Annotated in this window: 51 protein-coding genes (2 of these 51 cut by a window edge); 23 read left to right on the forward strand and 28 right to left on the reverse strand. The window is 51.7% G+C overall.

What is annotated here, in order from left to right:
• Nucleotides 1–657, forward strand: partial view of an MFS transporter gene (locus SGR01S_RS00505; protein ID WP_061806187.1) — the end only. The gene continues 780 nt to the left of window position 1, outside the view; the window shows 657 of its 1,437 coding nt (coding positions 781–1,437); its start codon lies beyond the left edge, outside the window; it ends in the stop codon at nucleotides 655–657.
• Between the two features lie 130 nt (nucleotides 658–787).
• On the opposite strand, the gene SGR01S_RS00510 is transcribed toward SGR01S_RS00505, so the two are convergent.
• On the reverse strand, nucleotides 788–1,804 hold the full coding sequence (locus tag SGR01S_RS00510) for an SDR family oxidoreductase (protein WP_061806188.1): 1,017 nt from the start codon (nucleotides 1,802–1,804) through the stop codon (nucleotides 788–790).
• A gap of 124 nt (nucleotides 1,805–1,928) precedes the next feature.
• On the opposite strand from SGR01S_RS00510, the gene SGR01S_RS00515 reads away from it, so the two are divergent.
• Complete coding sequence (locus SGR01S_RS00515; protein ID WP_061806189.1) at nucleotides 1,929–2,546, forward strand: TetR/AcrR family transcriptional regulator; 618 nt, start codon at nucleotides 1,929–1,931, stop codon at nucleotides 2,544–2,546.
• Here SGR01S_RS00515 and SGR01S_RS00520 read toward each other — a convergent pair.
• The 4 genes from SGR01S_RS00520 to SGR01S_RS00535 all read right to left on the reverse strand — a co-directional run bounded on the left by SGR01S_RS00520 (nucleotide 2,500) and on the right by SGR01S_RS00535 (nucleotide 8,063).
• The gene (locus tag SGR01S_RS00520) at nucleotides 2,500–3,498 is read right to left on the reverse strand and encodes a helix-turn-helix transcriptional regulator (RefSeq protein WP_061806190.1); all 999 of its coding nucleotides are present in this window, start codon (nucleotides 3,496–3,498) and stop codon (nucleotides 2,500–2,502) included. The two genes, SGR01S_RS00515 and SGR01S_RS00520, sit on opposite strands and share 47 nt — an antisense overlap.
• A gap of 55 nt (nucleotides 3,499–3,553) precedes the next feature.
• Complete coding sequence (locus SGR01S_RS00525) at nucleotides 3,554–5,920, reverse strand: beta-glucosidase family protein (RefSeq protein ID WP_061806191.1); 2,367 nt, start codon at nucleotides 5,918–5,920, stop codon at nucleotides 3,554–3,556.
• A 16-nt stretch (nucleotides 5,921–5,936) separates the two neighbouring features.
• Nucleotides 5,937–7,301 carry an MFS transporter gene (locus SGR01S_RS00530; protein ID WP_061806192.1) on the reverse strand — a complete coding sequence of 455 codons (1,365 nt, stop codon included), beginning with the start codon at nucleotides 7,299–7,301 and terminating at the stop codon, nucleotides 5,937–5,939.
• A gap of 129 nt (nucleotides 7,302–7,430) precedes the next feature.
• On the reverse strand, nucleotides 7,431–8,063 hold the full coding sequence (locus SGR01S_RS00535) for a TetR/AcrR family transcriptional regulator (protein WP_037415078.1): 633 nt from the start codon (nucleotides 8,061–8,063) through the stop codon (nucleotides 7,431–7,433).
• Between the two features lie 228 nt (nucleotides 8,064–8,291).
• On the opposite strand from SGR01S_RS00535, the gene SGR01S_RS00540 reads away from it, so the two are divergent.
• A complete protein-coding gene (locus tag SGR01S_RS00540) occupies nucleotides 8,292–9,506 on the forward strand; it encodes an MFS transporter (RefSeq protein WP_061806193.1) in 1,215 nt (404 codons plus the stop codon).
• Between the two features lie 47 nt (nucleotides 9,507–9,553).
• On the opposite strand, the gene SGR01S_RS00545 is transcribed toward SGR01S_RS00540, so the two are convergent.
• From SGR01S_RS00545 to SGR01S_RS00560, 4 genes are all read right to left on the reverse strand, one after another.
• Nucleotides 9,554–9,748 carry a ribbon-helix-helix protein gene (locus tag SGR01S_RS00545; protein WP_037415083.1) on the reverse strand — a complete coding sequence of 65 codons (195 nt, stop codon included), beginning with the start codon at nucleotides 9,746–9,748 and terminating at the stop codon, nucleotides 9,554–9,556.
• A 56-nt stretch (nucleotides 9,749–9,804) separates the two neighbouring features.
• The gene (locus SGR01S_RS00550) at nucleotides 9,805–10,593 is read right to left on the reverse strand and encodes a spermidine synthase (RefSeq protein WP_061806194.1); all 789 of its coding nucleotides are present in this window, start codon (nucleotides 10,591–10,593) and stop codon (nucleotides 9,805–9,807) included.
• A gap of 35 nt (nucleotides 10,594–10,628) precedes the next feature.
• Nucleotides 10,629–11,084, reverse strand: a complete 456-nt coding sequence (gene fabZ / locus SGR01S_RS00555; RefSeq protein WP_037415089.1) for a 3-hydroxyacyl-ACP dehydratase FabZ — start codon at nucleotides 11,082–11,084, stop codon at nucleotides 10,629–10,631.
• A gap of 256 nt (nucleotides 11,085–11,340) precedes the next feature.
• Entirely contained in the window at nucleotides 11,341–11,835 is a 495-nt protein-coding gene (locus tag SGR01S_RS00560) for a TIGR00645 family protein (protein WP_037415911.1), read from the reverse strand.
• A gap of 311 nt (nucleotides 11,836–12,146) precedes the next feature.
• On the opposite strand from SGR01S_RS00560, the gene SGR01S_RS00565 reads away from it, so the two are divergent.
• Complete coding sequence (locus SGR01S_RS00565; protein ID WP_061806195.1) at nucleotides 12,147–13,619, forward strand: serralysin family metalloprotease; 1,473 nt, start codon at nucleotides 12,147–12,149, stop codon at nucleotides 13,617–13,619.
• A gap of 176 nt (nucleotides 13,620–13,795) precedes the next feature.
• On the opposite strand, the gene SGR01S_RS00570 is transcribed toward SGR01S_RS00565, so the two are convergent.
• Nucleotides 13,796–15,754: a sigma-54-dependent Fis family transcriptional regulator gene (locus SGR01S_RS00570; protein WP_061806196.1), complete on the reverse strand. Its 1,959-nt coding sequence runs from the start codon at nucleotides 15,752–15,754 to the stop codon at nucleotides 13,796–13,798.
• A 194-nt stretch (nucleotides 15,755–15,948) separates the two neighbouring features.
• On the opposite strand from SGR01S_RS00570, the gene SGR01S_RS00575 reads away from it, so the two are divergent.
• The 6 genes from SGR01S_RS00575 to SGR01S_RS00600 all read left to right on the forward strand — a co-directional run bounded on the left by SGR01S_RS00575 (nucleotide 15,949) and on the right by SGR01S_RS00600 (nucleotide 23,260).
• The gene (locus SGR01S_RS00575) at nucleotides 15,949–16,965 is read left to right on the forward strand and encodes a Gfo/Idh/MocA family oxidoreductase (RefSeq protein ID WP_061806197.1); all 1,017 of its coding nucleotides are present in this window, start codon (nucleotides 15,949–15,951) and stop codon (nucleotides 16,963–16,965) included.
• Nucleotides 16,965–17,744, forward strand: a complete 780-nt coding sequence (locus SGR01S_RS00580) for a TIM barrel protein (RefSeq protein WP_061806198.1) — start codon at nucleotides 16,965–16,967, stop codon at nucleotides 17,742–17,744. Before SGR01S_RS00575 ends, SGR01S_RS00580 begins: the two co-directional genes overlap by 1 nt.
• 93 nt (nucleotides 17,745–17,837) lie before the next feature.
• Nucleotides 17,838–18,761 (forward strand): substrate-binding domain-containing protein, encoded by a 924-nt coding sequence (locus SGR01S_RS00585; RefSeq protein WP_061806199.1) that lies wholly within the window; start codon nucleotides 17,838–17,840, stop codon nucleotides 18,759–18,761.
• Between the two features lie 107 nt (nucleotides 18,762–18,868).
• The gene (locus SGR01S_RS00590; RefSeq protein ID WP_073963394.1) at nucleotides 18,869–19,762 is read left to right on the forward strand and encodes a helix-turn-helix transcriptional regulator; all 894 of its coding nucleotides are present in this window, start codon (nucleotides 18,869–18,871) and stop codon (nucleotides 19,760–19,762) included.
• A gap of 101 nt (nucleotides 19,763–19,863) precedes the next feature.
• The gene (locus SGR01S_RS00595; RefSeq protein WP_061806200.1) at nucleotides 19,864–21,561 is read left to right on the forward strand and encodes an ABC transporter ATP-binding protein; all 1,698 of its coding nucleotides are present in this window, start codon (nucleotides 19,864–19,866) and stop codon (nucleotides 21,559–21,561) included.
• Between the two features lie 46 nt (nucleotides 21,562–21,607).
• Nucleotides 21,608–23,260: an ABC transporter ATP-binding protein gene (locus SGR01S_RS00600; RefSeq protein ID WP_167348746.1), complete on the forward strand. Its 1,653-nt coding sequence runs from the start codon at nucleotides 21,608–21,610 to the stop codon at nucleotides 23,258–23,260.
• Nucleotides 23,261–23,314: 54 nt separating this feature from the next.
• On the opposite strand, the gene SGR01S_RS00605 is transcribed toward SGR01S_RS00600, so the two are convergent.
• Nucleotides 23,315–24,526 carry an MFS transporter gene (locus SGR01S_RS00605; RefSeq protein ID WP_061806202.1) on the reverse strand — a complete coding sequence of 404 codons (1,212 nt, stop codon included), beginning with the start codon at nucleotides 24,524–24,526 and terminating at the stop codon, nucleotides 23,315–23,317.
• Nucleotides 24,527–24,622: 96 nt separating this feature from the next.
• Here SGR01S_RS00605 and SGR01S_RS00610 point away from each other — a divergent pair, with 96 nt between their 5' ends.
• The 5 genes from SGR01S_RS00610 (at nucleotide 24,623) to SGR01S_RS00630 (ending at nucleotide 28,743) form a co-directional block, all read left to right on the forward strand.
• Nucleotides 24,623–25,561: a LysR family transcriptional regulator gene (locus SGR01S_RS00610; RefSeq protein ID WP_037415103.1), complete on the forward strand. Its 939-nt coding sequence runs from the start codon at nucleotides 24,623–24,625 to the stop codon at nucleotides 25,559–25,561.
• A 148-nt stretch (nucleotides 25,562–25,709) separates the two neighbouring features.
• On the forward strand, nucleotides 25,710–26,471 hold the full coding sequence (locus SGR01S_RS00615) for a dimethylarginine dimethylaminohydrolase family protein (RefSeq protein WP_061806203.1): 762 nt from the start codon (nucleotides 25,710–25,712) through the stop codon (nucleotides 26,469–26,471).
• A gap of 27 nt (nucleotides 26,472–26,498) precedes the next feature.
• Nucleotides 26,499–27,272, forward strand: coding sequence for an ABC transporter substrate-binding protein (locus tag SGR01S_RS00620; protein WP_061806204.1), 774 nt, complete (start codon nucleotides 26,499–26,501; stop codon nucleotides 27,270–27,272).
• 56 nt (nucleotides 27,273–27,328) lie between these two features.
• Nucleotides 27,329–28,021: an ABC transporter permease gene (locus tag SGR01S_RS00625; protein ID WP_061806205.1), complete on the forward strand. Its 693-nt coding sequence runs from the start codon at nucleotides 27,329–27,331 to the stop codon at nucleotides 28,019–28,021.
• Nucleotides 28,021–28,743, forward strand: coding sequence for an ABC transporter permease (locus tag SGR01S_RS00630; protein WP_037415116.1), 723 nt, complete (start codon nucleotides 28,021–28,023; stop codon nucleotides 28,741–28,743). The genes SGR01S_RS00625 and SGR01S_RS00630 overlap by 1 nt, the downstream gene beginning before the upstream one ends.
• Before the next feature lie 6 nt (nucleotides 28,744–28,749).
• Here SGR01S_RS00630 and SGR01S_RS00635 read toward each other — a convergent pair whose 3' ends face one another.
• Entirely contained in the window at nucleotides 28,750–29,205 is a 456-nt protein-coding gene (locus SGR01S_RS00635; protein ID WP_037415921.1) for an Lrp/AsnC family transcriptional regulator, read from the reverse strand.
• Nucleotides 29,206–29,219: 14 nt separating this feature from the next.
• Here SGR01S_RS00635 and SGR01S_RS00640 point away from each other — a divergent pair, with 14 nt between their 5' ends.
• Nucleotides 29,220–30,326, forward strand: a complete 1,107-nt coding sequence (locus SGR01S_RS00640) for a succinylglutamate desuccinylase/aspartoacylase family protein (RefSeq protein ID WP_061806206.1) — start codon at nucleotides 29,220–29,222, stop codon at nucleotides 30,324–30,326.
• A 21-nt stretch (nucleotides 30,327–30,347) separates the two neighbouring features.
• On the opposite strand, the gene SGR01S_RS00645 is transcribed toward SGR01S_RS00640, so the two are convergent.
• From SGR01S_RS00645 to SGR01S_RS00665, 5 genes are read right to left on the reverse strand one after another with little or no spacing between them, the layout of a single operon-like run.
• Nucleotides 30,348–31,268 (reverse strand): metallophosphoesterase, encoded by a 921-nt coding sequence (locus SGR01S_RS00645; RefSeq protein WP_037415119.1) that lies wholly within the window; start codon nucleotides 31,266–31,268, stop codon nucleotides 30,348–30,350.
• 17 nt (nucleotides 31,269–31,285) lie between these two features.
• Nucleotides 31,286–32,128 (reverse strand): carbohydrate ABC transporter permease, encoded by an 843-nt coding sequence (locus SGR01S_RS00650; RefSeq protein ID WP_061806207.1) that lies wholly within the window; start codon nucleotides 32,126–32,128, stop codon nucleotides 31,286–31,288.
• Nucleotides 32,125–33,036 (reverse strand): carbohydrate ABC transporter permease, encoded by a 912-nt coding sequence (locus SGR01S_RS00655; RefSeq protein ID WP_061806208.1) that lies wholly within the window; start codon nucleotides 33,034–33,036, stop codon nucleotides 32,125–32,127. The genes SGR01S_RS00650 and SGR01S_RS00655 overlap by 4 nt, the downstream gene beginning before the upstream one ends.
• Before the next feature lie 11 nt (nucleotides 33,037–33,047).
• Nucleotides 33,048–34,331: an ABC transporter substrate-binding protein gene (locus SGR01S_RS00660; RefSeq protein WP_061806209.1), complete on the reverse strand. Its 1,284-nt coding sequence runs from the start codon at nucleotides 34,329–34,331 to the stop codon at nucleotides 33,048–33,050.
• Between the two features lie 32 nt (nucleotides 34,332–34,363).
• Entirely contained in the window at nucleotides 34,364–35,470 is a 1,107-nt protein-coding gene (locus SGR01S_RS00665; RefSeq protein WP_037415127.1) for an ABC transporter ATP-binding protein, read from the reverse strand.
• 319 nt (nucleotides 35,471–35,789) lie between these two features.
• On the opposite strand from SGR01S_RS00665, the gene SGR01S_RS00670 reads away from it, so the two are divergent.
• The gene (locus SGR01S_RS00670; protein ID WP_037415930.1) at nucleotides 35,790–35,996 is read left to right on the forward strand and encodes a hypothetical protein; all 207 of its coding nucleotides are present in this window, start codon (nucleotides 35,790–35,792) and stop codon (nucleotides 35,994–35,996) included.
• A gap of 155 nt (nucleotides 35,997–36,151) precedes the next feature.
• Nucleotides 36,152–37,165: an alcohol dehydrogenase AdhP gene (gene adhP / locus SGR01S_RS00675; protein WP_061806210.1), complete on the forward strand. Its 1,014-nt coding sequence runs from the start codon at nucleotides 36,152–36,154 to the stop codon at nucleotides 37,163–37,165.
• A 144-nt stretch (nucleotides 37,166–37,309) separates the two neighbouring features.
• Here adhP and SGR01S_RS24600 read toward each other — a convergent pair whose 3' ends face one another.
• From SGR01S_RS24600 to exaC, 3 genes are all read right to left on the reverse strand, one after another.
• Nucleotides 37,310–37,510, reverse strand: a complete 201-nt coding sequence (locus tag SGR01S_RS24600) for an alpha/beta fold hydrolase (protein WP_061806211.1) — start codon at nucleotides 37,508–37,510, stop codon at nucleotides 37,310–37,312.
• 74 nt (nucleotides 37,511–37,584) lie between these two features.
• Nucleotides 37,585–38,190, reverse strand: a complete 606-nt coding sequence (locus tag SGR01S_RS00685; RefSeq protein ID WP_061806212.1) for a DUF2239 family protein — start codon at nucleotides 38,188–38,190, stop codon at nucleotides 37,585–37,587.
• A 252-nt stretch (nucleotides 38,191–38,442) separates the two neighbouring features.
• Nucleotides 38,443–39,963: an acetaldehyde dehydrogenase ExaC gene (exaC, locus tag SGR01S_RS00690; protein ID WP_037415140.1), complete on the reverse strand. Its 1,521-nt coding sequence runs from the start codon at nucleotides 39,961–39,963 to the stop codon at nucleotides 38,443–38,445.
• Between the two features lie 281 nt (nucleotides 39,964–40,244).
• Between exaC and SGR01S_RS00695 the strand changes: the two genes are divergently transcribed.
• Nucleotides 40,245–42,044, forward strand: a complete 1,800-nt coding sequence (locus SGR01S_RS00695) for a sigma-54-dependent Fis family transcriptional regulator (protein ID WP_061806213.1) — start codon at nucleotides 40,245–40,247, stop codon at nucleotides 42,042–42,044.
• 39 nt (nucleotides 42,045–42,083) lie between these two features.
• Here the strand turns inward: SGR01S_RS00695 and SGR01S_RS00700 are convergent, their stop codons facing one another.
• Complete coding sequence (locus SGR01S_RS00700) at nucleotides 42,084–43,010, reverse strand: ABC transporter substrate-binding protein (RefSeq protein ID WP_082797588.1); 927 nt, start codon at nucleotides 43,008–43,010, stop codon at nucleotides 42,084–42,086.
• 168 nt (nucleotides 43,011–43,178) lie between these two features.
• Between SGR01S_RS00700 and SGR01S_RS00705 the strand changes: the two genes are divergently transcribed.
• Complete coding sequence (locus SGR01S_RS00705) at nucleotides 43,179–44,381, forward strand: styrene monooxygenase/indole monooxygenase family protein (protein ID WP_061806214.1); 1,203 nt, start codon at nucleotides 43,179–43,181, stop codon at nucleotides 44,379–44,381.
• A gap of 110 nt (nucleotides 44,382–44,491) precedes the next feature.
• Here the strand turns inward: SGR01S_RS00705 and SGR01S_RS00710 are convergent, their stop codons facing one another.
• The 3 genes from SGR01S_RS00710 to SGR01S_RS00720 all read right to left on the reverse strand — a co-directional run bounded on the left by SGR01S_RS00710 (nucleotide 44,492) and on the right by SGR01S_RS00720 (nucleotide 50,966).
• Nucleotides 44,492–45,127, reverse strand: coding sequence for a hypothetical protein (locus SGR01S_RS00710; RefSeq protein ID WP_037415151.1), 636 nt, complete (start codon nucleotides 45,125–45,127; stop codon nucleotides 44,492–44,494).
• Nucleotides 45,128–46,151: 1,024 nt separating this feature from the next.
• The gene (locus SGR01S_RS00715; RefSeq protein WP_061806215.1) at nucleotides 46,152–48,239 is read right to left on the reverse strand and encodes a sensor domain-containing protein; all 2,088 of its coding nucleotides are present in this window, start codon (nucleotides 48,237–48,239) and stop codon (nucleotides 46,152–46,154) included.
• Between the two features lie 291 nt (nucleotides 48,240–48,530).
• Nucleotides 48,531–50,966, reverse strand: coding sequence for a glucose/quinate/shikimate family membrane-bound PQQ-dependent dehydrogenase (locus SGR01S_RS00720; protein ID WP_061806216.1), 2,436 nt, complete (start codon nucleotides 50,964–50,966; stop codon nucleotides 48,531–48,533).
• A gap of 335 nt (nucleotides 50,967–51,301) precedes the next feature.
• Between SGR01S_RS00720 and SGR01S_RS24115 the strand changes: the two genes are divergently transcribed.
• Entirely contained in the window at nucleotides 51,302–51,439 is a 138-nt protein-coding gene (locus tag SGR01S_RS24115; RefSeq protein ID WP_156479092.1) for a hypothetical protein, read from the forward strand.
• Between the two features lie 338 nt (nucleotides 51,440–51,777).
• Here SGR01S_RS24115 and SGR01S_RS00725 read toward each other — a convergent pair whose 3' ends face one another.
• The gene (locus tag SGR01S_RS00725; RefSeq protein ID WP_061806217.1) at nucleotides 51,778–52,710 is read right to left on the reverse strand and encodes a LysR family transcriptional regulator; all 933 of its coding nucleotides are present in this window, start codon (nucleotides 52,708–52,710) and stop codon (nucleotides 51,778–51,780) included.
• A 137-nt stretch (nucleotides 52,711–52,847) separates the two neighbouring features.
• On the opposite strand from SGR01S_RS00725, the gene SGR01S_RS00730 reads away from it, so the two are divergent.
• Complete coding sequence (locus SGR01S_RS00730; protein WP_061806218.1) at nucleotides 52,848–53,555, forward strand: SDR family NAD(P)-dependent oxidoreductase; 708 nt, start codon at nucleotides 52,848–52,850, stop codon at nucleotides 53,553–53,555.
• Nucleotides 53,556–53,616: 61 nt separating this feature from the next.
• Here SGR01S_RS00730 and SGR01S_RS00735 read toward each other — a convergent pair whose 3' ends face one another.
• Nucleotides 53,617–54,504 carry a LysR family transcriptional regulator gene (locus SGR01S_RS00735; protein ID WP_037415942.1) on the reverse strand — a complete coding sequence of 296 codons (888 nt, stop codon included), beginning with the start codon at nucleotides 54,502–54,504 and terminating at the stop codon, nucleotides 53,617–53,619.
• A 130-nt stretch (nucleotides 54,505–54,634) separates the two neighbouring features.
• Between SGR01S_RS00735 and SGR01S_RS00740 the strand changes: the two genes are divergently transcribed.
• A complete protein-coding gene (locus SGR01S_RS00740; RefSeq protein ID WP_037415166.1) occupies nucleotides 54,635–55,057 on the forward strand; it encodes an ester cyclase in 423 nt (140 codons plus the stop codon).
• Between the two features lie 68 nt (nucleotides 55,058–55,125).
• Here SGR01S_RS00740 and SGR01S_RS00745 read toward each other — a convergent pair whose 3' ends face one another.
• Both SGR01S_RS00745 and SGR01S_RS00750 read right to left on the reverse strand, forming a co-directional pair.
• Nucleotides 55,126–56,598, reverse strand: coding sequence for a pyridoxal phosphate-dependent decarboxylase family protein (locus tag SGR01S_RS00745; protein WP_037415168.1), 1,473 nt, complete (start codon nucleotides 56,596–56,598; stop codon nucleotides 55,126–55,128).
• Between the two features lie 5 nt (nucleotides 56,599–56,603).
• Nucleotides 56,604–57,671 carry the 3' portion of a diaminobutyrate--2-oxoglutarate transaminase gene (locus SGR01S_RS00750; RefSeq protein WP_037415171.1) on the reverse strand. The gene runs 324 nt beyond the window's last position, so 1,068 of the gene's 1,392 nt are visible here — the last part of the coding sequence; its start codon lies off the right edge, out of view — the gene reads right to left on this strand; the stop codon is at nucleotides 56,604–56,606.

Below are 57,671 nucleotides of genomic sequence, written 5' to 3' on the forward strand. Positions count from 1 at the left end.
ATACAACTGGCGCTGTTCCGGCAACCGGGGTTGGGTATTGGGTTGGCAATGAGTGCACTGGTGATGACAGTGATGATGACAACGCTGGTCGTAGGACCATTTTATCTGACGCGTGGGTTGGGATTGACGGTGGGACAGGCCGGATTGGCAATGTCTGCCGGGCCGACCGTGGCGGCTTTGCTCGGCGTACCGGCTGGCCGATGGGTAGACCGTTTGGGTGTGTACAGAGTCACTGCTGCAGGTCTGGCGATCATGGCCGCAGGGGCGGGCGTGATGTCGATGATGTCGGTAAAGCAGGGCATCTTGGGTTATCTGGTACCACTTTGTTTGATCACCTTGGGATACGCGTTATTTCAGGTCGCCAACAATACGGCACTGATGAAGCATGCTGCTCCTGAGCAACGCGGTGTGATTTCCAGCATGATTAATCTCTCACGCAATCTTGGGTTGATCACCGGTGCTTCCGCCATGGGGGCATTGTTCATGCTGGCGGCGAACACCAGTGACATTAAACTGGCAACAGCGGATGCCGTGTCAAATGGCATGCGTGTGACATTCCTGGCGGCCGGCGTGTTAGCGGTCATCGCGCTGGTGATGACCCTCTGGACCCAAACAGCCAGTAAGCAGGGGGGCGATTACAGCAGATCACCTCGGTAGGCGATATGAATTTTGTTGCCATCAACGTCGCGGCTCAATGAGTGATAAAAAGCGAGAGGCGACGAAAACAGCCTGACGTTATCAGGCTTTCTGTAATTTCGTGCTAATGGATGTGGTTCCAGCGCAGTCTTTACCTCTCGTTATTGCGCAGCCACGCCACTGTATCTTTAAGCGTTTGCTCCACCGGACGGAATGTCAGCCCCAGCTCCCGTTCACTTTTGGTGTGATTGAAATGCGAGCGATTAGCCTCTTTTACCATCAGACGCACTGTTGCCATACTGAGCAATACCGGTTTTCCGCTGAGACGGGCATAGGCCTCCTGGAGCGTTGCCACTAAGTACAGTAACGGCAGTGGCAGTGTGCGCGTTGGTGTTTTGACACCGGCAATGTTCCCCAACAGCGGTACCAGTTCGTGCATGCTCATATGGCGTCCGGCAGCCAAATAGCGCTCCCCGCATTTGCCCCGTTCTGATGCCAGGATCATGGCCAGAGCCACATCCCGTGCGTCGACCACGGAAAAGCTACCTGAGACTAATCCCGGTAATTTGCCATGTATTACGTCATTCGCCAATTGACCGGAAGAGGTGGGACCAAGATCGCCTGGTCCCCACATCCAGCCTGGCAAGATCAGGCAGCCGTTCATCTCTGGATACTGTTGCAGGAACTTTAACACCACATCATCTGCCAGTATTTTACTGCGGTAGTAATCATCCGCATCTTCGGGGCGTCGCAAGCAGGTTTCATCGATCGGCATGCCGGGTTCGCCGTTGAGCACCGCGATAGAGGATGTATGCACAAAACGGCGGATGCCCGCGTGGTACGCCTGTTCAAGAAGTTGCGCGGAGCCATCGACGTTGATTGCTTTCAGTTGCGCCCAGTGACTACCGCCCTTGTAGTTATCACGGAAATACGCCGCGGTATGGAATAACACGTCACATCCTGGCAGGTATTCGGCGAAGGCGGTTACGTCGGTCATATTGCCCGAAATCAATTCGATACTGTCTGTCGTTCCAAACTGTTGGCGACCTTTTTCAATCGAACGTACCAACGCTTTGACGTGATATCCCTGAGAAACCAGCTCACGTACCAGGTTGTTGCCGAGCAATCCGGTCGCGCCGGTGACAAACGCCGTTTTTATTTTCATCATGATTAAAATCTTACGTGGCTTTCAAGTTTCAAGTGATATTTAAATCTAGAGCTAGAGCTTTAAAATATCAAGTGATATCTTGAATGCTTATAAAGCAGCGTTAATCAACATAGATTTGATACCTATGAGAATGATAAAAAAACGATTATCTCGCGAAGAGAGCCAGCAACAGACTCGGGAACGATTGATTGAAACCGCACGCCAATTGTTCACTGTCAGGGGATATGGTGGCACCTCTATTCGAGATATCGCCAGCCAGGCAGGTTATTCACAGGGGGCTTTCTATTCTAACTTTGCTTCCAAGGAGGATTTGCTGTTGCAACTTTTACAGCGGCATATGGAGTCAGAAGCAGAGCAACTTACCCACCTGACCCAAAGTAATACTGGCAGCGCGGAGCAGGTGTTAGACGCGTTGGCGGCCTGGTCGGCCACGTTAAACCGGGAAGTGGACTGGTGCATGCTGTCGATAGAACTGCAACTCCATGCTCAACGCAGTCCGTCCTTTGCCGTTGAATATCAAACCATCTGGGATGCCCACCAGGAAAGAATTGGCACGGTGATAAACTCTCTGTTTCAACAGCTAGGCAAGGTACCGCCAGCAGAACCCAATGAGTTGGCTGCTGCTTTTATGGCGATGGCACATGGGTTGGCGTTGCAACGCACGCACGCGCAAGCCGATCCCTCCGGCCGATTGATTATGCTGTTTCTGCGCAGTCTGCTGACGGCGCCACCAGCAGACTGATCACGTTTTTATCCAACGGCAGACAGCGAAAATCGGTCATGATTTGCTGCTCTCCTGCGGCACTGATCGCCGTAACATAGCGTTTTCTGAATTCTGTGGGCGTCATACGGCAATATTTATTGAAGGCGAAAATGAGCTGTTTGTGGCCACTGAAACCGCAGCTGTAGCTGATCTCGGTAATCGGGATATTGGTGTCTTTTAACAACAGTTTGGCTTTGTTTATCCTGATCATGGTCAGATATTCTTTAAAGTTGTAACCGCTGATCTTTTTGAATGTTCGTGAAAAATGGTGGTAACTGACACCGGCATTCTCAGCAATAGTTGCCAGATTGAGCTCATCGTCAAAATGTTGGTTGATAAACGCGATGCCATATTTGACCAACTGTTGATCTTTCTTTCTGACGGTAAGTTGTTGCCGTACAGACATTGTTTCCCCCGCAGACAGCAGTGCGCCCAGCAGTTGATAGACCAAGGCAATACGGGTAAATGACGGTTGTGAACCGATCACATGCTCCAGCAGAGCGATGACACTATGCCTAACCTTCAAGTCTGTCGCGCGTTCTTTCTGGGTTGCCAACAGCGCATAGTCCATGATGGGGGCTGGGTGTGTTTCATCGAACAAGTTGGGGGAGAATTGAATCGTCAGTAATTGACTATTGGGTTTGTGTGCTTCTAACGAATGAATTTCGTCCGGGTTGATATAAAGCAGGCTGCCTGCGGCGGCAACCGAAGTAGCATGTCCCAGGGTGACAGAGAACTCGCCCGACAGAATGCAGATCAGCTCGGGAGCTGAGTGCCAGTGGGGTTCGCAATAGTAAACTTCGGCAGCGAACACATTCAGTTTTTCTGCGTCAAACGAGATCAACTCATAGCCGCTCCCTTCATGGATCGCCGTAGATGCTTGCCGATGCGATTTTAGCCTTGGCTGTTGCGTGACAGAAAATGGAAACATCAGCTCGGTTCTCCATGGGGTAAAGTAGGGCGCGTTATGTTGCGCCCGTTAGCAACTATGTCCTAACGCGCGTATCCGCGTCAGGGTCTTGCAGCGCTGCGGCTAACTCTGACCGGGTTATATCAATGGCAAGGAATTCCGTTAGGGCAATAAACAATCCGCAAAACAGATCTGGTGCAATGGCTATCAATTTTTCTCTTACCTGTGATTCTGGCAAGGCATTTTTACTGACGAGCAGTTTAACCACACGATCAAAAGCAGGCGGGTTATTGATCAGTTGTTGCAGCGAATTGTCTGCTTTTAGTGGCAGATAATAGGGTTTGACGCACAGACTGACTGTTGTGCTGATCGCAATATCTCGTGATGAACGTGCGACGTGAAGGTGATATTCACCGGCGTCCACAACCCAGGCAGCAAGAGCAGGGTGGAAACAGGCAAAATCTTGCCAGTTAAGCACCAACGTCACGGTTTTGGTTTCGCCCGCGTTAAGGTGAACTTTGGCAAAGGCTTTCAAGGCTAGTGCTTCGCGTGTCAGCTCCCCTTGAGGGGCGGACAGATATAGTTGCACGATTTCTTTACCCGCCATTTTGCCGCTGTTGGTCACGTCAACACTGACGCTTAACGCATTGCCTTCCAGAAGTTGTGAAACCGAGGTCGTCAGATTGGCATAACTGAACTGGGTGTAGCTCAACCCAAAGCCGAACGGGAATTGTGGCGTGAGTTTACGCCGGTCATAGTAACGATAACCTACGAATATGCCTTCGCTGTAGTGATGTCGCAGGTTTTCTCCAGGATAACTGAGCCAAGCGGGCGTCTCTTCCAGCGTGTTTGGAACTGTTATCGTCAACTTACCGCTGGGGTTGGCATGCCCGAACAGAATGTCGGCCACTGCGCGGCCCATACCTTGTCCAGCAAAGAAGGTTTCCAACAATGCCTTGCAGTCCGATAACCAAGGCATGACCACGGCATCGCTATTTGCAAGCACCACCACCACGTTAGGTTGTTGTCGGGCGACGGCACGAATCAGCGCGTCGTGGCTAGGCAAGATATTCAGATCTTTGCGATCGCCATTCTCCCCATCTTCGCCAATGGCGGTGCTGACGAAAACGATCGCGATATCGGCGTTTCTGGCCACGTCGACGGCGTGAGCTTGGGCGTCTTCATCGATACTGTTATCTTCAGGAGTTCCGATGGCATATTGGATCGTGAAATCATCACCAGCCACGTCAAAAATTTCATCGAGGGGGCGGTCGAGCCTATAAGGCACCGTTGTCGCACAACCTGAGCCTTGGATCACCGGTTCTTGCGCCGGCTTACCTAACACCGCGATGGTAGTTTTTCTCCCGGCTTGCAGTGGCAGAATATTGTCTTCATTTTTCAACAGGACAATCGACTCTGCGGCAAGCTGCTGCGCAAGTCGGTGATGCTGGTGGTAATCAGCTTTGACGCCCACTTTGCGGTGTTGCTGTACTTTGTCGACCAACGTCAGCATCCGCATGCAGGACTCATCGAGGACGTTTTGTGGAATTTCACCCTGATTGATCGCCTGCAATAACGTCTGCTTATCGTGTTGAGTTTCCGGCATCGCCAAATCGTTCCCAGCCAGCAGGGAGGCAGGACGGTCTTTGATGCCGTACCAATCTGACATGACCAACCCTTGGTATTGCCACTCATGGCGCAATACGTGCGTCAGTAACCAGGGATCTTGCGACGTCTGCGCACCATTGAGCAGGTTATAAGACGACATCAGGGTCCAGGGATTGGACTTATCGATGGCACGCTTGAACCCAGACAGATAAATTTCACGTAGCGCACGCTCTTCAACCACTGAATCCATTTCGGTTCGTCGGTATTCCGAGTTGTTTGCAGCAAAATGCTTCAGGCTAGCGCCGACGCCACCGTTTTGTAAGCCATTGATTAACGCGGCGGCAATATCGCCACTGACGACGGGATCTTCCGAATAATATTCATAGCCGCGGCCAGCCAAAGGTGTTCGACGAATATTGATACCCGGTCCGAGTAAAATACCCACGCCCATTTCCTGGCACTCTTTGGCTAAGGCTTCACCCATTTGGTATACCAAGTCAATGTCCCAACTGCATGCCAGCGTGGATCCATTAGGGAAACATGTCGCTGGCTTTGATTGGCTAAACAGCGCTTCAGAACCGCCTTTTTGTTCCTCTTGTTCAACGTCACCAGCACTTTGCCCAATCACGGCAAGAAAGTCAGTGATGTTCCAGTTTTCCCCTTGTTCAATCTGGCTGGTGCTATAGCGGACGCCATAGGTACCATCAGTCATGACAATGTCACCAATACCATGTTGCGGGAAGGCCGCTGTACGCCACAGGCCGCTGCCGGTGAGCAGTGCCACTTTTTCTTCAGCAGTCATGGCGGCTATGATGGCGTGGAAATCTTTTTTCATGTGAAATACCTGTAGGTTACTGTGCAACAAGCTTGCGTGATTCGATGTCTTTGATGATGTTGCGATAGGTGTTTTCATCCAGCGCATAGAAGAAAATAAACACCATACCCAGTGCAAACATCAGTCCGGGGAACAGGGTCATCATCAGATTGATGCCGTTTAACGCGTTGGTGCTGATATGGTCAGAAGAGTAATCAAAGTAATCGAGCATCAGCCCGGCGCATCCACCACCAATCGCCATGGCAATTTTGGTGATGAAATTAAAGAAACCATAAATCGCGCCTTCGGTACGTACCCCATGTTTCCATTCGGCGTACTCGACGGTATCGGCGATCATCGACCACATCGCCACGAAGCCCATTCCCAGCGTAATACTGAACAGACACACGCCTGTCATCACCAGGTAGCTGTTATCGCCCGCCATAAAGTACTGGAAAGACACGCCGGCAATCCCCACCAGCAACGCCAGTAACACCATTTTCTTTTTGCCCATCAGGCTAATGAGTTTTTCTGACAGGATCGTGCCGACCACATAGGCCGCAGACTGAATAGCAAAAAACTTGGCGGTAAAGGCTTCATCACCCAGTTGGTACTTGATGAAGTAAATCGCGATAGCCATCCACACCGTGTAAGCGATATAAAAAAATACCGTGAACATCGACAGATTAATGAGCGGTAAATTGCCTGAAACCGCGGTAATCATCTCTTTGAGTGTCGGTGGTTTTTGGTCGGGCAGGCTAACGACTCGCTCTTTGGTCATGCCAAAACATGCCAGGAAAAAGAAGGTCGCTAATAAGCTGAAACAGCTGACGGCGAACACATACCCCATTTTCTGATCGGTAAACTGCGAGATCAGCAAGTCAGCGCTGGTAGAGACAATCAGATAACCGACTATAGCAAGCACAAAACGGTAGACCGACAAGGAAGCTCGCGACCCTTCATGTTGCGTCAACATATTGGTCATGGCGGAATAGGGTGTATTGACGGTGGTGTAGGCTAAACAGTAGACAGTGTAAGAGATCAGCGCGTAGTAGAACTTGAACTCGCTATCGAAGGTGCTGAAACACAGAACGGTCAGGATCCCCAGTGGCACTGCGCCATACAGCAGGTAGGGACGGAGCTTGCCGTGGCGGGTGTGTGTTTTATCAATAAAGTAGCCGATAAAGATATTAAACAACGCGTCAAGAATACGCGCGATAACAAAGATTAAACTCGCCTGGACTGCAGTAATGCCATAGATGTTGGTATAGAAGAACAGCAAGAAAAGAGAGACAAACCCAAACGAAAGGTTAGAGGCCAGGTCGCCAAACCCATAACCGATTTTTTCTCGAACGCTGACCTTCACATAGCTATCAGAGGTGATTTCAACTGCTGCTTTCATATTGCTCGCTCATTCAGATTGGCTTCGTCATGAGTATACCGAGGGGGCATTTGGCAGCTTGCCACCCTTTGTCGAAACAGTTCCTACTTTTTGCGCCAATCTGGCTTTGTGATGAAGTTGTGAATGCCGTCACAGGTGGGGGGGCGATATGACTTCTGCATGTGCATCCCACAGCTTCATCAATGCCGTGACGGCATCATCCAGCACTCGGTAGTGGATACCGTCACGCGCCAGCGTCGAGACGCCCAACAGGAAACTGTCAAACAGGGTAGCAATGACGGCAGGATCCGTCTGTTTCACCAGTTCGCCGGTCGCGATGCCTCTTTGAATACAGTGAATAAAACCGTTCAATGTACGTTGGCGAGAGTCTGTCAACGGTTTCAGCACGGCCGCATGTTCATCTGCCCCCCCGGACATTACGGCCAAAGCCACCATACAGCCTTTGGGATGATGCTCTTCGCATTGCATTTTAACCGAGCGTCGCAATGACGTTTCAATGGCTTGTTTTGGCGGCAGTGAATCATCCCACAATGCATCGTTGACCCGTCCATAGCTATTGAGATAGCAAGACACCGTCTCTTTGAACAGGGCTTCTTTAGACCCAAAAGCGGCATAGAAACTGGGTGCGGTAATGCCGCCGCCAATGTGCGCCTTAAGTTGTGCCAGAGAAGTGGATTCATAACCGTGCTGCCAAAACAGATGCAGCGCTTGTTGGACGGCCTGGTCCCGATCGAATCGGCGAGGGCGACCCATTTGTGCCATAACTGACTCCCTGTGTGCTAGTTATATACTGATCAGTATAAATGTGATTGACACCCTTATCATACCCGCTTAGCATTATTATACCACTCGATACATAAATCAATTTACGTGACGGATCTCTGTCTTGAACGTCAGTTCTACCGTCAGAATCCTGATAGCTCTGGCGACACACTGGCGCAGATAACTGTTGCCAATATATATACCGATTGATACATAATGAGGTTATTGATGAGCCAGATTCCAATGAGGTGTAGTGAAGAGAGGGAGATATCCGGGCAAGCACAGCGTTTGCCCATGGCGGCGCTACTGGCACTGGCCATGACGGGTTTTATTTGCATTGCTACCGAAACCTTACCCGCAGGCTTGCTGCCGCTGATCGCTTCCGGTTTACAGGTATCGCCTTCGTTGGCCGGGCAGATGATTACTGCCTATGCATTGGGTTCCGTGTTAGCCGCGATCCCGCTGACGCTTGCCACTCAACGTTGGCGTCGGCGTCGTGTTTTACTGCTGACTATTGCGGGTTTCTTTGTCTTCAACACGATCACTGCCTTGTCATCCCACTATGTAGTTACGCTGATCGCGCGTTTTTTTGCGGGTGCTGCTGCGGGGTTGGCGTGGTGCCTGCTCGCGGGTTATGCACGCAGGATGGTAGTGCCGCATCTGCAAGGAAAAGCCATGGCGGTAGCGATGGTCGGCACCCCCATTGCCTTATCACTGGGGGTGCCCTTGGGAACCTGGTTGGGGGCGGTTGTGGGTTGGCGCACAGCCTTTGGTGTGATGTCAGTTATGACGCTGGTGCTCATGGTTTGGGTGCAGGTAAAAGTGCCTGATTACCCTGGCCAAGTTGGGCCACAGCGGATGCCGCTGTATAAGGTATTGATCACACCTGGCGTCAGGTCAGTGCTGGGTGTCGTTATGCTGTGGATGTTTGCGCATAATATTCTCTACACCTATGTTGCTCCGTTGGTGACACCCGCAGGCCTGGTTAATCAGGTTGATGTGGTACTGCTTATTTTTGGCCTGTCGGCGTTGGTCGGGATCTGGCTCACCGGCCGGGTGGTCGACGGCCATTTGAGGAAAACGGTGCTGGCTAGCTTGGCATTATTCGCGGTGACGACGCTGTTGTTGGGGATTGGCATTCACTCTGCGGTCGTGGTGTATGGTGGAATGCTGCTGTGGGGCTTGAGTTTCGGTGGTGCCGCAACATTATTGCAGACCGCGTTGGCAGATACCGCCGGTGAAGGTGCGGACGCTGCGCTGGCAATGAACGTCGTTATTTGGAACAGCGCTATTGCCGTCGGCGGTTTCTTTGGCGGTATCTTGCTTGATCGCTTCGGGGCCGAGTCATTCCCTTGGGCATCGTTGATCTTAATATTGGGCGGTTTGGCGCTGGTGCTGGCGGCCAAACGCCATGGTTTCTCTGCTGAGGCACGCCAAAGCTAATTGCGGCAGGCATTTCAGATGGCGCTAACCGGGCGCGCCATCTGATCTCAGACGTTATCCACTCGTGGGTTAGAGTGGGTCGGTTGGCTAGGATACTCAACCTGGTGCTTATGCAGATAGTCGCGTATGAGCTGACGGATCACCTGAGAAGGGGTGACGTCTTGTTGCAGACACAACTCTTCCAACGCTTTTTTCTTATCCGGATCAATGAGTACGGTCAAACGCGCCGTTTTCTTTTCCATGAGGGTGACTCCAGAGAATGATAATCAAAGGGTAATAACAAGCGCGCCGAGTTGCCTCAGCTAAAATGCAACCGCTCAATCTTGCGTGACAGATAACCAAGATCGCAATTGAAGCTCGGTCCAATCTCGGCAGAAAGGCGGCGCAGTAAGCTTAGCGGTGTTTCGACATCGGCAGGTGATGCATAGATAATCACATTGCCACTTGGCGCGACACAGTACAAAACAGTGTTAAATACGCGGTGTAAACTGTGGTACAGCAATGAGTCCTCATCGGGGACTTCATGGTAATTCAGCACCAGCCAACCCTGTGGTGAAAGCCGCGCGGCACATTGTTCGAGAAAGTGCTGGGTACCCTGTTGAGGATCCATCGTAAAGGCGCTGTAGAGGTCAGAAAAAATCAAATCATAATACCGCGTTGCGGCAGCCTGCAAAAAATCGGCGGCATCCGCGACGTGCAAAATCACCGTTTGGTCCGCAGGTAGCGTGAAATACTGACGAGCAACAGACACGACTGCCTGACGCAGCTCTACCACTTCCAGCAGCATATTGGCGTCATAGGCGTGCAGTGCACGTACCAAACCGCCACCTCCCAGCCCCAGAATTAGCGCAGCAGAAGGCGGTTGCCAGGCCACAGCCATCAGCATGGTTTTAATGTAATTGTGAACCGGCACCTGTGGTGCGCTGATACACATTTTGCTCTGCTCGCAGATGCCGTCAAAACGCAGGGTCCGGTAGCCTTTATGGTCGGACACAATAATTTCACCACAGTGGTCTTGTTCCCGGGCGATCACCTGACCGCGAGGAGTGAAATCCAGGGTATTAAGCAATTTATCAACCAAAGACATAACGTTTCGTTGAGCCTCCATCAGAAAAAACAACCTTACTTACGGGCACACATAAATTCGGCAGTACAGATACGACGGCCATTGACCGTGGCGCGGCCAGTAAAGCGTGCAAGGCCCGAACGTTGTCGAACAAAAGCGACGTCCATACGAAGTTGGTCACCGGGGCGGGCAGAACGGTAGAAGCGGGCATGATGAATGGCCGCAAAGTAATAATGTTCACCGGGGAGCAGCGGCTTTAGAAAGTAGTGTGCCAGCAGCCCTGTACTCTGCGCCAAAGCCTCCACCATTAATATGCCGGGGAAGACGGTTGTTTGGTGATGACCAGTCCAAAATGTGGGTTCATTGGCGGTAATGTTTTTGATGGCGCTTAGACGACCCTCCGAAATAGAGGTGCCGTCAGCCAGAATACGATCGACCAGCAGACAGGGAAATCGGTGTGGCAGGATGGATTGAACGTCCTGGTACTGTAGTGGATTACCATTCAGCGGCATGATTGATCTAGGTCCTGTCAGCGGAAGAGTTCAGCTTGCGCCAGACTCTGCGCTTGTCGAAGTGTAATAACATTATAATGTTATTATCATTAGATGGCACTAAGTGAAATTCGAAAAGTGATAGCGATGCACCTTTAGGTGACGGCGTCACTTTAAGTAGGCGATAAAGTACATATTCAATGAATTGATTTTTAATGTTTTATTTTAACAAAAGGCAGAGAGGTAGCCGCCATTGGGACATGGCGGCTGAAGAGGATCAGTGCTTGTAGCGTGTCAGTTTATCGAGGTAACCCATGACGAATGCGGAGAGCACAAAGGTGAGGTGGATGATCACATACCACATCAGCTTATTGTCCGGCACATTCTTGGCATCCATAAACACGCGTAACAAGTGAATAGAGGAAATGGCGACAATTGACGCGGCAACCTTGTTCTTCAGAGAGGTTGCGTCCATCTTGCCCAACCAGCTCAGTTTTTCTTTGTCGTCGCTGATATCGAGTTGCGAAACAAAATTCTCGTACCCTGAGAACATCACCATTACCAGCAAGCCGCCAACCAATGCCATGTCGATCAATGAAAGCAGAGTCAGAACCAGGTCTGCTTCGGCGATGGAGAAAATGTTCGGCAGAACATGAAGGATCTCCTGGAAGAATTTTATCGACAGTGCCAACAAGGCCAAAGACAGGCCAAAGTAAACTGGAGCAAGCAGCCAGCGAGAGGCGTACATGGCATTTTCTAGAAAGCGTTCCATAGTCATCTGAGTTCGTTACAAAAAGTGGGGCGTAGTATAACGCAAGAGGCCTGGAAAAAGGCAAGTTGCCGTGGCTCGATTGAGGGGGCCATCCCTGGAGATGAATACGTCCCGGCGCCATTGAGTTATTCACCCTAATAATAAGATATTAAAAAGATGATTACTCCATCATAAATTATTTCATCAAAATATATTGAGGTATCTGAAAATCATACTAGCATTTAAATGCTGCGATATGATGTTGCGGTAATTCTATATATCGAAATTTTATTTCTATATAACGGAAATGAATTAACCTACTGGAGATGGATATGGACAGTTCCCTAAATGGAAAGACCAGCGGTTGGGATGATGTTAATGATTTGCTGAATTATCATAATAGAGGTAATGATTTAACCATCAATAATAAGCCTTCTTTCGGTGTGGAAGAGGCTGGCAAGCAAATAGCGCGTAGTGAACAAACCTGGAATGGTATTCATGTTACTGGCAAAGGCGCTACCGTCACTTACTCATTCCCAGACTGGGATTATAATCAGAGTAATTTAAATTTCCGATTTGGCGTCAACAATCAAGATACCGGACTTAGTGCCTTTACTGCGGAGCAAAAAGCTCAGGCCAAACTTTCTCTGCAATCTTGGGCTGATGTCGCTAACCTTAAGTTTGTTGAGGTTGCCCCGGATCAAAAGTCCAATATTACCTTCGGTAATTATGAGGGTTCTGGCCAGGCTTATGCAATTAAGCCCTTTAGCGGTGCGGGTAACGACTATCGTGGGCATAATACCGATGGTCAAAGCTGGTTCAATATCAATTACGACTACGCTGATCCCCGAGATGGGGTTTACGCCAATCTGCATCCTGAATTGGGTAACTACGGTCGTTTGAGTATCACCCATGAACTGGGGCATACGTTAGGGCTGGATCATCCTGGTAAATATAATGCCGATGAAAATAACCCACCCAACTATAGCATGGCGAATTACGCCGAAGACACGCGTCAATTCAGTGTAATGAGTTATTGGAATGAGTCACTCACCGGTGGCGATAACGGCGGTCATTATGCCGCAGCACCGTTGGTTGATGATATTGCCGCTATTCAGTACCTCTATGGAGCCAATACGACTACGCGCACCGGGGATACGGTGTACGGGTTCAATTCTAATACCGGAAGGGATTTCTACACGCTGACGGACAGCAACCAGAAACTGGTGTTCTCTGTCTGGGATGCAGGCGGTAATGATACGCTCGATTTTTCCGGCTATTCACAGAACCAACGCATCAACCTGACAGAAGGTTCCTTCTCTGACGTTGGCGGGTTGAAGGGCAACGTGTCCATTGCTCTGGGCGCTATCATTGAAAATGCCATTGGTGGTTCCGGCAATGATGTTATTGTCGGTAATAACGCTGCCAATATTATCCACGGTGGCGCCGGTAATGACGTTATTTACGGTGGCGGTGGGCAGGATCAGTTATACGGTGGTAGCGGTAACGATATTTTTGTTTTCTCAGCGGTAAGTGATTCACCTTTCAAATCGCCTGATAAGATCATGGACTTTGAAACTGGTATCGACAAGATTGATCTTTCCTTCTTTAATCACGGCGATAAAGGTGCGGGCTTTATTCATTTTGTTGACGATTTCAGCGGCCAGGCAGGGGAAGCACTGCTGACTTATAATTCACAAAGTAATTTAAGTGAACTGGCGTTGAATATAAATGGTCAGGCCGCGCCAGACTTCTTGGTTCAAATTGTAGGACAGGCGAATACGGCGACAGACTTTATTGTTTAACTCTTACACGGTGGGTTATGCCCACCGTTTCCCTGTGGTTTATAATCGTCTAGTCTCGTAACATTCCTCTCCTACCCAGGTTCGTGCCGCCTTGTAAGAATGGCGTAAGCCACTGGGAATTACTCATTCTATTATTTCAATAATTCTGTGGCGATATTAGACGATCAAAATACGGTTCATGTACGTAACAGGCTTAAATCGATCCGCCACTTATTAATTTTGTTATACAGCGTGGTCCTCGATAGCCCGAGTAAACGGGCCGCCTGCCGCAGGTTACCACCGCTGGACTCAATCACCTGAATGATATGAGCACGTTCATTATCTTCGAGCCGGCTTGAAGGTGAGGCGTCCGGTTCTGGCGATATCCGCGTGATGTCTTCGGGCAGGTCGGCAACATCTATCAGTAATCCTTCACACAGGTTCACCATGCGTTCCACCAGATTTTCCAGCTCACGCACGTTGCCGGGCCAGTGCCAGGCATTCAGGTAAGCCATAGCGTGCGGTGAAACCTGTGGTGGAATCTTTTTCATCCGCGTGCTGAGCTTGTGAATAAAGCCATTGATCAACCCGGCAATGTCTTCCCGCCGTTCACGGAGTGGAGGAACCGGGATGGAGAGTACGTTCAACCGGTAATAAAGATCGCGACGAAACGCGCCTTTCTCGACCGCTTGCACCAGATCACAATGGGTGGCCGCAATAATGCGCACATTCACTTTTACCGGATGCGCCGCACCTATGCGCAACACTTCACTCTCTTGTAGTACGCGTAATAGACTGGTTTGCGCATCTAATGGCATTTCGCCGATTTCATCGAGCAACAAAGTTCCGCCGTCTGCCAGCTCGAACTTGCCCGCAGAACCCCCACGTCGCGAGCCGGTAAATGCCCCATCGACATAGCCAAACAGTTCACTCTGTACCAGGTCGCGGGGTAAGGCACCGCAGTTGACCGCAACAAAGGGTTCATTACTGCGCGAACCACCGTTGTGGATCGCTTGGGCAAACAGCTCCTTGCCGGTGCCGCTTTCGCCGGTGAGCAGCACCGTGCTGTCACTGCGGCTACAGGTTCGCGCCTGCATGATTGCTTCGCGCATGCGGCTGGCATGACCGTAAATCATCTCGAAGGTATAACTGGCACTGACCCCCATTACGCGGCGGGTAATGGCACGGATACGTTGATTTTCACGCACTGAAAGCACGCGCCCGTCATCCGGCGCGGGCATCAATGAAATCACACAGGAAAGAGCGGGTTTACCGGCTGGCATAAACACCATTTCACGATCGTTACAAAATGGCATGGTCAGCAGCGATCCCGATTGTGGGCACAACAGTGCGTCAATGGGGATATTGCCCGGTTCCAGGCCACCGAAAATTTGGCGGGCATACCGGTTGACGGTTTTCAGTCTGCCATGGCGATCACAGACCATGACACCCTCATTCAGCGTTTCCAGAATGGATTGTTGTTCTGCCAACAGTCTGTGCAGTTTTAGCTGCTGGCCAACGGCTTCTGCCGCGGCCTGCACAGTCCCCAGAGTATGGGCATTGAAATTGTCCGGTGTGGCGGTGAGTGTTAACACACCAATCATGACTCCCTCGGCGTTACGCACAGGTGCTGCGGCACACTGCCTATGGCGTTGGCGCAGGCCAATCTTCCAATTCTCACCGCTGAGTACATACACCAAACGCTGTTCCAGCAGGCAGCGTGCGGTGCAGTTGGTGCCCTGAACCTCTTCACGCAGGATACTGCCGACCGGTGTCATGTCTGCACCGCAGTAGTGGAGGGTGACACCATTAGCATCGGTCAGATTGATGTGACCATCGGGGTTATAAGCCAACAGGTTCTCCATGATGCTGCGCGCCACGGTAATAAGCTCGGCATTGTGCGACAGAATGGCCTGCAGTTGGTCTGCCGGTGGCGCGTGATAGACAAATTCATCGGGATCGATGCCGTATTCACGTGAGCGCCGCCAGGATTGTAGTATGGACTTGCGTATCCAACCTGGTTGCCCGCCATCGTTAAATGCCTGCCAGCCTTGCCAAAACAGGCTGTCCCATTCGCTGGCTTCCGGTCCTTCCGGCAGACTGAAAATCGGATCGCTTTCATCTTTGATTGGCCTCAGGCCTGCGGCGGTATGCATTGGCATCTCCGAATCGGAATGTAATGTTCATTTTATTGACATGTGAAATTGACATGTCAATTTAGTTGTCACTTTGTTATAGCTATCTGTGCAACGCCTCACAAATTCCCCGCGTTTTAAGCTGGCATCCCCTTTGCAATACCCACAGTGCACTCCGTTGCCCAATAGGGCGCTACTTCACATAAGGAATCACTATGAGTCATTCATCCCAACCCCTGCGTGTTGGTCTGATCGGTGCCGGCAGAATGGGCACCTTCCATGCAGAATCGTTGGCACGACGCGTGCCGGGCGCAGTATTGGCAGCGGTGGCCGATCCTTTGCCGGGTACAGCGCAGCGGCTGGCAGAACGCTTGGGCGTGAAAGCCTACAGTGATTTGCAGGCAATGCTGGATGATCCTGCAATTGATGCCGTAGTCATTGCTTCACCGGCACGCACACATGCGGAGTGGGTGATCGCTGCGGCTCAGGTGGGCAAGCATGTATTTTGTGAAAAGCCGATGGCCATCACGCTAGATGAGGCGGACCGAGCTATTGCCGCAGCAAAAAGGGCGGGAGTGGTTCTCCAGGTGGGGTTTAACCGCCGTTTTGTCAGTGGGTTTGCTGCCGCCATCGCCACCGTGAAGTCGGGGGAAAATGGTACCACGCAGCTCTCTCGTTCGGTGACGCGAGACCCCTTGCTGCGCGATCCGGCGCCGATCCCGGCGTGGACCATCTTTCTGGAAACCTTAATCCATGACTTTGACACACTGTTGCATTTCAATCCGGGCGCCAGGCCGGTAGAAGTCTATGCCTTGGCGGATGCGTTGGTGCGCCCGGACTTCAAGGACAAGGGATTGCTGGATACGGCCGTGGTCACGATTCGCCTTGATAACGGAGCTATCGCCACTGCCGAAGCCAATTTCCAGGCGGTCTACGGTTACGACGTGCGTGGTGAAGTGTTCGGCAGCAAAGGGATGTTACAGGCGGGCAATATCAACCTGAATAACTGTGTGCGCTATCACGCTGGCGGTATCGCCATTGAGACATCGAGGCAGGATACCGACTTGCTGCACGACGCCTACGTGGCAGAACTGACCGAATTCGCGCACTGTATTCAGCAGGGGCAAAGCCCACGCGCGACCGGTCAGGATGCACGTAATGCGTTGGAGATCGCACTTGCCTGTATTGAGTCGGTACAACAGGGCAAACCCGTCACACTTAGGGGGCAATGATGGCGCGTTATCAATTGTCCGTTTGTGCCGAGATGGTGTTTCTCGATCTGCCCTTTGTTGAACGTGTGGCACGTATTGATGCACTTGGCTTCGGTGTTGAAATCTGGAATTGGGCCAACAAAGACATCGATGCGTTGGTCGCTACCGGCGCGCGCTTCACGTCAATGACCGGCTATCTCACCGGCAACCTGACCGATGACGAAGAAATTGCCCAACTGCTACAAACCGCGGAACAGTCGCTGGCGATAGCACAGCGCCTGAACTGCCAAAACCTGAACCTGCACGGAACCGGTTTAGATCCGCAGGGGTTACCGGTAAAACCGGTGGGGACAGTGACTGGCGCAATGTGGTTGAAAGCAGCCGATACCCTGAGCGGCTTAGCGCAGATGGCGGAGCGCGCCGGGAAAGTATTTACGTTGGAAAACCTCAACTTACCACGGGATCACCCAGGTACGCCTTTCGCCAAAGCCTGCGACACCCTGACTCTGGTGGAGGCAGTTAACCGCCCGGGGCTGAAAATGAACCTCGATCTTTACCATGCCCAAATTGGCGAGGGTAACCTCATTGAACTGATTCGCCGCTGTGGCCCAGCCATCGGCGAGATCCAGGTGGCTGACGTACCGGGGAGGCAGCAGCCCGGCACCGGTGAGATCAACTACCGTGCAATAGCGCGCACTCTGGAGGAGATGGGTTACCAGGGCGTGGTGGCGTTGGAAGGATGGGCCTCCGGCGACAGCACTGAAGCATTGCAACAGTTTCGTGACCATTTCACTCGTTGATCCAAATAAAACCGGGTATTGGCCTGTTGCCCGGTACAGGCAGTGATGCGTTGATTTTAATAATAAATAAACCTCAACCTACAGGATGTCATCATGAAAACGAAAACGTTACTTTTGATACTGCTGAGCATGGTTATGGCTTTCAGCGCCCAGGCGAAAACCTATAAAGTCGGCGTAGCGCTGGCTAATTTCGATCTTAACTTTGTCTCTATTTTACGTTCGCAAATGGCGAGTGAACTTAAGCAACTGAATATGGATAGTCAGTTTGCCGACGCGAAAGGGGATGTGGCGCTACAGGTGCAACAGGTGGATGACTTTATCAACCTTGGGGTGGATGCCATCATCCTTAATCCTGTTGATACACAGGGCGTAAAGCCGATGATGGACGCTGCTGAGCGCGCCAATATTCCGCTGATTTTTGTCAACCGCAAGCCGGAAGTGAAGTTGGGTAAGGATATGGCCTATGTGGGTTCAGACTCGGCGGCAGGCGGTGAAATGCAAATGGAAGCGTTGGCCAAGAAAATGAATTATCGCGGCAACGTGGCAATCCTGATGGGGGCGTTATCGAACGAAGAGGCGCGCGAGCGCACCCGTGCCGTAGAAGCGGTGATCGCCAAATACAAAGACATGAAGGTATTGGAAAAACAGACTGCCAAATGGCAGCGCAATGAGGCGGTGGACGTGGTGTCCGGCTGGTTACTGAATGGTCGCCCGATTGACGCTATCGCGGCCAACAACGACGAAATGGCCATTGGTGCCATCATGGCGCTGAATCAGGCCAAAAATAAAAGCATCCTGGTGGCGGGGATCGACGGCACGCCGGACGGTCAACAGTTTATTAAAAATGGCGGCATGACGTTAACCATTTTCCAGGACGCCAAAGGGCAGGCCATTGGTGCCGTGCAGGTAGCCAAGGCGCTGTTGGAAAAACACAAGGTCGAGCCGTATAACTGGGTACCTTACAAAACGATCACTCAAGATAATGTGGCGTCGTTCGTGGCGGATAATCAGAAGTAGATGGTGTTATTGCAGTGGTCGGCAGATTGAATAAGAATTACTTTCATTTGCCGACCGTTATGCCATAGTGAAAGCCCTGTTGCCCGCTATCTGAACACGCGTACACCATGACAACCATGCCGTCTTTCGCAGTACAACATCAGCCCATCATCACGCCAGTTCCGCATCCCGAACGCCTAAAATTTACACCGCACATCCTATTGCATAGTGGTACCTTGCTGGAACAGCAGTCTACCTGGGAGGATGATCCGTTGATCAACGGTATCAAGTTGGCGCTCGTGCACAGTGGCGAGATGCAATGCCGGGTTACAGGGCAGGCTGAACGGCATATCGCCGAACCTTCACTTTGTGCATTCAGTAACCTTGGCGACTTCGCTGTGACACACCGTTTTAAACGGGATACCCCTCTGCGCTACACCATTTTGCAATTGGAGAGCGACGGCCAGGATCAACATGCCGAATTGTTTCCCGCAGCATTAACGTCTCGGGCAGGGCAGCCGCCGAAAATGGTTATCGGTCCGGCCCCCAAACTGTTATTGGCGTTGTCCACACAGATTGCCACTTGCCCGTTGCAAGGGGCCACGCGCGATCTGTATTTGGCGGGCAAGGCGATGGAACTCATCGCGATGAGCCTGCAACACCTGTCCGATGTCCCGTCAAAGGCAGTCGATCTACGGCTCACTCGCTCGGATATTGAACGCCTCCACGCCGCGCGCGATCTGTTGATTGCCAACCTGCCACATCCTCCGGGGTTGGATCGTTTGGCAGCACTGGTGGGGATTAACACCCGCAAACTCACCAACGGCTTCCGTCAGATCTTTGGCAACAGCGTGTTTGGATGGTTACAAGAGTATCGTCTGCAACAAGCCCACAGCATGCTCAGTACCGAAGAGACCAATGTGGCCACCATCGCCTATCGTGTGGGTTACAGCCCAGCACATTTATCCATCGCATTCCGCAAGCGCTTTGGCATTTCCCCTCGAGCGGTGATGGCGCGCTAACCGGCGGGCTAAATAAAAAGTCCCGCTGGCAAAAGTATCCCCACCTGAGCTCACCTGATTTTCCGCTATCGTAAGGTATGGAATTTTAAGGAGAGATCACGATGAAAGGGGCATTACATCGCCTGTTACGGCCGTATTATCGGTCTTTGGCGGCGGCCATATTTTTGCAGGCGTTGGCAGGCATATGTTCATTGATACCTTGGATCTTGCTGGGATATATCGCAGCAGAAACTCAACCTGTTGCTGAAATTCGCTGGCTGTGGCCTATCACCGTCAGCGGTTTGGTGTGGTTGTTCGGTCAAACATTGGCGTTGTATCTGACGCACAGCGTGGATGCCGGGCTTTGCCATCAACTGCGCTTAGCCCTGGCGGAAAAGTTGCAGCGTTTGCCGCTGAACTGGTTTGTACATCAGGGCCAGGATGGCGTAGCCCGTTACGTTGAGCAGGACGTAAGAGCACTGCATCAGCTGATCGCACACGCACCGACGGATTTGGTGAATTTGCTGATTGTCCCGTTGGTGGCCTTTGGCTATTTGTTTTCCCTGAATATGTCGCTGGCGTTGTTTGCGCTATTGCCTCTTTGCGCTGCAATCGGGGTGTTCCTGGCGATGCGAGCCTCTCGGTTTCGTGCCGATGTCGAACAACGCGACCGTACGATGGAGGAGATGCTGGAAAGCTACGGTACGTTGGCCAGTCATCCGGTGGCAGTGCGGCAATATCCGCAGGCCGGGGTACAAGCTCAGGCACAGGTGGCAACCGATCTTTTTGTTACGGCATTCAGCCATTGGGTACAGCGTATCGGCCGTTTGAGCGCAGGTATGCAACTGTTGCTGGGAGCGCCACTGCTTGGCGTTTGGGTCATCGCTGGCGCGTTGGGCTTGGGTGCGACGCCATTGCCGGTCGCTCAGTTGTGCGTATTTTTGTTGTTGGTTAAGGCAATTGCCGCGCCGCTGCAGGCGATGGGCCACGGCGGTGATGCATTGCGCAGTGCCCGACTGGCGGCGGAGCGGTTGAATGCGTTGCTGGCTACGCCAGACATGGTGAACGGAACACAACAGCCTGATCTGAACGCCCCAGCCGATATCGAAGTACAGGCGCTGAGTTTCCATTACGATAATCAACCAGCTCTACAGAACATCACTTTTTCGCTGCCAGCCGGCAGTGTCACCGCGATTGTTGGGCCATCGGGGGCAGGGAAAAGCAGCTTGCTGTTGCTATTGGCACGGTTTATGGACCCGGACTGCGGGCAAATTCGGGTCAGCGGTCACCCTTTGGCGAGTTTGTCTTCTGCTGGTCGTTTCCAATTAATCACCCCGGTATTGCAACAGGGATGTGCGCTGGCACGACCGTTGGATCAAAACATTGCGCTCTATCGTCCAGATGCCGATCAGGCCACCATCCATGCCGCGGCAAAGGCTGCCTGTCTGCATGAGGACATTATGGCACGGCCGCTTGGTTACCAAAGCATACCGGGCCAAGACTTACAGCTTTCAGGCGGTGAACTGCAACGCCTGTCTATTGCGCGCGCCTTGCTGTCACCAGCGCCAATTTTGCTGCTGGATGAACCCACGTCGGCGCTTGATCCGCAAACCGCCGCAGCCTTATTAGGTCGCCTACGTCAGCGATCTGGCACCACGGTGATCGTCAGTCACCGATTGGCCGATGTCATGGATGCCGACTGTATTTTAGTGCTGGAACGTGGGCAGTTGGTCGCCAGTGGCAACCACCGGCAATTATTAGCCGCCGGGGGGCTTTATCGCCGGCTTTGGGACAGTCAGGGAGACATTTATGGCTATTAATATGGCGTGCTTGAGATCTTTGGCTCCGCGGGATCGGGCTTCGCTGATGAAAACACTGCTGTGGATGACGGCGTGCGCCATGCTGGACGGTGTCGCTGGTCTGATGCTAGTGCCACTGATTGTTGCCTGGTTTAGTGGTGATATCGCGCAAATTTGGCTGGCATTGTGGGGCTTGCTGGCGACCACGGCGGTATATGGTGGCGTGATGTTTTGGGCGACGCTGAAAGGGTATTTGGCCGGATGCACGGTAGTACGGATGTTGATCGGTGCCTTGATCCTGCATATCCCGCGAATTCCCGCTAACCTGCTTGGCCGGGTGCACTTGCCGAGTTTGGTACGTGGGCCGGTGTTGACGACCATGGCAATCCCGGCGCATTTGTTGGCTCCGCTGATTACGGCGGTAGTGACCCCTGCAACGGTTATTATTGGATTGGCGTTTATCGATTTTCCACTGGCCTGTTGCCTGTTGATCGCCGCTGTATTGTTAGGTGCGTGGTTACGCTGGGGAGGGCGACGGACGCTAACCCTGGAAGATCAGCTGCATCAGGCTGAGCACGACAGCGCCACACAGTTGGCTGAGTTTGGACAACAGCAAGCGTTACTGCGTACCACGGGACTGAATCAACAGGCAGGACAGCGGTTGGTACAGGCACTGACCGCCCAATACCAGAAAGTGGCGCATCTCCAACGACGCTCATTACCCATCACGTTGGTCTTTGCGGGTGCGGTACAGGCGGTATTCTTGCTGGTGTTAGTACTGGGGGCCTGGCGTGTCGGTATTGGTGCGCTGACAACCCCACTGTGGATCGCCGAAATGGTGCTGTTAGTCCGATTTATCGAACCCTTGGCGGCAATGACGCAGCTCGCCCAGTCGCTACGTAATGCCTGGCAGGCGCTAATGCAGGTATTCATGGTGTTGGAAACACCCGCGCTTCAATTTGCGCAGTCTGGCGACATACCGGCGGACAGCCATGTGATTGCGCGACAGGTCGGCTATCGCTTGCCGGACGGTACAGCACTGCTTAGCAACATTGACCTTGATATTCCACCCGGCAAATTACTGGCCATCGTCGGTCCATCTGGCGCCGGCAAAAGCACCTTGCTGGGTATACTGGCACGTAACACCGACGTGACAGACGGACAGGTGACTATTGGCGGAGTGGATATTCGTCAGCTTGACGCCCCAACATTGGCAGGGTGTCGCAATGTGTTGTTGCAGGATACGCCGCTGTTCCGGGGAAGTGTTCGCTGGAACCTCCAATTAGCTAACCCTGCGCTAAAAGAACATGAAATGCAGGAGGCACTGTCGGCGGTAGGTTTGCAGCAGGAGATCGCCCGTTTACCGCAGGGGCTAGACAGCGAGGTTGGCGTGGGGGGCGCTGCATTGTCCGGCGGGCAGCGGCTGCGCCTGTGTCTGGCACGAAGCTTGTGTGCCAGGACACCAATACTTTTGCTGGATGAACCGACCGCAAGCCTTGACTCACTCAGCGTTAACCGCGTGATGGCATTGCTGGCACGTCAGCGTGGACGAACAAGCTGTATTTATGTCACGCATAACCCCCGATTGGCGGCTCTGGCAGAGGATATTGTCATTGTGGCAGCAGGACGGTTACGTCGCAGGGGTAGCCATACTCAGTTGTTAGCCGAAGATAGCTGGTATCGTGAGTTTTGTGCCGAAAACAGCCAAGAGGCAGAGTAACGTTAAAATACAATAGCCGCAGACGTTGCGGCTATTTTTTGACGTTCGACACCATCAGGCTGCGGCTCGCGAGGGGGTCTTGGCCAACATCCGTAGCACTAATCCTCCTGTCGCCACCACTGTTGCTAATGCGATCACGCCAGTCCAACCGGCACTTTCCAGAATCTTGCTCCCTAAAGCAGCACCGCTCGCCATGCCAATAAACACCAGAGTAAACATGATGGCATTAAGGCGACTGCGGGCGGCCGGATTAATGGCGTAAATAATCGTCTGATGCGCCACCAGTGTAGCCTGTATCCCGAGATCAAAACCTACCGCGCTCAAGGCGATCAGAGCCAACTGTGCGGGTACTGACAGTAATGGCAGCAGAAACATCAGGGCAAATGAACACACCACCATGGCTGCGCCGATTTTAGTGACGTAATCAGGGCCATGACGATCGGCCAGTGCGCCTGCCAAGGGAGCAGCCAGTGCACCTGCCGCGCCCGCCAATCCAAAAGCACCGGCTACTGCGCTACCTAACTGATACCGCTCTGCCAGCATTACTGCCAGTGTTGACCAGAAAGCACTGAACGCAACTGACAACAAACCTTGCGCCAGGGCTGCACGCCGCAATTCCGGGTACTCTGCCCACAGCTTGCCTAATGAACGCAGCAGCGCCGGGTAGCTCAACGTGGTGTTGGGTTTAAAGCGCGGTAATACAGCCCCAATCGCGAAGGTAATAATCAACACGCCAACTGCCGCCAGGAAGTAAACGCTGCGCCAGCCAAAATATTCCGCGACAACACCGCTGAAGACACGCGACAGCAAAATGCCAGCTAACAGCCCGGTCATTACTGTCCCCACAGTTTTGCCTCGGTTGGCGTCAGAAGCGAGCGTAGCGGCTGCCGGTATGATGTCTTGCGCTACCGTAGCGGCTAAACCGATCGCCAGACTGCTGAGTAGCAGCAACGGGAATGAAGAGGAAAAACCACAAAGCAGCAAGGTCAGCGCCAACAGTACGCCTTTAACCCGGATGATCTGCCGACGATCGTGACGATCCCCCAGCGGGGCCAATAATAAGATTCCCAGCGCGTAGCCGACTTGTGTCAGTGTCGGTACCAAGCCGGTATCACTCACCCCGGCGTGGAATGCATCCCCCATAATGCCCAGCATAGGTTGGCTGTAGTAGATGGATGCCACACTCAGACCAGCGCCCGCCGCCAGCAGAAAGACAACGTTGGGGGAAAGCGTGGTGGTGTTATTGGTTGATGAAAGTAGGCTCATGTTGGTTATCCTGAACTCGTAAAGTGCGGCTATTTTTGCCGGTCTTCGCCGCAAACTGTAGCCCCCGTACAGGTAAAACTGTTATACGTATTACGTATGAATAAAAACTCATTTCCGAATGGCGACCGCATAGCCATGTTGCAAACGCTGGTACGTATTGTTGACAGCGGCAGCCTCTCAGCTGCGGCGGCGCAAATGCACACGTCACAGCCCACTGTCAGCCGGCGCCTACAGGTGCTGGAACAACTGCTGGGCGTTAAGTTAATCCAGCGCACGACACACACCATGAAGCTGACGGATGACGGCGAACGGTGTTATCAGCATGCGCGTAAGCTGATTGAACAGTGGCACATCATGGAAGATGAGCTACGTGGTACACGCGATGAACCGGTCGGCATATTGCGGGTGAGGGCGCCGCATGCCTTTGGTCAGGATCAACTGATTGGGCCGCTGGGCGATTATTTACAACGTTATCGTCAGACCAGTGTGGAATGGACGCTCAATGATCACTCGCCAGACTTCATTCCTGAAGGCGTGGACTGCGCGATCCACGTCGGTGCAGTGACCGATCCGTCGGTGGTTGCCGTATTATTGGCGGAAGTGCCGCGCATCGTGGTGGCGTCACCTGAGTTATTAGCAGGTAATGCGCCACTGAGCCAGATAGGCGATTTAGCGCAACTGCCTTGGCTGGCGCTAAACAGTTTTTATCGCAATGAAGTCACGTTAACCCATCACGACAGCGGTAAGTCCTGCCGTTTTGACATCGCGCCAAGGTTAAGCACTGACAGTCTCTACGCAGTGCGTAAAGCCGCGTTAAACGGCGTTGGGGTCGCAATGTTGTCATCCTGGGTGGTTAAACAGGATCTGGAACAGGGCCGACTTATCGCATTGATGCCGGACTGGCGGGCAGCCCCATTACCGATATATTTGCTTTATCCGTACGCCAGTTACTATCCGGCACGCCTGCGTAAATTCCTGGCGTTAATGAAAGAGGTGATGCCGCGTATCACAGGTGCGCAGCCGCCTGTTCCGTGAAAAGGGCGCACAGCGGAATTGGTCGTTATCGAAGGAATAAACAGCGCAAATGTAGAGTAGCAGTGGGTGGATTCAACCTGATTAGCAGCGGTATCTGTTTGATAATCGAAACAACAGTGACCGTCCTTTCCAATAGAGAGAATCGCCCATGCACTTTACCCAAGCCATTGCCAGACTCCCTGCTGATAGCTGCGCCAGCGGCCAAACCACGGCCCAATTGGGCGCGCCGGATATTGTCACCACGGGCCAGCAGTTTTTGGCCTACGTGGACACCTTGCTCCGACTGGGGTTAAAAGTGACAGTGTTACCTGCTGCACCGGTATTTCCTGACGCACACTTTGTTGAAGATACGGCAGTCGTGATGCCTGAACTGGCGGTGATCACCCATCCCGGTGCACCAAGTCGCCAGGGCGAAGTTGACACTATTGCCCCCTTGTTTGACGGTGAGCGGCCAGTGGTGCGGATGAGCGCACGCGGTCATCTTGATGGTGGTGATGTGCTGTTGGTCGATCGTCAGTTTTTTGTCGGTCTGACGTCACGTACGGACGAAGTCGGTATTGGCGAATTTGCCGCAGCGGTGGAACCCCATGGTTACCGAGTGACTGCGATTGAGGTGAGCGCCGGGCTGCACCTGAAATCGATAGTCAACTATGTTGGCCGCAATACCCTGTTGCTGACAGAAGCTTACCAGCACCATCCAGCCTTTAGCGCTTTCAACAGCATCGTCATTCCAGAAGCGGAGTCCTACGCCGGAAACACACTTTGGATCAACGATACGTTGATTACCCCCAAGGGCTATCCACAGACCTTGGCGCAAATCGAAAAGTTAGGGATGCCGATCGTTCAGCTCGACACCAGTGAATTCAAAAAAATGGACGGCGGCCTGACCTGCCTGTCACTTCGTTTCTAGTATTTTCTTTCACCGGGGATCTCAGCCATGAAAAAAACATTAGCCGTTTTATTGACTAGCCTGGCACTGGGCGGCCCAGCAGCGGCCCAGACTTTTGACACCATCAGTTTTGGCGTTGACGGCGGTTATCCACCCTTTGATGTGCTTGCGCCCAATGGTGAGATCACCGGTTTCGATATTGATATTGCCAACGCGCTGTGTACCCAACTGCATGCCAAATGTGTGTTCGTCAAACAACCTTTTGAAAGTATGATCGCCGCGCTTAACGCACATAAGTTCGATGCGATTATTGCTTCGCTGACTATTACTGATGAGCGTAAGAAGGAAGTGGACTTCACCGATCGTTATTACCGCAGTTCTGCCCAGTTAGTGGCACGCAAGGGCAGCGATTTATTGCCAGACGTCGCCAGCCTGAAAGGTAAAACGGTTGGCGTACAGACCGGCTCAATCCATGAAGCCTATGCGAAACAGCATTGGGCCGGAAAGGGCGTAAAAATTGTCTCTTATGCCAATCAGGATAATGTCTATCTGGATCTGATGTCCGGGCGTATTAATGCGTCGTTACAGGATAACACTCAGGCTGCCAGCAGCTTTATCGACACGCCTCGCGGACAAAAGTTTGCCTTCGCCGGTCCGGTGATCAAAGACAGCAGTATTTCCTCCGACGTGGGCATCGCCGTAGGCAAAGATAACCCAGCTCTACGAGATGCGCTTAACGGTGCGATCAAAGCCATTCGCGCCGACGGCACCTATGCGGCCATCCAGAAAAAATATTTCAGCTTCGATATTTACGGTGACTAAGCCGGCTCCGCTAACGCCGGCTGACCCGGCATTCAGTCAAATATGGGAGGCCGGGAATGGTCGTAGAGTATTTACCGTTGCTGGTACAGGGTGCGGCGTTGTCGTTGTGCGTGATGCTGGTTTCACTCGCCGTTGCCTTGGCGCTTGGGCTGATTAATGCAGTGATCAAACTGTTCGGTCCGCGTTGGTTGCGTTGGGTTTCAACGGGCTATACCACACTGGTGCGTGGCATTCCTGAACTGGTGATCATGCTGCTGTTGTTCTTTGGCGGCGAGATGCTGGTTAACGGTGCGCTTGGTCTGTTGGGGCTGGGGCCACTGCATTTCAATACTTTTATCTCCGGTGTACTGGCAATAGGCTTCGTGTTTGGCGCCTACTACACCGAAACTTTCCGTGGCGCATTTCTCACCGTGGAGCGCGGTCAACTCGAGGCGGCGATGGCGTATGGCATGAGCCCCGGCCAAGTGTTTCGACGCGTGCTGCTACCGCAAATGCTGAGTTTCGCCATTCCCGGCATTAATAATAACTGGCTTGGGTTGATGAAGGCCTCGGCGTTGGTGTCGATCCTCGGGCTGGAAGACATGGTGTGGTTGGCGGAGCAAGCGGGGCGCGCAACGCAAAAACCTTTCCTGTTCTATTTCCTGGTGGCGCTGATTTATATGGTGATCACCGCGATCTCCAGTTGGGGATTTAGCCGGCTATCGCGGCGTTATGCGCTGGCGTCGTCGAATTCGGCGGGAGTACGCTGATGAACCTGCAAAACATGCTGGAAGCCGTGCCGAGCTTTTTGTGGAGTGATGGCTCTGATGTGACCGGACTGGCAATGACCGCCAGGTTATTTTTGCTGTCGGTTGTACCCGGTTTATTGTTGGCGATGCTAATGGCGATCGGCCAGGTTTATGGCCCACGCCCCGTGGCTTGGCTCATCCGCAGCATCACCTATTTTTTTCGCAGTACGCCGCTCTACCTACAGTTAATGCTGATTTACTATGGCCTGTCGCAGTTTGATGTGGTGCAGTTGGGCTGGCAGAACGATCAGCCATTCTGGTTGCTGTTTCGTGATGCGACGTTCTGCGCCACGCTGGCGCTGGTGCTCAATACCAGCGCCTACGTCGCACAGTTGCTGGCCGGCATGATGGAAACCTTCCCGCGCCAGGAGTGGATTGCCGGCGAAGCCTATGGCATGAGCCAGTGGCAGATCATTCGCAGGCTGGTCCTGCCTGCAACGCTGCGACGTGGCATTCCTGCACTCAATAACGAAATGGTCTTCTTGCTGCATGCCACATCGCTGGCCAGTACCGTTACGCTGTTGGATATCACCGGTGTGGCGCGCGCGCTTTATGCCGCAACGTATTCGCCTTTTGTTCCGTTCCTGATGGCAGCAGCGCTGTATCTGCTGTGCACCTTCCTGCTGATTTTCCTGTTTTCACGAGCAGAACGCCGCTGGCTGGCGTTTATCCGCCGTGATTGATCCGGCTCAGGAACGTTTAATGGATTGTAATTCGGTCAGCGTCACGATTTTATCCACCCGAAACTTTTTGCTGGTTAGCCAGGTATCGGCCAGTAGCCGGTAGTTTTCCATGCTGCGACACCCGATACGCACCAGAAAATCGAAATTGCCGCTGACCAGCCAGCAGTCCAGCACTTCCGGCGTATTGCGCATTTCCTGCTCGAACGCCGGTTGGGAATGGCCATGGTCGGCCAGCGCAATCTGCGCCTGAATGACAAACGCATGTTCCGGCTCAGGCAATTCGATAATGGCGCTGTAGCCACGAATAATGCCGTCACGCTCTAACCCACGAACCCGCTCCTGGCAAGGGCGAGCGGTCAAATTGACCTGCTCGGACAGCTTTTGATAGGAAATGCGGCCATCCCGGCACAGTATTTCAAGGATCTTTTTGTCGATGCGATCAAGCCGGGCTTTTTTTTCCACAGATAGGGCGTCCAATGAAAAGTAAACATCATAAGTTACCTGAACATGCCTTGGGTGGGCAGCGCCAATTTACCAGTTTTCATTTCGGCGAGTCGGGTAAAGGTGAAAAGATCTACCTGCAAGCCGGTTTACATGCCGATGAACTGCCCGGCATGCTGGTGTTGCATTATCTTAAAAGATTACTCAGCCAGGCGGAACGGCGCGGGGAACTGCAAAGTGAAATAATCATTGTCCCGGTCGCCAACCCGCCGGGATTGGCTCAGGTGCTGCTCAATGGCGGCGTGGGGCGATTCGACCTGGTCAGTGGTCGTAATTTCAACCGAGACTTTCCCGACGTAACCCAGTTGTTACTCAACCACGCGTTCAGTATTGATGAATCCTTACATCAGCAGGTTCGTGCCGCAATGCGTGAAGCTTTACTGTCAGCACACGACACCAGCGAAGTCACGGCACTACGTCGCCAACTGTTGCTGTTGGCCTGTGATGCTGATGTGGTACTGGATCTGCACTGCGATGACCGAGCGATCTTGCATATGTATGCCGATCCGGCCTGGAGTGAACAGGCTGAAGTATTGGCGTGCTTTATGGATATTGGCGCAGTGCTGCTTTCACAAGACAACGGTGGCGGATCCTTTGATGAGGCTTGCGGCCTGCCTTGGCACCGTTTGGCGACACAACATTTTGCGCTAAAAGACCTGACACCCGGCTGCATGGCGGTCACGCTGGAGCTGCGTGGGCAACGGGATATTAGCCACGAACTGGCCAGTGTTGACGCTGAACGTCTCTATCGTTATTTACAACACCGGGGTGCCGTTGCCGGTGAGTCACCCGAGATCCCCCAGCGAGACGTGGCAATGCTACCGTTCGCCGCCGGAGAGATCGTGACAGCACCTGCCAGCGGTATTCTGTTGTTGCTACGTCAGCCGGGGGAGTGGGTAGAGGCGGATGAGGCCGTGGCCGAAATTGTCGACCCGATCACCGATACGGTAAAAGCGGTGCGCGCCAAGGCTGGCGGGCTCATCTACGCCTGCCGGCAAGCTCCTTTTGTCACCTTGGGGGCCGAAGTCATGAAGATTGCCGGTAAGACGCCATACCCAGGTGGCGGCGGGTTGGCGTCTTGATAGGGCTCCAACAGCCGATATTTATCGCACCAGCACTCGGCTAATTTCCGGGCCATAGCCGGTAATTGATAGCTTATCGCCGTCCAGCTCAACCACGGCGAACGGCAGCAGATCGTCGCCATCGACCATGCCCTTTAGGGTGATGAAATCGGTATTCCCCACGCGAACATAATCACCCAAATGATAATGACCGGCAAAGTAAGCGCGTACCTGATAGCGGCACAGCAGATCCACCAGCGCATTGCAGTTCCACAGGTTATGTTCATTGGCCGGTGCTAATGGGTAGTGCCCAAACACCACAACGGTTTCCCCTTTGCTTTGTGCGTCCGCCAGGCTGCACTCCAGCCAACGCAGTTGTTCATCACCGACGGCGCCGTTCCAGCTTTGCGCTTGCGGTTGATGCTCGGCACGGATACGGGCCAGCAACTGCTGTGCTTGTGCGTGTTCATCACCGTTGGCTTGATTGCAATACAGGCTGAGGTCATTACCGTCAATCACGATAAAGCGATAACCGTTCAGGCTGAACTGGTAATAGTGTTTGGGCAGCGCCAGCACAGGGGATTGCGCTGCCAGATGGCGGGATATCACATCGGCATCATGGTTGCCCATAATCACCGCATGCGGATGACGTAACTGCTGGTACACCGGCAACAGTTCGGCGTAACTGCTCCAGTTATCATCTACCAAATCCCCGAGGGTGGCGACAAAGGCCAGCGGCAAGTCATTAAGCTGAGTAATGGCCTGGGTCAGTTTACGCAGGCTGTTACGGTAGTAGCGGTTATATTCCAGATTGGGATCGGCATTGGCATATTGTGGATCGGCGATTAAGCCAAAGCGCAGGGCGCCCGACGCCATGGGCTCACCCGAGAATTGGGGTTGCTGGTAAAGAGAGCTAACCTGACCCAGGGCCAGAGACTGTGCTTCGGTGAGGTGTGAAGTCATGGGTTACCTGCTCAGCGCTAGCGAATGCCGGCGCGCATAAAGGATTGAACAAATTGACGCTGAAACACTAAAAACAACACGAGTAACGGCACAGAGGTCATCAGCGTCGCGGCCCCTATTAAGGCCCATTGCACGCCTTGCTCCGGTGCTGAAAATAGCTGTAGCCCCACTGTCAGCGGCCGTACGTTAACCGAGTCGGTAATGACCAGCGGCCAGAGAAAATCATTCCAGTGAAAGCTGATTGAGACCAAGGCAAATGCGACATACACCGGTTTCGCCAGCGGGATATAAATACGGCGTAATATGTAAAACCGGCTGGCACCTTCGACAATTGCCGCTTCTTCCAGTACCAATGGGATGCTTTTAAACGTCTGTCGCAACAGGAAAATAGCGAATGCTGAGGCAAAATAAGGCAGGGCAATCCCCAAAAGAGTATCGCGCAACCCCAAGGCGCCAATGGTCTGGTAGTTATTCAGGATCAGCACGTCAGGGCTGATCATCAACTGCAAGAGCACCAGAGCAAACAGTATGCCTGCGCCTTTGAGCCGGAACCGTACCAGGGCATAGGCTGCCATGGTAGCCAGTATCAGCTGAAAGAAAACAATCAGCAGTACCAGCGAGATGGTGTTGAGGAAATAGCGTCCAAAAGGGGCGGCATGCCAGGCATTGATAAAGTTTTGGGCGGTTAAAGGGGAGAAAAGGGAAAAACCGCCTTGATCGGCGGCGGGATGAATCGCTACCCAGGTCGCGACCAGGATCGGGAAGATCCACAGTAAAGCGGCCCCCCAGGTAAGTAAGTTCCAGCCAATACGGCGTAACGACACGGATTGTGTCGGCGCAGCGGTGAGGGAAAGGCTCATTGATAGTGGGCTCGCTTATCCAGCAAATTGAATTTAATTAACGCAATTGACGCCAAAATGACCAGCAACACGGTGGTCATTGCTGAGGCGTAAGGCAGATCCCAATAGCTGAACGCCGTACGGTAGATATAGAACAGCAGCAGGCTAGTGCTGTTGTCCGGTCCCCCGTTGGTCATGGCGATCACTTGGTCGACAATGCGGAAAGCATTCATCGACGCGTTGATCAGGATAAACAGTGTGGTTGGCATCAGCAGTGGCCATTGGATCCGTCTAAAGAAGTAGCCGCGTGACGCCCCTTCGATCTCGGCAGCTTCAGCCAGTTTGGGGTCAATCTGCTGCAGCGCGGCCAGATAAAAAATCATGAAGAAACCGGCTTCACGCCACACCGACACGGCCATCAGGCAATACAGCGCAGAGTCCGGATCGCCCAGCCAGTTCACTGCTGGCAGCGAAAACATCGCCAACAATTGATTCAATAACCCCACTTGAGGGGTATAGAAGAACAACCACAGATTGGCGATTGCTACCATCGGTAGCAGTGACGGAATAAAGAAGGCGGCGCGGGCAAATGCGGTACCGCGCATGCGCCGGTTTACCGCCAAGGCCATCAACAACGCTAATCCAACAGCCAGCGGAATGGTGATTGCCGCATACAGCAGGTTATTGCGTAAGGCCAGAATGAAGGTTTCGTCGTCCAGCAATGCACGGTAGTTTTCCAGCCCAACGAATTGGGCCGGTCGGTTATTGTGCGCTGCGCTGAAGACGCTTTCCCACACCGTAGCCAGCGCCGGATAATGGGTAAAGGTAATCAGAAAAACCAATGCCGGCAGAACCAACAAATAGCCATAAAGCTGTAAAGAGAAACGCTTATGGCGGGCGGCGGGCAAAGCAGAGTGCGATATGGTCATGCCGGCCCCGGTTATTGGTAACGTTGCAACAGGCGATCAGCCTGCTTTTGCGCGCTTTCTAACGCCTGCGCCGGGGTTTTGCCTTGTGTCACAGCCGCCTCTACGGCGCGGTTCAGCAACTCCTGAATCTGCACGCTGTTATAGGTTGAGAGCTCCGGTTGCGAATAGGCTAACTGCTCACGCGCGACAGTCGCTTGCGGGACATTGACCGCATATTCTTTCATGGTTGCGGTTTCCCATGCGGCCGGTGAGGTGGCGACATAGCCCGTGGCGATGCTCCAGCGAGCGGCTTGTTCTGGCGCTGAAAGCCAGCGCATAAAGGTCACGGCGGCTTTTTGTTGTGCCGGACTTGTCCCTTTGAACAAATACAAGTTGCCGCCGCCGGTTGGGCTACCGCGCTGCGTTTTCTCTGGCAGCATGGCGACCCCAAATGGGAACTTGGCGTTTTCACGTACGGTGGTCAGGTTACCGGTTGTGGTAACCATCATGGCGGTTTTGCCGTCGATAAAGTCCTGCGGCGTGGTACTCCAGGTAATGGCACCCTTTGGTGATACTTGATATTTCTGTGCCAGATCGGTCAGCCAGGTCAGTGCTTCAACGTTAGCAGGGGTATTAAAAGTCACGGCCGTTCCCTTGCCGTTATCCAAATGACTGCCATTGGTGGCTGCAATCCCCTGGAAGGTCCAGTAGCCAATCGGGGTGGAAGGGATCTCAATCCCCCATTGCTTAACCTCGTTGCCATTGCGCACTACCAATTTTTGACCAAAATCAACCACCTGTTGCCAGTTGGCTGGTGGGGTTTCGCCATTTAACCCCGCTTGCTGAAATGCCTGTTTATTCCAATACAGCACCACGGTAGAGCGCTGGAAAGGAATGCTCCAAACCTTGCCCTGGATTTTGCGAATAAATGCCGGGTAGAAACCGTCGATCCAGGCTTTACCAGCCTCATCATTAGCCAAATCACTGACCGGTAAAATGGCACCCGCGTCAATCAATGAATAGGCTTCGATATCGCCAATCACGGCAATTTGTGGGGCATTGCCGCCGCGGAAGGCGGTTAATGCTTTGGTCACTGTGGTGGCGTAGTCACCGGTATAAACGGGTTGAATACTGATATCTGGGTGCAGTTTCTCGAAATCAGCCACTAACCCTTCAACGGTATGGCTAATTTTCCCGCCGACGGCAATCGGATAGTACATTTGCAGCTTCACGGCATCCGCTGCCAGGGCAGAAACAGAAACGCCAAACAACAGCACGGCAGCGCTTAATGTAGATAAACGGATAGAGACGGACATGGTTTTCCCCTGAAGTAAAATAGTGCTTTTGATTATTGAACTGCGTATTGATACGTCACTGTCTGAAAGGCGTGTTCCAGGTGGTGGCAACGCTCACCACTGCTGGTTGAAAATAGGTACTGCGCCGCTGCTGCCCATTGCAGGCCAACCAGGCTACCCTCGGTAAAATGTTGCATGCCGGGTATTTTGACTGTGATCTGCCCCGGAACCGCAGGCAGATGGCATACGGCGAGCGTATCGGCGCCCATGTATTCCGCACTGAGGATCTGGCCGGTGAGGTTGCCACTGCCAGGAGCGCAGAGACGAATGTCTTCGGCGCGGATACCTAAACTCAGAGCCGTCTCCTGATGGCCAGGAACGACGGGCAGCGGTGCGTTACCGATATGGTATCCGCCGCCTTTGCGAGTTAGGGGGATGATGTTCATCGGGGGTGCGCCAATAAACTGTGCGGCAAAAATGCTGGCCGGGTTGTTATATAAATTGTCTGGGGTATCGTGCTGCTCAATGCGGCCATCGTTCAGCAGAATGATCTTGTCCGCCATACTCATGGCTTCAGTTTGATCATGGGTGACATACAACATGGTCAAACCCAGTTTGCGTTGCAGCGCACGGATTTCTCGGCGCATGCTCTGACGCAGTTTGGCGTCCAGGTTGGATAAGGGTTCGTCCATCAGACACAGTTTGTTTTGGGCTATCACCGCACGGCCTAATGCCACACGCTGTTGCTGTCCACCGGAAAGCTGTGCCGGCAGGCGATCCAGCAGCGGTTCTAACTCCATCAGCTTACTGATCTCCGCCAACCGAGCGGCAAAATGCTGCTTGTCTTCGCCCCGAGCTCGCAGGCCAAACAGCAGGTTCTCACGCACGCTGAGGTGCGGGAATAACGCATAAGACTGGAAAACCATAGACAGCTTACGTTGGGAAGGCGGCAGGGCCGTCACGTCACGTTGCTGGATCTGAATCATGCCGCTGTCGGCGTTCTCTAACCCGGCCAAAGTTCGCAGCAGGGTTGATTTTCCACAGCCGGAAGGGCCCAGAAGTGCAACAAAGTCACCTTCCTGCACGTCAAAGCTGACGTCATCCAGCGCGGTTTTGTCGCCCCAGGTTTTTTTGATGTTATTGAGTGATAAATAGCTCATGGCGCTTCTTAAAGTGGCGTGTTCTAGCCACCCTAGCCGCAGCATATTTATCTGGTATGAATAATTAATGACAGTTGTATGTCGCCCGGTGTAAACACCCAGGCAGGAAAGATGGCTTGCCGACCGTCGTCCATGTTAAATTTAACACCGAGACTCCGTAGCCCCTGATGACAAAGAGAATTTAACATGAAGAACGGCTATTTATGTTCCATTGCGATGGGCGTTTCAGTCGGGTGCATGCTGACCAGGATGTGTGACGTGGCTATGCCACTACGGGCGGTTGAATATCATCGATAATCACGCTGAGTCTGAGCCGTCAGTGACTAAGCGCACAGCCAAACCACGCCGCCCGCACGGACGGTGGGTCTACTATATTCTGCATGAAGATATTCTGTGGCCCTGCCCGGTAAAGTGGGAGTGGGAAAGCAGTTACCATGCCTGGCTGCCTTTTTACTATTCACCGACGCTGGAGTTTGTGGCCGGCAACCCTGCCAAAGCGACAAAAATTACGAAAACCAAGCGTTAATCTTTATTCTCGCTTATAAGCCCTGTTTGTCTCACTTGCTAACCATATTGTTTAACTCCCTGTTTTTAAACAAAACAGCGCCCACCTTGCCCTCAGCAATTACAGTAACTACATTAACAACTGGACTTTCAACGTAACCTGAGAGGATATGCCCTATGAAAGCTGCCGTAGTCACCAAAAACCACAGTGTAGATATTCAGGAAAAGCAGCTTCGCCCATTGCAGCACGGCGAAGCGGCACTCAAGATGGAGTGTTGTGGGGTATGTCATACCGATCTTCATGTCAAAAATGGGGATTTCGGCGAGGTACCCGGTATCACCTTGGGCCATGAAGGGGTCGGGGTTGTCACTTCGGTTGGCGAAGGCGTGACCTCGTTAAAAGTGGGGGACCGTGCCAGTGTTGCCTGGTTCTACCAGGGCTGCGGCCACTGTGAATATTGCGTCAATGGCAACGAAACCCTGTGCCGTTCGGTCAAAAATGCCGGTTACAGCGTTGATGGCGGCATGGCAGAGGAATGCATCGTAGTGGCAGATTACGCCGTCAAGGTGCCTGATGGCCTGGACTCTTTTGCTGCCAGCAGCATTACCTGCGCTGGGGTCACCACCTATAAAGCGGTAAAGATTTCCGACATTAAACCTGGGCAGTGGATCGCAATTTATGGTTTGGGCGGTTTGGGTAACCTGGCTTTGCAGTACGCCAAAAATGTGTTTAACGCCAAAGTGATCGCCATTGACGTTAACCAAGGGCAGTTGGATTTCGCAAAAGAGATTGGTGCGGACCTTGTGATCAACTCTAAAACTGAAAACGCCGAAGAGATTATTCAGCAAAAAGTCGGAGGTGCCCATGCTGCCGTGGTCACCGCCGTGGCGCGCTCTGCCTTTAACTCTGCCGTGAATGCCGTCCGTGCCGGGGGCAAAGTGGTTGCCGTGGGGCTGCCGCCGGAGAGTATGGATCTGAGTATTCCGCGCCTGGTGTTGGATGGTATTCAGGTGGTGGGCTCGCTGGTAGGGACTCGGGAAGACCTTAAAGAGGCTTTCCAGTTTGCCGCTGAAGGCAAAGTGACGCCGAAAGTGACTAAAAGGCCGCTGGGAGATATCAACGCGATCTTCGAAGAGATGAAGTCAGGTACCATTCGTGGCCGTATGGTCATCGATCTTTCCGCGTCTTAATGTAATAAGCAAACGGCAGGGGTAATGCTTGTCGGTTACGGCGGGCAAGCATTACTTTAAACAGGGTCTACCTTGGGAGCAGCCGGTTCCGCTGTTCTCAATCACTCGGGCGCGCCAGTATTGATAGCGCGACGCGCAACCCGATCAATCATGCGATGAGCAACCCGCGTCACGATTGTCAAAGCGAATCACACGATAGCCTTTTGCCACCAGACTTTCACAAAATAACACCGGCCAGCGGATCATCTGCGTGCCAAGACCGGAGATTAAAAGAAGGGGCTCGGCATGATTATCGCCGAAGCTGTCACAACTCAGATTGATGCCATTTACGTTGAACGTCTTCATTTACCCGTCCGATTCGATACTTCAGGACACATGCACACAGTATTTACGGTGCAGACATCAATAAGCGCCTTGCTTCATACCTGATCGTAGGCCGCTAAACTCATTGCGTAATTGCGAATGTCAGTAGGCCATTTGGCAGTAAGTTGGATGAATTTTTCTGAGTCCCCCGCGAACAATGCTCGTGAACTTTCTTCGAAGCCGGGCATATTGCCCGCCATTGTCGACATGAACTGGTAAGCACGTTCCTGCGTCCTGCGCTTATAATCACGGTCCACGGTGTTGCGCCTGGCCTCTTCAACGAGTTTGCGTAAGGCGACAGAGGCCCCTCCCGGCTGCGTCGACAACCAATCCCAATGGCGAGGAAGTAGCGTGACCTCGCGTGGGATCACGCCGAGCTTTGGTCTGCCACGGCCACGTGGCTGAAGTGAGGATTGAGCGCTATCGATGGATTCAGATGCTTCTATAGGGTCTTTGGCTAACCGAGCGATCGCTTCAGCGTCTGTTCCACGAATATCGACCTCTTGGACTCGGCCTGTACGGTCATCAAAGATCAATACCGGTTCAGTGGAACCTGACGCTATAGCCCGCTTTACAGCCAGTACGTTGGTTTCCAAGTTGCCACAGGCAATGCGTTTTACACCGTCAAAGCTGGTGAAGGAGGGGGTATCTACAGTTTTCATGGCGATATCGTCAGAGTTCCAATGTTGTATAATTATATCCGGGTAAAATTAAACATCAATTAATACCCGGATAAAATTCAAAATCGGCTTTGTTACTGACGATGTTGAGCGCCCCTGAAAGCATCAAACGCAGCGGAGATACAGAGGTGTGGGTTGCAAGGGACCCTGTTTTGGGTCCCTTGCCAGGTAGAGGTGTTATAGCTGAGGTCTAGAGACTAACGAACAGGCATTTGGCCTTATCCCGACAACAAATTAAAACAGCCCGAGTGGTTTTGCGTCGTAACTGACTAACAGATTCTTCACCTGTTGGTAATGCGACAACGCCACTTTGTGGGTTTCGCGGCCGACGCCAGAGTTTTTATACCCGCCGAAAGCAGCATGCGCAGGGTAGAGATGATAACAGTTAGTCCATACACGCCCGGCCTTAATGGCACGTCCCATACGGTAGGCACGGTTGACATCACGGGTCCACAGGCCGGCACCCAGCCCGAACTCACTGTCGTTTGCCAGTGCCAGAGCTTCGGCTTCATCTTTGAACGTGGTTACACCGATCACCGGCCCAAAGATCTCCTCACGGAAGAAACGCATGCTGTTATTACCGGTAATCAGCGTCGGCTGAAGATAGAAACCGCTCTGCAATGTTTGTTCATGGCTGGCGCGTTCACCACCGGCAATGATTTTCCCACCTTCATTTTTGGCGATCTCAATATAAGAGAGGATCTTGTCGAACTGCTGTTGAGACGCTTGTGCACCAATCATGGTGTCGGTATCAAAGGGGTCGCCCTGGCGAATGGTAGTGATACGCGCCAATACTTTCTCCATAAATTGCGGGTAGATCGACTCCTGGATCAGTGCGCGTGAAGGACAGGTACAGACTTCACCCTGGTTAAAGAAGCCGAGGATCAGCCCTTCAACGGCTTTGTCGATAAACTCCGGTTCGGCCTGCATAATGTCTTCAAAGAAGATATTAGGCGACTTGCCGCCCAGCTCCACGGTGCTGGGGATAATGTTTTCAGCCGCACAGGCGAGAATGTGTCGGCCCACCGGCGTTGAACCGGTAAAGGCGATTTTGTCGATGCGTTTGCTGGTCGCCAGCGCCTCACCGGCTTCTTTACCAAAGCCCTGAACCACGTTGAGAACCCCTGGTGGCAGCAGATCGCCAATCATTTCCAGCAGCACACAGATGCTGAGTGGCGTTTGTTCTGCGGGTTTGAGTACGACGCAGTTGCCAGCTGCCAGCGCCGGGGCCAGTTTCCAGGCGGCCATCAACAGCGGGAAGTTCCAGGGAATAATCTGTCCAACCACGCCCAGGGGCTCATAAATATGGTAGGCCACGGTATTTTGGTCGATCTCAGCGGCAGTACCTTCTTGCGCGCGCAGGCAACCGGCAAAATAGCGGAAATGGTCAATCGCCAGAGGGATATCAGCATTGAGCGTTTCGCGGATCGGTTTACCGTTATCCCAGCTTTCAGTCAGCGCCAGCAATTCTAGCTGCGACGCCATGCGATCGGCGATTGCCAGTAACACGTTGGAACGTTCTTGTACGCTGGCTTTGCCCCAGGTTTCTGCTGCGGCATGTGCGGCATCCAGCGCCAGTTCAATATCTTTTGCATCTGAGCGCGGAAACTCTGCGACTGTTTGACCTGTCATTGGGGAGGTGTCAGTGAAGTAGTTGCCTGAAACGGGTTCGACAAATTTGCCACCAATATAATTGCCATAGCGTTTTTTGAAAGACACCAACGAGCCAGGTAAACCGGGATGAACGTATTTCATGTAAACACCTCTCATGGGAACTGACACTGTAGGGTTGACGCCTGAATGCACGACGCCATCGCAGAAACCATAAGCATTACCTATGCCACATTGTGATGACACAGTACTCCATAAAAACAAAAGCATTTAATATCAAAAAGTTAATTTTATAAAATACCTGCTCGTGACAATAAAACCGTTGTCTTATTATTCATTTCTATTATTTTTTGTGTCCCATGTCGCAACGCATGAGACACATCTATGATACAAAAATGCAACACTTTATTTGGCGGGAGTTGGGTATGTTGCATAAAGACCAGACCACCCAGACCGGGTTTTCCTCTGATAGCGATAATCTGTCACTCCCCAGTACACTCTCAGAATCCTGGTTACGTAGCCAACACTATGGCTTGAACCGAGCTGACGATCTGGTGCCTTTTGTACGGCCTGCTTTGCTCAATGAAGTGCGTGGTCAAAACGGTTGGGTTGCGCAATTGGCACAGCCGCTGATTGCGCGTTTAGGCAACGAAATTAACCGCCAGCCCTCCATTGTGGTGGTCTCTGATGCCTGTGGATTGGTGTTGGAGACCTGCGGGAATACTGACTTTCTACATAAAGCGTCGCGCATCTCTCTGGCTCCAGGCAACTTGTGGGGGGAACAAGAGCGTGGCACTAACGCCATAGGTACTGCGCTGGCGTTGGGGAGCCTGTGCGAAGTCAACGGTGATGAACACTTCCTTAATCAGAATACAGGGCTTTATTGTTCGGCAGCGCCGATTTACCGGCCCAACGGCGTGATTGCTGGGGTGCTGGATATCTCTACACCGGCGCAGCGCCCTTATAATAATGCGCGCTCACTGATATTACAGGCGGTCAGGCATATTGAGCATCAGTGGGTGATGAGTGGCGTGACTGCTCAGCATTGGACGCTGCGGCTGCACAGTGATGCGCGTATGCTCGGCAGCGCACACGAGCTGGTACTGGTGTTCCAGGACGATGTCCTTACCGCAGCCAATCGGCTGGCGATGCAAGAGTTTAATCTCTCGGTGGCTTCTTTTGGCACGCTAGACTTTGCCTCACTGTTCCCGGATATGTCACGACAGGCGATGAATGCGCCACGCCAGACGCTGGCGATCAATAATCGCCACTATTACTCACTGTTGCAGATGCCGGAAAGGCATTCGCAAGTCGTTAAGCCGCTGGCACCGCCTTTTGATCGTGATGGCGCTGACAGGCAGAAAGCATTACGTATTCTAAATGCCGGTCTGGCGCTCTGTATTCGCGGGGAAACCGGCTGCGGCAAGGAGTATTTTAGCCAAAGGTTATTTGAGGAAAGTCGGCGTCGGCAGGGAAGTTTTGTGGCGATCAACTGTGCGGCACTGCCTGAAAGCCTGATTGAATCCGAACTCTTTGGCTATGCGCCAGGGGCGTTTACCGGTGCTAATCCCAAAGGGTACATGGGCAAAATCAGAGAAGCCGACGGTGGCGTATTGTTCCTGGATGAAATTGGCGATATGCCGCTGGGCTTACAAACCCGACTGCTGCGTGTGCTTCAGGAAAAAACGGTTACGCCGCTCGGCAGCCACATCTCCTACGCGGTAGATTTTTCGCTGATCTGCGCTACCCATCAGGATCTGGATCAGCAGGTTGCCGCAGGAGCCTTCCGCGAAGATTTACTGTACCGTATCCAGGAATTCAATCTGCGTATATTGCCGCTGCGTGAACGGGCACACGTGGATCGTTTTATTCTTAATCTTTGGCGTGAACTGGGGGGCGAGCAGCGTGGTATCAAGCTGGGGCCTGATGCCGTCGCGGCGTTGGTGCGTTATCCGTGGCCAGGGAATGTGCGGCAGTTGTTGAGCACGCTCAAGGTGTTGTTGGCTCTGACCGATGATGGCAATCTGATCACGCTTGACGATCTGCCTGAGCCGTTCAGCGCAGTCTCGTCATCTAGCACAGAGACCCTGACGGCACCGCAAGACATGATTGATGCCATCAGACATGCCAACGGTAATATCAGCCAGGCGGCGAAACGGCTGGGGGTATCACGCAGTACGCTTTACCGCAAAATGGAGAAAAGCAGGGGACGTGTGGCGGACTGACGGTAACCAAGGCCCACGCGTTGGGCCTTGGCGTTAGAATTACTTATCTCCCAATCCCAAAGGGTTAATTTCAGAATGTTCGATTTTCTCGTCGCTTTCTGCCCAACGATCCAACACTTTCAGGTAACTGCCATTGGCAATTGCACTATTGAGTGAAGCTTGCACGGCATCAACCAACCCATTGCCTTTTTTTACCGTGACCGCAATGTTAGCACTGCGTGGCCACCCGCCAGGCACGATGCCAACCAGCGTCGTTTTGCCGTTTAACTTCGCCTGATAAGCGCCGGACACGTTTGGACCAAAGGTCGCATCCGCCCGACCAGACTGGATGGCCAGCGTCGCGGCAGCCTTATCAGTGACGTAAATCGGCTGAAGGGCTGGTAAACCTTTCGCCTGGTTCTCCTTATCCCAGGCAAGCAGCACGGCCTCCTGATTAGTGCCGGAATCCACGATGATCTTTTTACCGGCAATATCCGGTGCCGATTTTATCGAAGTGATTTTACTGCCGGTCTTCACATAGAAACCCAGCGTATCCTGGCGATAGGTAGCAAAGTCGAATTTGGTTTTACGTTCCTGAGTCACGGTAATGTTATAAATCGCCGCGTCGTATTTCCCAGAGGTGACACCCAGTGGCCAATCTTCCCATGAGGTTGGTACCAGCTTGAGTTTCAGTCCCAGTCCATCGGCAACCAGCCGCGCAATATCCGACTCACTGCCAATCACCGTTTTATTATCACGGGCGTATAACCCAAATGGCGGGCCGCTGCCCAAAATTGACACCGCTACGGTTAAGGTATTGGGTTCGACGAATTTAAACCCTGCCGGAATTTTGGCCACAGCCTCGGCGCTTTTCACCGTATTAATGGGTGTTTCGTTAGCGACCAGATCAATGCCCGGCGCAGCATTAGCCAGAGAGGAAAGGCTCAAGAGTGCCGCCGCTGCGGTGAGTTTTGCGCTATACATCATTATGATTACCTGCATTATTATGTTGTTGGGGCGGTCAAGGCACTATCCTTCAAGCCGTTAAATCTGTGAACGAACAAAATTGGCTAACTAATTTTAGAAATGTCACGTTGTGCCCGCGTTGCGGCGCAGAGTGGGCTTGTGACCCTTAACTGAAAAAGAGAATGCGACATGAGAACTATTGCCATTGTAGGCGCGGGGCAATCTGGCCTGCAGTTGGCGCTTAGCCTGTTGGCTGAAGGCTATCCGGTTACGTTGATGACCAACCGTGATGCGGGACAAGTGCGTGGCGGCAGAGTCATGTCCAGTCAATGTATGTTTCACGACGCACTTGAGGCTGAGCGGGACCGGCAACTAAACTTTTGGGAGGAAGATGCTCCGTGTATTGAGGGGATTAGCCTGACACTTGCTGAGCCTCAATATGCGGAGCTGCCGATATTGCATTGGCGCGGCGACCTGGATCAATACGCGCAATCTGTGGATCAACGGTTGAAAATGGCCGGCTGGATGGAAGAGTTTGAACGGCTCGGCGGCAAGTTAGTGATTGCTGACGTCGGGGGCGAGGCCTTAGAACGGTTGACGGCCAGTCATGACTTAGTGCTGTTAGCTGCGGGCAAAGGTGACATTGTTAACCAGTTTGCGTTGGATACGCAGCGCAGTCGGTTTGATCGACCACAGCGTGCGCTGGCGCTGACCTATATTCATGGTATGCGTCCAATGGAGAGCGGGGATCAAATTAACTTTAACCTGATTCCTGGCGTGGGAGAGTACTTTACCTTTCCAGCGTACAGCCTGAGCGGCGTTTGCGACATCATGGTGTTTGAAGGGATTCCAGGTGGCCCAATGGACTGCTGGGACGGAGCTCATACGGCGGAACAACATCTGCACACAAGCCGGGATATCCTCAAACGCTGGTTACCATGGGAGGCGGAGCGCTGCAAAGACATCGAACTGACCGATGCGCAAGGCTTTATGGCGGGGCGTTTCACCCCTTGTGTACGCCAGCCAATACTGACATTGCCTTCCGGTCGTCAGGTCTTGGGTATGGCGGATGCATTGGTATTAAACGATCCTATAACCGGTCAGGGGTCTAACAGCGCAGCCAAATGTGCACGCCTTTATCTGGCACAGATTATCGCCCGCAGCGACGCGGCGTTTGATGCGGATTGGATGGAGCACACCTTTGAGCTTTATTGGGATTATGCCCGCCACGTCGTCAACTGGACCAACAGCATGCTATTACCGCCGCCACCGCATGTGATGGAGTTGATGTTTAATGCAGCTCATTCGGATGTGCTGGCGGACAAAATTGTCAATGGGTTCAACGATCCTACCCAATTTGAGCCCTGGTGGTTCTCGCCAGAGCGGGTATAGACTGCTATCTGAGTGACTCGACAGTAATACCGACCCTATTTTCGACCTTAAACGCAAAAGGAGGCCAAGGCCTCCTTTCAACAACATCATCGTTGATGTGCCTGAGTTACTCAGGAAATAACGTTGATGTATGGGTCAAACCAGAAATAGCCTTTGCAACTGCCATCTACATATAGCGTGAACTCAAGCCCGTAATTCAGAAGCCCGATAGAATCCCCGATATCAAATGTCACGTAAGGGTGGAAGGTGCGCGGCGTCGAGGAGGTGCCGTCCTGCCCAGCCATCACGCCGCCATCCCGCCAGTATGTGGTGAATGGTGCGTTATCATCGGCCCACTGAGGCTGCGTGGGCGCGTAATCAAAACTATATTCATCGTTGTGTCTTTCCATGAATGCAGGCAGGTCGAGCGGTTTGTCTTCCCCGAGTATATTAATCTGTGTATTAGGATCGGTAGGCGTACCGGTCACGAAGGTCTTAGGCGTTTCATTTCCCACTTTCCAGGAATGCGCGACGAAACGCACTGGCGCAATAATGATGTTTGGTTGACGGTTCAGATCCTCCAACCAGATCTGGATCTGCTCTTCCTGAGAGACCGGCACCGGATAATCACCGTCGAAATTCTGCGGGGTGGCTTTATCTTGGCTGACGAGCATTTTGGGATGATCAACCGCCACGGGGTTATCGAAGGTACCACCTTTAGCCGGAAGCGTACCCGTATCAACAGTAAAAATAATCTGTGTTCTCATTTATCACGATATGAACGCATCCCGTTCGCAAGATTTCTGGCGTATTGACATTATGAGGGTAGTTAACGCTCATCTGTTATTGTCATTACTCAGACGGTCTTGCAAACTTTCAACATTCACCCTTTTACAAAATAGTTAATATTTATCAGCACATATCGCTTATAACGATATGAAGCTGACGTATTTTTTCGCATGCTTGAACACGAACTACTGTGAAAGGCATTTTTCGGTATCATTACCACGTGATTTAAATAAGAATAATCAACGGGTAGTCCCGAAAGATATTCTCGATCAGTGATTCATTAATGGTAGTAAGTTATCTCTCACAATAATATGTGAGGGAGTTGCCATCATGAGTAAAATGATGGTTATTGAAAGATAGAATAGGCACGATTGAATATCAATGGCGAAAAGTAAATATAATTGATTAACGCAGGTGTGAAATGATTAAAATGGAACAAATAATGACGATATTAATCTCATAATGAATGATTTGCATGCCTGCCTGGTTAATTAACAATCTAACAAACCTTGTCAGAGTCTAGTGAAATTGTATGAATAAAATTGTAGTTATCTGTTTTTTAATTTATTTTTACATTAAGTAGAGTTCGGGGCAACACGGTTATTGGCCGTTTTTACTTAGGTAACATTTACTCCAGCATGTTGTTTTACGCGAACATTTTTCAGTTGAGCAGTGGCTTTTCTTAATGTGAAAATCCATTTCTTGGGTCGGGAATCATTAATGAATTGAATAAAAACATGCTGTTAAATAGCCTTGCTAAGGATGTTTGGTATTACGCACCCATCAATTTTATATATCATTTTTTAAACTCATGAGTATAGATAATAACTTTTTATCATTGACTTGTTATATTTTTAGATTGAGTGTGGTTGTGACTTTTTGTGTTAAATAAGTGACATTGCAAGAGAGGTGATTACCTTATTCTAAAAAGTATCGGTATTATAATATCCTGCGTGGTGATAGGGGCTGCCCGGTATTACTGTCCGGGCTATGTTTATTCGCTCACAGGTTTAAAGTGACATTTTGTCGCAGCATGTTAAGCACTTTTGGCGCTTCAACGGCCTGACTAAAAAGAAATCCCTGCCCAAGGTGATAGCCTGAATCACACAACGTCTGGCGTTGCTGTTCGGTCTCAATGCCTTCTGCAATGATATCAATCGACAACTTTTGCCCCAGGATCCCCATGCTTTCCACAATGCCCAGAATGGCCGGCTCGTGATTCATACGCCGGATGAAGTCGCGGTCCAGCTTAATGCAGTCCAGAGGGTAGTCCATGAGATGTGTAAAGGATGAATGCCCGGTACCAAAGTCATCAAGTGCTATTCTGATCCCCATTTCCTTGAGCATCTGCAACGCGCGCAGCACATACTTCGAACCATGTTTGTTGAACGCATGCTCGGTGACTTCCAGCTCAATCAGGTGATGCGGAATGTGGAACATCTGCAAACGTCTCAGGAACGTTTCAGCGTAGTTATCACGTAAAAACTCGATGGGGGACGCGTTTAACGATACCGGCAAAACTTCGATACCGGCGGCTAACCAGCCAGAAATATCGGTAAAAACCTTCATCTGCATGGTTTCGCTGAGTTTTGTGGCTAATTCGTAATCGTTAAACGCCTCACTGACCGTATCAGGCATCTGCATCCCCTTTAACGGACAATACCACCGCAGCAGGGCTTCAAAACCAATGATTGCGCCATTGTTCAAGCTGACCTTGGGCTGATAACTGGGGCGGATCAGATTATTACGGACAATTTGGCGCGCGTGATTAAGTTGTGCAGCACGTTCCTTTGCCTTATCCATCATTTGCGGATTAAACATATAAACGCCACCGCGGCCGCCGTCTTTGAGTTCGTACAGGGCGGTATCGGCGCATTTCATCAGTTCTGATGCATCACGGGCATCTTGAGGGTAGATCGCACCACCGATGCTCATACCACAATGCAGCGCCTTACCCCCATATGTGATCGGTGATTCAAGCTGCATCAAAAAGGCATTGGCGATCTTGAAAATATCTTGTTCGTTTTCGACGTCGCTAATCACTATCGCAAATTCATCGCCTCCTAAGCGGGAGACGAAGGAGTTGTTGTTCAGGTATGCCGTTAATCGGCGGGCTAAGACGCGTAACAGATGGTCACCTGCGGCGTGCCCAAGGGTATCGTTAACCAGCTTAAAGTGATCAAGATCCAGCAAAATCAGCCCCAGGGACGTATTGTTGCTCAAGGCTTGTTTCATTTCTTGTTTTAATTTCTTCTTAAATAAACGTCGATTGGGTAAGCCGGTCAATTCGTCATATTCACTGGCGATCAATAACCGCTTTTCAGCTATTCGCTGAGAGGTCACATCGCGGGAAACACACAATATATTTTGTATCTGTTCATCTTTGTCAAAAACGGGGCTAAGGATATTATCCCAATGTTGAAGCGTGCCCGTTGGTGAGGCACTGAGACCAGCGAAGCGGGCATTTTTCCCTTTTAATACTTTGCGCAGCGCCTTCCTGCCACTGTTGCGGACTTCGGGTTGCAGCAGCCCCAGCCAAGGCATGCCAAATTGTTGTTGGTTCTCATCCAAGCCCAAAGCAATGCTGCCTGCTTTGTTCATGTGCAGTACCGAACCGTCATTATTAATGACTTTGATGCAATCGACGCTGGCGTCGAGCATATTTTTCTGCGCTGCCAATGTTTCTGCCGTTAATTGCTTTTTCAGCATTTTTTCATGGATATCGGCACAGCTAAGATACCAATGCACTAGCGTAGAGCCCTGATCTTTTTTTGCGCCGAACGACAGTAAAAACCAACGATACTCACCGCTGCAATGGCGCAGCCTGGCTTCCTGAACGAACGAATCGGCGCTGAGCATAGACTGTTGCTGCAACATGGTAATGTGGGCATATTCGTCGGAGTGTAGGGCTTCTAACCAACCGACGTCATTGTGATCAAATGAAGAAAGACCGGTATATTCACACCACAATGTATTGAAATGTCCTCCGAGTCCCTTACCAACGCCAATGAGATTTGGTAAACCATTGAAAATTTCATTAGCGATATCAACAGGATGATTTTCATCGCTGTGCTCGGGTAAAACATTCATCTGTCATTTCCTCTGAGAACCGTCCGACATTTACGCTAAAAGAAACCATTTTAATAATATTATAGTCAGCGGCAAATCGTTCTATAGCCTAGTCTGTGCGATAAAAAGCCGCCAGAGAGAATGAAATATAATTCCGAGCAACACATTAGGAATACTCTCGTATTTAAGCGTTAAATTACTTCCATTGATTGCGTCTCGTTTATGATTAAATATCACAAATGCGTAGGGGACTGGATATAAAAAAAAACCCGCGGTTAGGCGGGGGCGGGAGATTTTCATGCGCGTTGAGATTTACTTATCAAGTGCATAGGCAATGACGTAGTCGCCACGATCGGGTGACTGACGTGCGCCACCGGCTGAAATTACAATGTATTGCTTACCTGTGGTCGGTGAAATATAGCTCATTGGTGTACCGCCACTGCCAACGGGCAGGCGCGCTTTCCACACTTCTTCACCTGTCGAAGAGTCAAATGCTCGCAGATAGTAATCTTGAGTACCGGCAATGAAGACCAGGCCGCCCTGGGTCGCCAGAGTACCACCCAGTGTTGGCATACCCACGGGCATTTGTGCCCGCATCTTGATACCAAACGGACCGGTATCCTGCACGGTTCCGGCCGGGACTTGCCACACCACTTTTTGCGTTTTCAGATCGATTGCCGACAGGGTACCAAATGGTGGTTTCTGGCACGGGATGCCCAATGGGGACATAAAGCGGTTTTTGTTCACGCCGTAGGGTGTGCCTTTCAATGGAACGGCACCCATACCTGTGTTGACTGACTCACCACCATTGCTGGCCGGTGTATTGGCATCGGTTTTCTGTGGGATCATCTGTACCCACAGGCCCAATCGCATATCGTTGGCGAAGATATAATGGTTGTTAGGATCGGTCGACAGACCTCCCCAGTTCATGCCGCCCAACGAACCGGGGAAACTGAGTGAAATGTCGGTGTCTGGTGCGGTGAACAACCCATCGTAGCGCATCGATTTAAAACTGATACGGCACATCAGTTGATCGAACGGCGTTGCGCCCCACATGTCCGATTCAGTTAGCTTTTCATTGCCAATCTGCGGCATGCCGACTGAGAACGGTTGAGTGGCTGAGTATTGTTCACCGGGAATGGTGCGCGTTTTCACTGGCAGCTCTTTGACTTCTGTCAGTGGTTTGCCGGTGTGGCGATCCAAAACAAAAATCTGCCCGGTTTTCGCACCAATCACGACGGCGGGTTTGGTGGTGCCATCTTTCATTGGGAAGTCGATCAGGCTAGGCTGCATCGGCAGGTCGAAGTCCCACAGGTCATTATGAACCGTCTGATAAACCCATTTTTCTTTGCCGGTAGTGGCATCAAGCGCCAGGATAGAGGCACCGTATTTGTGATCCAATGCGTTTCGGTTCGCGCCCCACAGGTCAACTGAAGAGCTCCCCATTGGCAGAAATACGGTATTCATCGCCGGATCATAGGACATAGGTGCCCAAGAGTTCGGCGTACTGCGCACAAAGGTCTGACCCGGCTTCAATACCGAGTTTGGATCTTTATTGCCTGGATCGAACGCCCAGCGCATTTCACCCGTGATCACGTCGAAACCACGCAATACGCCACCAGGCATATCAGTTTGCACGTTATCGGCCACGCGACCACCAACCACAATGGTCGTGCCGGCTAGCGTTGGCGCAGAGGTGAGTTGGTATTTTGGATCGGCGGCATCGCCCAGACCCGCTTTCAGATCGACCACGCCTTGCTTGCCAAAGTGTTGGCAGAACTCGCCGTTATCAGCATTGATTGCCACTAAACGCGCGTCGATAGTGTTCATCAGAATACGACGCTGACAGCTGTCACCGGCGGCTAAAATTGCCGGTGTCGCAGGCGTTGAACCTGGAACTGTTGGCTGTTGCAGTGGTTTTGTGGCATCAAAATAGGCCAATCCACGACAACGGTTCCAGACCTGGGATTTCGCATTGACTTCACGCTGCCAGATTTCTTTGCCGCTGTCAGCATCGACGGCAATCACGTTGTTGTGCGGTGTGCACAGGAAAATGCGGTTGCCAATTTGCAGCGGCGTTTGTTGATCTTCTGCGCCGTTGCCGTCTGGACTTAGCGGAATGTCACCCGTATGGAAGGTCCAGGCAACCTTCAATTCTTTCACGTTGTCGCGGGTGATTTGGTCCAGCGCCACGAAACGACTGCCGCCTGGCGTGTTGCCGTAGTTGTCCCAGTCTTTCTGTTGTTTGGCTTTATCCACGGGGATTAACGGCAGCTGTTTGCCACTGAAAGCGACGGTAGGGTGTGGCTGGAACATCTGTACGAATGTGCCGACCATGCCAACTGCCAGTACGGCGCTGAACAGGTAGGACAGTGTCGCCAGTGGGGCTTTACCTTCTGATTTACGCAGCGCAGGCCAGCTAAGGAAGGCCAGTAGCATTAAACCGGTAGGCACCATAAGCCGTGATACTAATGGCCAGAAATCAAACCCGGCATCGCACACTGACCAAATCAGTGTGCCAATGAAAACCAGCAAAAACAGTATTACTGCCGAAGATTTACGACGGAAGAATTGCACAGCTGAAAGCAGGGTGACAATACCTGCGATCAGGAAGTAGCTACTGCCGCCCAATGAGACTAATTTGCCACCGGCAATGGCAAAGAACAGACCGACGACAGTAAGGATTATCCCTAATAAACAACATGATAATGTAAGTTTTATACCCGGCCGGGTATTTGATTCAGGCATAGCGAAAAGACTCCAAGATAATGTTTTTCTTCATGTTTACCCCGAGTGTTTACGGTCATACATTCCCTGGTTGGGTGAAGACTTTGAACGTAAATCAAACGATGGAATTTCAGGATTGTACCATTTGATTCATTATAAAGTTAAGGATATGTTGCTTTTTGAGCGGGATTGTTAGACCTGCCTGCGAGCAGAGATGACAGCGGCGACGTTATTGACGTTATTAAAGGGGCAATGTTGTTTGTGCCACGACTAACATGCTGTATTCACCCGAAATATCACCATTATTATTTGTTGCACGACGTTATAATTAGACTAACCCTTATGAGGTATATCAAGTGATGGGGAAAGCATTTAATCGTCCATTAATTACCTTTGAAGAAAATTGGCATACCATCTTGTTTTCTGGATTAAACCAGTTTGCTGGTGAAGAGGTTAATGATTACTTCCTAAGCCCTGATGAAATCAGGGGGTAATAAGGATGCCAGCCTCTATGTGCAGGTAATATACAAAACATCGCTTATATTTTGTGTCATGGATAACTGTGGTGGATTATTTATTCTCTTTTCAGTTTCTTTAGTTACATAAGGTTAGAAAATTGAGTTCATTACGTTAATATTAGTATTCCACTATGCAGTGCTTCGATTGATTGGGCGTCATCGTTTTACTGTACTGCATAGTGGTCACTCGTAGTTTAAGATTTATTTTTCAGAAAAAAATCAACACCCCTCTCTGCGCATAAATAATCGCCATTTAACTTCTTCTTCATTAATTTAATAATACCGTCGCCGATGACATATTTGCGTCTATCTCTTCAGATATTTATCACCGAAAAACGTTGTTTAACAACACTCAATACAAATTGCCTCAACCAACGATGAGCGGGATCTGCCTCTAAACGGGGGTGCCACATCTGTGACACGGTAATTCCTCGGGTTTTTACCGGCAACTCAAAAACATAGAGTGTGGCGCCAGGCTGACCACCCGTGGGGTGATTTAACAGGAAGGAGGCGGGAACCAGTGCAACCAAGTCGGACGCCTGAGCTACCGCCAGCGCGGCGGGAAAGCCAGGCACCACGGCGGCAATCTTCCGTTCCAAACCTAATGCAGCCAGCGCTTCATCTACTGGCCCGGTTAATAAACCACGACGCGAGGCAACGACATGACCACAAGCGGCGTACTGTTGGGCGGTAATCTCGGGTTCTTGCTCAAATGGGTGTCCTTTTCTGACGACAGCAACAAAGCGGTCACGAAATAACGTCTGTAATCGAATTTCTGGCCCCATGTCTCCCAACACGCCAATCTCAAGATCGACCAATCCTTCGCGCAAATGTCGTGAACTCTTTTCTGGCTTAGGAGCAAAACACAGGCGCACCAAAGGGGCGACTTGTGCAGCCGCGGCGATCAGCGCTGCACCAAATGCCTCGACAAATCCTTCATTGGCACGCAGGGTGAAGGTGCGATCCAACGCGGCTAAATTCAATTCCGTTGCCGAAGGGCGAAGGACCGCGCGAGCCTCAAATACTGCGTTTTGCGTACGCTCACGTATTTCCTCAGCATAAGGAGTTAACACCATATGGCGACCCGCTCGGACCAGTAAAGGATCGCCAGTGACTGCACGCAGGCGGCTAAGTGTGCGGCTCATTGCTGAGGCGCTTAGTTTAAGGCGGCGTGCAGCACCCGCCACACTGCCCAGGGTAAGAAGCGCATCGAGAGCAATCAGTAAGTTGAGATCGGGTTCTGTCATGTCTGGCATCCTGAGCTATAAATGAATGTAGGCGTCTGGTGCATGTTATAAGTGCAAATGCTGCGTCTTCCGCAATCTACTCCGCATAGTTATATTTTCTACACGACAAAACAACAGAAATGCAGAGGAACTGAACAATGGCAACACCGTCTTCACAACAAAAAACTGTCCTGCTTATCGGTGCTTCCCGTGGTCTGGGGTTTGCCATGGTGGAAGAGTGCTTAAAACGTGGTAACAAAGTGATCGCCACTGGGCGTGCATCGTCTAAAGACGCTCTTTACCGTTTGGCTGAAAAGCACCCTGAAAATCTTGAGGTAGAGACCACGGATATCACGGAGCCTGAGCAGGTGAGTGCCTTACATGAACGACTCCGCGATCGGCATGTTGACCTGTTGTTTGTTAATGCAGGCGTTAAAAATGACGATCGTGAAACAATCGCAGACGTCTCGACCGAAGAGTTCACTCGGGTAATGGTGACCAATGCACTGAGCCCCATGCGTGTCATCGAAACCTTTAAGGACGTGGTCGTTCCTACAGGCACGATTGGCGTAATGTCCTCTGGTCAAGGGAGCCTAACGAATAACACCAATGGCAAGTTTGAAGTCTATCGGGCCAGCAAATCCGCACTAAATATGCTGATGCGCAGCTATGCGGCACGTAACAGTGACGATCCTCGGACTCTGCTGTTGATGGCACCCGGCTGGGTGCGTACTGAATTAGGTGGGTCAGAAGGGCGTCTGAGCATCGAAGAAAGCATTCCGAATTTGCTCAATACTATCGAAGCGTATCACGGGCGTTCAGGGCTGCATTACCTCGACTATCTGGGCAAAGTTGTGCCTTGGTGATAGGGAAGCGTCAGCCCGCCGCCTCGACGTGTGGGGCACGGGTTTATGGGGGCTGGAAAGTCTACGGCTGCAGCTCGTTGATAAGAAAGTCGATAAAAACCCTTGTTTTTGCAGGTAAATGTAATCGTGAGGTATAGACCATATTGACGGCCAGTTTGGGGAGTTCCCAGTCGCTTAAGACGGGGATTAAGCGACCTGATTGCAGATCCTCATGAATGACATAGGTGGGTTGGGCCAAAATACCCAGATTTTGCAGTGCGGCACGACGAATAAGAAAACCATCATTGGCTTCAACATAAGGCGTGAGAAATGTGGTGACTGACTCGTCGCCCCGTTGAAAAACCATTTTATAAGGATCGTTAGCGTAGGAATATAGCAGTAGTTGATGCTCAGCCAGTTCTAACGGGTGATTAGGGTAACCGTGGTGTTTTAAATATTCAGGTGTTGCGGCTAAAACGCGTTTTGTTTCCGTTAATCTTCGCACAATCAGACTTGTGTCGGGTTCATTTTCTCTGGTGCGAATAGCGATGTCGATATTATCGTCAATAATGTCGTAATAACGGTTCTCTGCAACGATATCTAAGCGGACATCGGGATAGAGTTGTTTGAACTTAGGTATTAAAGGGAAAATTAACTGAAGGCAAAGTGATAATGATCCCGTCACGCGTAACACCCCAGCGGGTTGATCTTTACTCGCGGTAACGGCGTCGGTTGCATTTTGCATTGCGCTGAGCGCAACTTTGGCATTCTCGTAAAACTGCCTACCGACCTCAGTAACAAATAGCCTACGGGTGCTCCGTTCTATCAATCTTACGCCGAGTCTATCCTCCAATGCCACCAGGTGGCGGCTTGCTGCCGCGTTCGACAAACTCAGCGCTTCTGCCGCTTTACTGATGCTACCCAACTCGGCAGTTTTCACAAAAAGCTCATACTCTGTCCAGCGGTCCATTAGCCTTTTTCCATTGGTGGAAATGTGATTTCCAGAATAAGACTTTTTCAATGCGATTGGAATTGACACTATACCTGCAGCCTTATAGCGAAGGTTATCGACGCTGAAGATCACGAATATGGAGCTATACATGACGGATATTTTACGTGTTGTAAAAGACTATTTTTCAATATGTGTTGATGGCAAGAATGTAGAACGGGTTTCCGACTTCTTTGCAGATAATGTCGTTATTCACAGACCTGACTGCGCCGCGCCTGTTGTCGGTTTGGCGCCTTTCAAAACAGCATTGCGCGCGAATGTCACCGATCGCTATGAATCCATTCATACGACGTTTCAAAAGGAAGTTGTCACCTCCGACACTGTTGTCGTGGCATTAACTCATGTGGCAAAAGGATCTAATAGTTGGCACGGCTTTGATGTCACTGGCAAAGATGTGACCTGGACATCGTTAACTTATTTTCGGTTTGGTGACGATGGGAAAATTATTGAGGAAATTGTTGAGCGCAATGAGTTGTTTATGGCAAAGCAATTAGGGATTATCGATTACGAATAAGGCAGCTTTAGTAATAAAAAAACCGATAACGGGAATGTTATCGGCTTTTCACTGCGGGTTAGGGCAGATTAGGCGGCAGGCAACTGCTGTGCAGTTTTATCCACTAGCGCCAGCAGGACTTTGATATCGTCCAGGCTGACCGTTGGGTTTAACAAGGTCATTTTCAGGCAGGTAACGCCATTAAATTCGGTCACCCCAACGTTGGCACGGCCTGACTCCAGCAACGCATCACCAATCCGCTGGTTCATCAACGCGACTGCTGCGTCGCCGCGCGCAGCCAATGTTTCAGGACGGTAGCGGAACAGTACGCTGGCCAATTGTGGTTGCATCACCAGTTCCAGCGCCGGTTGGTCACCGATATAGTGTGCAACTTGCTGTGCCAGCGTCACGCCGTGATCGATGATCGCTGCGTATTGCTGTTGTCCCAATGCCTCTAATCCCATCCACAGTTTTAAGGCATCAAAACGGCGGGTGGTCTGCAAGGATTTAGAGACCAGGTTAGGCACGCCCTGAGCTTCGTCAAACTCGGAGTTCAGGTAAGCCGCCTGATAACGCATCAGTTCATAGTGACGGGCCTCTTTCAACAAGAAAGCGCCGCAACTGATGGTTTGGAAGAATTGTTTATGGAAGTCCAGAGTAATGGAATCCACCAATTCAATACCATCCAGGTAATCACGGTACTTCTCGGAAAGCAGTAACGCACCGCCCCAGGCTGCATCAACATGCACCCAAATCTGGTGCTCCGCAGCCAATTCTGCAATACCGCGCAGTGGGTCGATCGCCCCGGCATCAGTCGTGCCCGCAGTGGCAACAATCGCCAGGATCTGCTCGTCATTGGCCTTGGCTTGCGCCAGTTTTTCGGCCAAATCGTTCAGATCCATTCGGGCGAATTGATCGGTTTTCACCAGCGTGACGGATTGATAACCCAGACCGAGCAACGCCATGTTCTTTTGCACAGAGAAATGGGCATTCTCAGAACATAAAACTTTAATCTTACGCAGATTACCCACCAAGCCATCCTGTTGCACAGAATGGCCTTGTTTGGCGAAGAAAGCATCGCGTGCCAGCATCAGACCCATCAGATTGCTCTGAGTGCCACCACTGGTGAACACGCCTGCATCGCCAGGCTGATAACCTACCTGGGTGCGCAACCATTCAATCAGCTTCATCTCGATGATGGTGGCTGACGGGCTTTGATCCCAGGAATCCATGCTTTGGTTGGTGGCGTTAATCAACACCTCAGCAGCTTGGCTAATCACCAGGCTTGGGCAATGCAAATGCGCGACGCACTGTGGGTGATGCACCGACAGGCTGTCTTTTAAAAAGTACTCAATCGCACGTTCGATTGCCGCCTGGTTACCCAGGCCCTGAGGATTAAAATCAAGCGTAATGCGTTCACGCAGTTCGGCAACGGTTTTCCCTTGGTACATCTCGGGTTGTTGCAGCCACTGCACTACCGCCTGGCTACTTTGCTCGATCGCTTGCTGGTATGCGTCGGTGCTTTGCGCCGAGGCTGCCAGAATCGGGTTTAACCGGGACATCGAATTCACTCCATACCTACAGGCTTAACGCCAGCGGCTAACAGGGCCTGTTCAAATTTGTCCAGGAAAATGCCCAGTTCATCGTTAGAGATCAGCAGGGAAGGTAACAGACGCAGTACGTTACCGTTACGGCCACCACGCTCCAGGATCAAGCCTGCATCGAAGCATTTTTTCTGCAGCAGAGCAGACAACTGACCGTCAGCCGGGTAGCAACCCATATGATCCTGCGCTTCGTTTGGTTTAACGATTTCCATGCCAATCATTAAGCCCAGACCACGCACGTGACCAATCACCGGGTAACGTTTTTGCAGCTCGGCCAGTTTAGCTTTCAGCCATTCACCTTGTGCGGCAACCTTATCCGCAACGTGGTTATCTTTAAGATGCTGCAGGGTGGTCAGGCCAGTGGCCATCGCCAACTGGTTACCACGGAAGGTGCCGGTATGGTGGCCAGGCTCCCAGGCGTCAAACTCTTTCTTGATACCCAATACTGCCAGTGGCAAACCGCCGCCAACGGCTTTGGACATCACAATGATGTCTGGCTCAATGCCTGCGTGTTCGAAAGCGAAGAATTTACCCGTGCGGGCAAAACCAGCCTGAACCTCGTCGATGATCAACAGAATGCCGTGTTCCTGAGTGACTTTGCGAATACGTTGCAACCACTCTACAGGGGCCGGGTTAACGCCACCTTCACCCTGAACGGCTTCCAGAATAACGGCCGCAGGTTTGCGCACGCCGCTTTCGACGTCGTTAATCAGATTTTCGAAATAGTAAGTCAGTGCTTTAACGCCAGCTTCGCCGCCGATGCCCAGCGGGCAACGGTACTCATGCGGGTAAGGCATAAACTGGACTTCCGGCATCATGCCGTTGATCGCTTCTTTCGGCGACAGGTTACCTGTTACCGCCAGCGCACCGTGCGTCATGCCGTGATAGCCACCGGAGAAGCTGATCACACCAGAACGGCCGGTGTATTTTTTTGCCAGTTTCAGTGCGGCTTCTACCGCATCTGCGCCCGATGGGCCACAGAACTGCAGACAATATTCCTGACCCTGTCCTGGCAATAAAGAGAGTAAATA

This window comes from Serratia grimesii NBRC 13537 (assembly GCF_001590905.1).
GTDB classification, from domain to species: Bacteria; Pseudomonadota; Gammaproteobacteria; order Enterobacterales; family Enterobacteriaceae; genus Serratia; species Serratia grimesii.

Bases quoted from the DNA above. Each gene is read 5' to 3' on its own strand.
- SGR01S_RS00510 (WP_061806188.1), bottom strand. From the start codon at position 1,804: ATGATGAAAATAAAAACGGCGTTTGTCACCGGCGCGACCGGATTGCTC.
- SGR01S_RS00515 (WP_061806189.1), top strand. From the start codon at position 1,929: ATGAGAATGATAAAAAAACGATTATCTCGCGAAGAGAGCCAGCAACAG.
- SGR01S_RS00520 (WP_061806190.1), bottom strand. From the start codon at position 3,498: ATGTTTCCATTTTCTGTCACGCAACAGCCAAGGCTAAAATCGCATCGG.
- SGR01S_RS00525 (WP_061806191.1), bottom strand. From the start codon at position 5,920: ATGAAAAAAGATTTCCACGCCATCATAGCCGCCATGACTGCTGAAGAA.
- SGR01S_RS00530 (WP_061806192.1), bottom strand. From the start codon at position 7,301: ATGAAAGCAGCAGTTGAAATCACCTCTGATAGCTATGTGAAGGTCAGC.
- SGR01S_RS00535 (WP_037415078.1), bottom strand. From the start codon at position 8,063: ATGGCACAAATGGGTCGCCCTCGCCGATTCGATCGGGACCAGGCCGTC.
- SGR01S_RS00540 (WP_061806193.1), top strand. From the start codon at position 8,292: ATGAGCCAGATTCCAATGAGGTGTAGTGAAGAGAGGGAGATATCCGGG.
- SGR01S_RS00545 (WP_037415083.1), bottom strand. From the start codon at position 9,748: ATGGAAAAGAAAACGGCGCGTTTGACCGTACTCATTGATCCGGATAAG.
- SGR01S_RS00550 (WP_061806194.1), bottom strand. From the start codon at position 10,593: ATGTCTTTGGTTGATAAATTGCTTAATACCCTGGATTTCACTCCTCGC.
- fabZ (WP_037415089.1), bottom strand. From the start codon at position 11,084: ATGCCGCTGAATGGTAATCCACTACAGTACCAGGACGTTCAATCCATC.
- SGR01S_RS00560 (WP_037415911.1), bottom strand. From the start codon at position 11,835: ATGGAACGCTTTCTAGAAAATGCCATGTACGCCTCTCGCTGGCTGCTT.
- SGR01S_RS00565 (WP_061806195.1), top strand. From the start codon at position 12,147: ATGGACAGTTCCCTAAATGGAAAGACCAGCGGTTGGGATGATGTTAAT.
- SGR01S_RS00570 (WP_061806196.1), bottom strand. From the start codon at position 15,754: ATGCATACCGCCGCAGGCCTGAGGCCAATCAAAGATGAAAGCGATCCG.
- SGR01S_RS00575 (WP_061806197.1), top strand. From the start codon at position 15,949: ATGAGTCATTCATCCCAACCCCTGCGTGTTGGTCTGATCGGTGCCGGC.
- SGR01S_RS00580 (WP_061806198.1), top strand. From the start codon at position 16,965: ATGGCGCGTTATCAATTGTCCGTTTGTGCCGAGATGGTGTTTCTCGAT.
- SGR01S_RS00585 (WP_061806199.1), top strand. From the start codon at position 17,838: ATGAAAACGAAAACGTTACTTTTGATACTGCTGAGCATGGTTATGGCT.
- SGR01S_RS00590 (WP_073963394.1), top strand. From the start codon at position 18,869: ATGACAACCATGCCGTCTTTCGCAGTACAACATCAGCCCATCATCACG.
- SGR01S_RS00595 (WP_061806200.1), top strand. From the start codon at position 19,864: ATGAAAGGGGCATTACATCGCCTGTTACGGCCGTATTATCGGTCTTTG.
- SGR01S_RS00600 (WP_167348746.1), top strand. From the start codon at position 21,608: ATGAAAACACTGCTGTGGATGACGGCGTGCGCCATGCTGGACGGTGTC.
- SGR01S_RS00605 (WP_061806202.1), bottom strand. From the start codon at position 24,526: ATGAGCCTACTTTCATCAACCAATAACACCACCACGCTTTCCCCCAAC.
- SGR01S_RS00610 (WP_037415103.1), top strand. From the start codon at position 24,623: ATGAATAAAAACTCATTTCCGAATGGCGACCGCATAGCCATGTTGCAA.
- SGR01S_RS00615 (WP_061806203.1), top strand. From the start codon at position 25,710: ATGCACTTTACCCAAGCCATTGCCAGACTCCCTGCTGATAGCTGCGCC.
- SGR01S_RS00620 (WP_061806204.1), top strand. From the start codon at position 26,499: ATGAAAAAAACATTAGCCGTTTTATTGACTAGCCTGGCACTGGGCGGC.
- SGR01S_RS00625 (WP_061806205.1), top strand. From the start codon at position 27,329: ATGGTCGTAGAGTATTTACCGTTGCTGGTACAGGGTGCGGCGTTGTCG.
- SGR01S_RS00630 (WP_037415116.1), top strand. From the start codon at position 28,021: ATGAACCTGCAAAACATGCTGGAAGCCGTGCCGAGCTTTTTGTGGAGT.
- SGR01S_RS00640 (WP_061806206.1), top strand. From the start codon at position 29,220: ATGAAAAGTAAACATCATAAGTTACCTGAACATGCCTTGGGTGGGCAG.
- SGR01S_RS00645 (WP_037415119.1), bottom strand. From the start codon at position 31,268: ATGACTTCACACCTCACCGAAGCACAGTCTCTGGCCCTGGGTCAGGTT.
- SGR01S_RS00650 (WP_061806207.1), bottom strand. From the start codon at position 32,128: ATGAGCCTTTCCCTCACCGCTGCGCCGACACAATCCGTGTCGTTACGC.
- SGR01S_RS00655 (WP_061806208.1), bottom strand. From the start codon at position 33,036: ATGACCATATCGCACTCTGCTTTGCCCGCCGCCCGCCATAAGCGTTTC.
- SGR01S_RS00660 (WP_061806209.1), bottom strand. From the start codon at position 34,331: ATGTCCGTCTCTATCCGTTTATCTACATTAAGCGCTGCCGTGCTGTTG.
- SGR01S_RS00665 (WP_037415127.1), bottom strand. From the start codon at position 35,470: ATGAGCTATTTATCACTCAATAACATCAAAAAAACCTGGGGCGACAAA.
- adhP (WP_061806210.1), top strand. From the start codon at position 36,152: ATGAAAGCTGCCGTAGTCACCAAAAACCACAGTGTAGATATTCAGGAA.
- SGR01S_RS24600 (WP_061806211.1), bottom strand. From the start codon at position 37,510: ATGAAGACGTTCAACGTAAATGGCATCAATCTGAGTTGTGACAGCTTC.
- SGR01S_RS00685 (WP_061806212.1), bottom strand. From the start codon at position 38,190: ATGAAAACTGTAGATACCCCCTCCTTCACCAGCTTTGACGGTGTAAAA.
- exaC (WP_037415140.1), bottom strand. From the start codon at position 39,963: ATGAAATACGTTCATCCCGGTTTACCTGGCTCGTTGGTGTCTTTCAAA.
- SGR01S_RS00695 (WP_061806213.1), top strand. From the start codon at position 40,245: ATGTTGCATAAAGACCAGACCACCCAGACCGGGTTTTCCTCTGATAGC.
- SGR01S_RS00700 (WP_082797588.1), bottom strand. From the start codon at position 43,010: ATGATGTATAGCGCAAAACTCACCGCAGCGGCGGCACTCTTGAGCCTT.
- SGR01S_RS00705 (WP_061806214.1), top strand. From the start codon at position 43,179: ATGAGAACTATTGCCATTGTAGGCGCGGGGCAATCTGGCCTGCAGTTG.
- SGR01S_RS00710 (WP_037415151.1), bottom strand. From the start codon at position 45,127: ATGAGAACACAGATTATTTTTACTGTTGATACGGGTACGCTTCCGGCT.
- SGR01S_RS00715 (WP_061806215.1), bottom strand. From the start codon at position 48,239: ATGAATGTTTTACCCGAGCACAGCGATGAAAATCATCCTGTTGATATC.
- SGR01S_RS00720 (WP_061806216.1), bottom strand. From the start codon at position 50,966: ATGCCTGAATCAAATACCCGGCCGGGTATAAAACTTACATTATCATGT.
- SGR01S_RS00725 (WP_061806217.1), bottom strand. From the start codon at position 52,710: ATGACAGAACCCGATCTCAACTTACTGATTGCTCTCGATGCGCTTCTT.
- SGR01S_RS00730 (WP_061806218.1), top strand. From the start codon at position 52,848: ATGGCAACACCGTCTTCACAACAAAAAACTGTCCTGCTTATCGGTGCT.
- SGR01S_RS00735 (WP_037415942.1), bottom strand. From the start codon at position 54,504: ATGGACCGCTGGACAGAGTATGAGCTTTTTGTGAAAACTGCCGAGTTG.
- SGR01S_RS00740 (WP_037415166.1), top strand. From the start codon at position 54,635: ATGACGGATATTTTACGTGTTGTAAAAGACTATTTTTCAATATGTGTT.
- SGR01S_RS00745 (WP_037415168.1), bottom strand. From the start codon at position 56,598: ATGTCCCGGTTAAACCCGATTCTGGCAGCCTCGGCGCAAAGCACCGAC.